Source organism: Acinetobacter sp. NIPH 542 (assembly GCF_000369825.1).
Taxonomy (GTDB): Bacteria; Pseudomonadota; Gammaproteobacteria; order Pseudomonadales; family Moraxellaceae; genus Acinetobacter; species Acinetobacter oleivorans.
On the sequence record NZ_KB850208.1, the window covers coordinates 115,344 to 173,014 of the forward strand.

52 protein-coding genes, 3 tRNA genes, 2 rRNA genes and 1 pseudogene (2 of these 58 cut by a window edge) are annotated in these 57,671 nt (G+C 40.8%); 41 read left to right on the forward strand and 17 right to left on the reverse strand.

Going from position 1 to position 57,671, the window contains the following annotated elements:
• The 5 genes in view from F886_RS17945 to F886_RS17965 are tightly spaced (at most 54 nt apart) and all read left to right on the forward strand, a layout consistent with a single transcriptional unit that may run on beyond the window.
• Positions 1-2,219: the 3' portion of a non-ribosomal peptide synthetase gene (locus F886_RS17945; RefSeq protein WP_005309109.1), read on the forward strand. The gene continues 1,741 nt to the left of window position 1, outside the view; only the last 2,219 of its 3,960 coding nucleotides appear in the window; the start codon falls outside the window, past its left edge; its stop codon occupies positions 2,217-2,219.
• A 24-nt stretch (positions 2,220-2,243) separates the two neighbouring features.
• Positions 2,244-5,897, forward strand: coding sequence for an outer membrane lipoprotein-sorting protein (locus F886_RS17950; RefSeq protein WP_005309111.1), 3,654 nt, complete (start codon positions 2,244-2,246; stop codon positions 5,895-5,897).
• On the forward strand, positions 5,894-7,168 hold the full coding sequence (locus F886_RS17955; RefSeq protein ID WP_005309113.1) for a DUF1302 family protein: 1,275 nt from the start codon (positions 5,894-5,896) through the stop codon (positions 7,166-7,168). The genes F886_RS17950 and F886_RS17955 overlap by 4 nt, the downstream gene beginning before the upstream one ends.
• Positions 7,169-7,222: 54 nt before the next feature.
• Complete coding sequence (locus F886_RS17960; protein ID WP_005309115.1) at positions 7,223-9,076, forward strand: alpha/beta fold hydrolase; 1,854 nt, start codon at positions 7,223-7,225, stop codon at positions 9,074-9,076.
• Complete coding sequence (locus F886_RS17965; protein ID WP_005309117.1) at positions 9,076-9,837, forward strand: 4'-phosphopantetheinyl transferase family protein; 762 nt, start codon at positions 9,076-9,078, stop codon at positions 9,835-9,837. Before F886_RS17960 ends, F886_RS17965 begins: the two co-directional genes overlap by 1 nt.
• Before the next feature lie 172 nt (positions 9,838-10,009).
• Here the strand turns inward: F886_RS17965 and F886_RS17970 are convergent.
• Positions 10,010-10,085: transfer RNA gene (locus tag F886_RS17970), tRNA-Gly, on the reverse strand.
• A 229-nt stretch (positions 10,086-10,314) separates the two neighbouring features.
• On the opposite strand from F886_RS17970, the gene F886_RS17975 reads away from it, so the two are divergent.
• From F886_RS17975 to F886_RS17995, 5 genes are all read left to right on the forward strand, one after another.
• Positions 10,315-10,623 (forward strand): BolA family protein, encoded by a 309-nt coding sequence (locus F886_RS17975; protein ID WP_005309118.1) that lies wholly within the window; start codon positions 10,315-10,317, stop codon positions 10,621-10,623.
• Positions 10,624-10,634: 11 nt separating this feature from the next.
• Entirely contained in the window at positions 10,635-11,027 is a 393-nt protein-coding gene (locus F886_RS17980; protein WP_005309120.1) for a SirB2 family protein, read from the forward strand.
• Positions 11,028-11,103: 76 nt separating this feature from the next.
• A complete protein-coding gene (locus tag F886_RS17985; protein WP_005309122.1) occupies positions 11,104-11,946 on the forward strand; it encodes a ParA family protein in 843 nt (280 codons plus the stop codon).
• A gap of 10 nt (positions 11,947-11,956) precedes the next feature.
• Positions 11,957-12,343, forward strand: a complete 387-nt coding sequence (locus tag F886_RS17990; protein ID WP_004795328.1) for a hypothetical protein — start codon at positions 11,957-11,959, stop codon at positions 12,341-12,343.
• Between the two features lie 214 nt (positions 12,344-12,557).
• Positions 12,558-13,148, forward strand: a complete 591-nt coding sequence (locus tag F886_RS17995; protein WP_004795327.1) for a LysE family translocator — start codon at positions 12,558-12,560, stop codon at positions 13,146-13,148.
• Here the strand turns inward: F886_RS17995 and F886_RS18000 are convergent, their stop codons facing one another.
• Positions 13,149-13,796, reverse strand: coding sequence for a DedA family protein (locus tag F886_RS18000; RefSeq protein WP_005309124.1), 648 nt, complete (start codon positions 13,794-13,796; stop codon positions 13,149-13,151). It abuts the gene before it with no gap.
• Between the two features lie 194 nt (positions 13,797-13,990).
• Between F886_RS18000 and F886_RS18005 the strand changes: the two genes are divergently transcribed.
• Positions 13,991-14,428 carry a DoxX family protein gene (locus F886_RS18005; protein ID WP_004795325.1) on the forward strand — a complete coding sequence of 146 codons (438 nt, stop codon included), beginning with the start codon at positions 13,991-13,993 and terminating at the stop codon, positions 14,426-14,428.
• Between the two features lie 66 nt (positions 14,429-14,494).
• Here F886_RS18005 and F886_RS18010 read toward each other — a convergent pair whose 3' ends face one another.
• Complete coding sequence (locus F886_RS18010) at positions 14,495-15,712, reverse strand: DUF445 domain-containing protein (RefSeq protein ID WP_171056882.1); 1,218 nt, start codon at positions 15,710-15,712, stop codon at positions 14,495-14,497.
• A gap of 385 nt (positions 15,713-16,097) precedes the next feature.
• Here F886_RS18010 and guaA point away from each other — a divergent pair, with 385 nt between their 5' ends.
• The 7 genes from guaA (at position 16,098) to F886_RS18045 (ending at position 21,404) form a co-directional block, all read left to right on the forward strand.
• On the forward strand, positions 16,098-17,666 hold the full coding sequence (gene guaA / locus F886_RS18015; protein ID WP_004795322.1) for a glutamine-hydrolyzing GMP synthase: 1,569 nt from the start codon (positions 16,098-16,100) through the stop codon (positions 17,664-17,666).
• Positions 17,667-17,855: 189 nt separating this feature from the next.
• Positions 17,856-18,383 carry a PadR family transcriptional regulator gene (locus F886_RS18020; protein ID WP_005309127.1) on the forward strand — a complete coding sequence of 176 codons (528 nt, stop codon included), beginning with the start codon at positions 17,856-17,858 and terminating at the stop codon, positions 18,381-18,383.
• Between the two features lie 13 nt (positions 18,384-18,396).
• A complete protein-coding gene (locus F886_RS18025) occupies positions 18,397-18,786 on the forward strand; it encodes a Fur family transcriptional regulator (RefSeq protein ID WP_005309130.1) in 390 nt (129 codons plus the stop codon).
• Positions 18,787-18,808: 22 nt separating this feature from the next.
• Positions 18,809-19,114 (forward strand): DUF3861 domain-containing protein, encoded by a 306-nt coding sequence (locus F886_RS18030; protein WP_005309131.1) that lies wholly within the window; start codon positions 18,809-18,811, stop codon positions 19,112-19,114.
• A gap of 157 nt (positions 19,115-19,271) precedes the next feature.
• The gene (locus F886_RS18035) at positions 19,272-20,219 is read left to right on the forward strand and encodes a pirin family protein (protein ID WP_005309133.1); all 948 of its coding nucleotides are present in this window, start codon (positions 19,272-19,274) and stop codon (positions 20,217-20,219) included.
• Entirely contained in the window at positions 20,216-20,623 is a 408-nt protein-coding gene (locus F886_RS18040; RefSeq protein ID WP_005309135.1) for an OsmC family protein, read from the forward strand. Before F886_RS18035 ends, F886_RS18040 begins: the two co-directional genes overlap by 4 nt.
• Before the next feature lie 112 nt (positions 20,624-20,735).
• Complete coding sequence (locus tag F886_RS18045) at positions 20,736-21,404, forward strand: glutathione S-transferase family protein (RefSeq protein ID WP_034591566.1); 669 nt, start codon at positions 20,736-20,738, stop codon at positions 21,402-21,404.
• A gap of 41 nt (positions 21,405-21,445) precedes the next feature.
• On the opposite strand, the gene F886_RS18050 is transcribed toward F886_RS18045, so the two are convergent.
• Positions 21,446-22,060 (reverse strand): SPOR domain-containing protein, encoded by a 615-nt coding sequence (locus F886_RS18050; protein ID WP_005309139.1) that lies wholly within the window; start codon positions 22,058-22,060, stop codon positions 21,446-21,448.
• A 154-nt stretch (positions 22,061-22,214) separates the two neighbouring features.
• Positions 22,215-24,005: an arginine--tRNA ligase gene (gene argS, locus F886_RS18055; RefSeq protein ID WP_005309141.1), complete on the reverse strand. Its 1,791-nt coding sequence runs from the start codon at positions 24,003-24,005 to the stop codon at positions 22,215-22,217.
• Positions 24,006-24,501: 496 nt separating this feature from the next.
• On the opposite strand from argS, the gene F886_RS18060 reads away from it, so the two are divergent.
• On the forward strand, positions 24,502-26,199 hold the full coding sequence (locus F886_RS18060) for an NAD-dependent malic enzyme (RefSeq protein ID WP_004795306.1): 1,698 nt from the start codon (positions 24,502-24,504) through the stop codon (positions 26,197-26,199).
• Positions 26,200-26,243: 44 nt separating this feature from the next.
• Here F886_RS18060 and F886_RS18065 read toward each other — a convergent pair whose 3' ends face one another.
• Positions 26,244-27,164: a Dyp-type peroxidase gene (locus tag F886_RS18065; RefSeq protein ID WP_005309143.1), complete on the reverse strand. Its 921-nt coding sequence runs from the start codon at positions 27,162-27,164 to the stop codon at positions 26,244-26,246.
• A gap of 159 nt (positions 27,165-27,323) precedes the next feature.
• On the opposite strand from F886_RS18065, the gene F886_RS18070 reads away from it, so the two are divergent.
• Entirely contained in the window at positions 27,324-27,950 is a 627-nt protein-coding gene (locus F886_RS18070) for a LysE family transporter (protein WP_004795303.1), read from the forward strand.
• 1 nt (position 27,951) lies between these two features.
• On the opposite strand, the gene znuB is transcribed toward F886_RS18070, so the two are convergent.
• Genes znuB through F886_RS18085 form a run of 3 tightly spaced genes read right to left on the reverse strand, consistent with a single transcriptional unit; the run spans position 27,952 to position 30,023 of the window.
• The gene (gene znuB, locus F886_RS18075) at positions 27,952-28,761 is read right to left on the reverse strand and encodes a zinc ABC transporter permease subunit ZnuB (RefSeq protein WP_005309145.1); all 810 of its coding nucleotides are present in this window, start codon (positions 28,759-28,761) and stop codon (positions 27,952-27,954) included.
• 3 nt (positions 28,762-28,764) lie between these two features.
• Positions 28,765-29,553 carry a zinc ABC transporter ATP-binding protein ZnuC gene (gene znuC / locus F886_RS18080; protein ID WP_034591560.1) on the reverse strand — a complete coding sequence of 263 codons (789 nt, stop codon included), beginning with the start codon at positions 29,551-29,553 and terminating at the stop codon, positions 28,765-28,767.
• The gene (locus F886_RS18085; protein ID WP_005309148.1) at positions 29,526-30,023 is read right to left on the reverse strand and encodes a transcriptional repressor; all 498 of its coding nucleotides are present in this window, start codon (positions 30,021-30,023) and stop codon (positions 29,526-29,528) included. Before F886_RS18085 ends, znuC begins: the two co-directional genes overlap by 28 nt.
• A 127-nt stretch (positions 30,024-30,150) precedes the next feature.
• On the opposite strand from F886_RS18085, the gene F886_RS18090 reads away from it, so the two are divergent.
• From F886_RS18090 to F886_RS18135, 10 genes are all read left to right on the forward strand, one after another.
• A complete protein-coding gene (locus F886_RS18090) occupies positions 30,151-30,990 on the forward strand; it encodes a metal ABC transporter solute-binding protein, Zn/Mn family (protein WP_005309150.1) in 840 nt (279 codons plus the stop codon).
• A 170-nt stretch (positions 30,991-31,160) separates the two neighbouring features.
• Complete coding sequence (locus F886_RS18095) at positions 31,161-31,559, forward strand: ATP synthase subunit I (protein ID WP_004795299.1); 399 nt, start codon at positions 31,161-31,163, stop codon at positions 31,557-31,559.
• A 104-nt stretch (positions 31,560-31,663) separates the two neighbouring features.
• Entirely contained in the window at positions 31,664-32,539 is an 876-nt protein-coding gene (gene atpB / locus F886_RS18100; protein ID WP_004795298.1) for a F0F1 ATP synthase subunit A, read from the forward strand.
• 84 nt (positions 32,540-32,623) lie between these two features.
• The gene (gene atpE / locus F886_RS18105) at positions 32,624-32,869 is read left to right on the forward strand and encodes a F0F1 ATP synthase subunit C (RefSeq protein ID WP_000424060.1); all 246 of its coding nucleotides are present in this window, start codon (positions 32,624-32,626) and stop codon (positions 32,867-32,869) included.
• A gap of 38 nt (positions 32,870-32,907) precedes the next feature.
• Positions 32,908-33,378, forward strand: a complete 471-nt coding sequence (locus F886_RS18110; protein WP_004795296.1) for a F0F1 ATP synthase subunit B — start codon at positions 32,908-32,910, stop codon at positions 33,376-33,378.
• Positions 33,379-33,390: 12 nt separating this feature from the next.
• On the forward strand, positions 33,391-33,927 hold the full coding sequence (locus F886_RS18115) for a F0F1 ATP synthase subunit delta (RefSeq protein WP_004795294.1): 537 nt from the start codon (positions 33,391-33,393) through the stop codon (positions 33,925-33,927).
• Between the two features lie 46 nt (positions 33,928-33,973).
• Positions 33,974-35,518: a F0F1 ATP synthase subunit alpha gene (atpA, locus tag F886_RS18120; protein WP_004795293.1), complete on the forward strand. Its 1,545-nt coding sequence runs from the start codon at positions 33,974-33,976 to the stop codon at positions 35,516-35,518.
• Between the two features lie 77 nt (positions 35,519-35,595).
• Entirely contained in the window at positions 35,596-36,465 is an 870-nt protein-coding gene (gene atpG / locus F886_RS18125; protein ID WP_002114131.1) for a F0F1 ATP synthase subunit gamma, read from the forward strand.
• 30 nt (positions 36,466-36,495) lie between these two features.
• Complete coding sequence (gene atpD / locus F886_RS18130; protein ID WP_004795290.1) at positions 36,496-37,890, forward strand: F0F1 ATP synthase subunit beta; 1,395 nt, start codon at positions 36,496-36,498, stop codon at positions 37,888-37,890.
• A gap of 17 nt (positions 37,891-37,907) precedes the next feature.
• Positions 37,908-38,327 (forward strand): F0F1 ATP synthase subunit epsilon, encoded by a 420-nt coding sequence (locus F886_RS18135; RefSeq protein WP_004795288.1) that lies wholly within the window; start codon positions 37,908-37,910, stop codon positions 38,325-38,327.
• A gap of 58 nt (positions 38,328-38,385) precedes the next feature.
• Here F886_RS18135 and F886_RS18140 read toward each other — a convergent pair whose 3' ends face one another.
• The 4 genes from F886_RS18140 to F886_RS18155 all read right to left on the reverse strand — a co-directional run bounded on the left by F886_RS18140 (position 38,386) and on the right by F886_RS18155 (position 41,792).
• Entirely contained in the window at positions 38,386-38,982 is a 597-nt protein-coding gene (locus tag F886_RS18140) for a hypothetical protein (RefSeq protein WP_081402319.1), read from the reverse strand.
• Positions 38,983-39,125: 143 nt separating this feature from the next.
• Positions 39,126-39,671 (reverse strand): glutathione peroxidase, encoded by a 546-nt coding sequence (locus F886_RS18145; RefSeq protein WP_004795283.1) that lies wholly within the window; start codon positions 39,669-39,671, stop codon positions 39,126-39,128.
• 120 nt (positions 39,672-39,791) lie between these two features.
• The gene (locus F886_RS18150; RefSeq protein ID WP_005309156.1) at positions 39,792-40,556 is read right to left on the reverse strand and encodes an AraC family transcriptional regulator; all 765 of its coding nucleotides are present in this window, start codon (positions 40,554-40,556) and stop codon (positions 39,792-39,794) included.
• Between the two features lie 21 nt (positions 40,557-40,577).
• Positions 40,578-41,792 (reverse strand): MFS transporter, encoded by a 1,215-nt coding sequence (locus F886_RS18155; protein WP_005309158.1) that lies wholly within the window; start codon positions 41,790-41,792, stop codon positions 40,578-40,580.
• Positions 41,793-41,927: 135 nt separating this feature from the next.
• Between F886_RS18155 and F886_RS18160 the strand changes: the two genes are divergently transcribed.
• Together F886_RS18160 and F886_RS18165 are read left to right on the forward strand one after the other, a co-directional pair.
• Entirely contained in the window at positions 41,928-42,581 is a 654-nt protein-coding gene (locus F886_RS18160; RefSeq protein WP_081402312.1) for a TetR/AcrR family transcriptional regulator, read from the forward strand.
• Between the two features lie 111 nt (positions 42,582-42,692).
• Positions 42,693-43,613 (forward strand): DMT family transporter, encoded by a 921-nt coding sequence (locus tag F886_RS18165; RefSeq protein WP_081402313.1) that lies wholly within the window; start codon positions 42,693-42,695, stop codon positions 43,611-43,613.
• A 391-nt stretch (positions 43,614-44,004) separates the two neighbouring features.
• Here F886_RS18165 and F886_RS18170 read toward each other — a convergent pair whose 3' ends face one another.
• The 3 genes from F886_RS18170 to F886_RS18180 are packed head-to-tail and all read right to left on the reverse strand — an operon-like array spanning position 44,005 to position 46,932.
• On the reverse strand, positions 44,005-44,574 hold the full coding sequence (locus tag F886_RS18170) for an L-threonylcarbamoyladenylate synthase type 1 TsaC (RefSeq protein WP_005309164.1): 570 nt from the start codon (positions 44,572-44,574) through the stop codon (positions 44,005-44,007).
• Between the two features lie 49 nt (positions 44,575-44,623).
• The gene (gene dprA / locus F886_RS18175) at positions 44,624-45,757 is read right to left on the reverse strand and encodes a DNA-processing protein DprA (RefSeq protein ID WP_005309166.1); all 1,134 of its coding nucleotides are present in this window, start codon (positions 45,755-45,757) and stop codon (positions 44,624-44,626) included.
• 20 nt (positions 45,758-45,777) lie between these two features.
• A complete protein-coding gene (locus tag F886_RS18180) occupies positions 45,778-46,932 on the reverse strand; it encodes a LysM peptidoglycan-binding domain-containing protein (RefSeq protein ID WP_005309168.1) in 1,155 nt (384 codons plus the stop codon).
• A 122-nt stretch (positions 46,933-47,054) separates the two neighbouring features.
• Between F886_RS18180 and def the strand changes: the two genes are divergently transcribed.
• The 4 genes from def to F886_RS18200 all read left to right on the forward strand — a co-directional run bounded on the left by def (position 47,055) and on the right by F886_RS18200 (position 50,508).
• Positions 47,055-47,585 carry a peptide deformylase gene (gene def / locus F886_RS18185; RefSeq protein ID WP_004795267.1) on the forward strand — a complete coding sequence of 177 codons (531 nt, stop codon included), beginning with the start codon at positions 47,055-47,057 and terminating at the stop codon, positions 47,583-47,585.
• 43 nt (positions 47,586-47,628) lie between these two features.
• A complete protein-coding gene (locus tag F886_RS18190; RefSeq protein WP_005309169.1) occupies positions 47,629-48,054 on the forward strand; it encodes a DUF2946 family protein in 426 nt (141 codons plus the stop codon).
• 72 nt (positions 48,055-48,126) lie between these two features.
• Positions 48,127-50,241 (forward strand): TonB-dependent copper receptor, encoded by a 2,115-nt coding sequence (locus F886_RS18195; RefSeq protein WP_005309171.1) that lies wholly within the window; start codon positions 48,127-48,129, stop codon positions 50,239-50,241.
• A 54-nt stretch (positions 50,242-50,295) separates the two neighbouring features.
• The gene (locus tag F886_RS18200) at positions 50,296-50,508 is read left to right on the forward strand and encodes a hypothetical protein (protein ID WP_005309173.1); all 213 of its coding nucleotides are present in this window, start codon (positions 50,296-50,298) and stop codon (positions 50,506-50,508) included.
• 71 nt (positions 50,509-50,579) lie between these two features.
• Here F886_RS18200 and F886_RS18205 read toward each other — a convergent pair whose 3' ends face one another.
• Positions 50,580-51,791 (reverse strand): oxygenase MpaB family protein, encoded by a 1,212-nt coding sequence (locus tag F886_RS18205; protein ID WP_005309175.1) that lies wholly within the window; start codon positions 51,789-51,791, stop codon positions 50,580-50,582.
• 88 nt (positions 51,792-51,879) lie between these two features.
• On the opposite strand from F886_RS18205, the pseudogene F886_RS18210 reads away from it, so the two are divergent.
• The 5 genes and pseudogenes from F886_RS18210 to F886_RS18230 form a co-directional block, all read left to right on the forward strand.
• Positions 51,880-52,450: pseudogene (locus F886_RS18210) on the forward strand (TetR/AcrR family transcriptional regulator).
• Positions 52,451-52,969: 519 nt separating this feature from the next.
• A 16S ribosomal RNA gene (locus tag F886_RS18215) occupies positions 52,970-54,507 on the forward strand.
• 59 nt (positions 54,508-54,566) lie between these two features.
• Positions 54,567-54,643 (forward strand) — tRNA-Ile (locus F886_RS18220).
• A gap of 55 nt (positions 54,644-54,698) precedes the next feature.
• Positions 54,699-54,774, forward strand: a tRNA-Ala gene (locus F886_RS18225).
• Positions 54,775-55,126: 352 nt separating this feature from the next.
• Positions 55,127-57,671: ribosomal RNA gene (locus F886_RS18230) — 23S ribosomal RNA — on the forward strand; it runs 348 nt beyond the window's last position.
• The 16S and 23S rRNA genes sit together here with 2 tRNA genes alongside, the layout of an rRNA operon.

Genomic DNA, 57,671 nt, shown 5'->3' on the forward strand with positions numbered 1-57,671 from the left:
TGACTCAAACCGAGTTGATGGATGCTCTTAACGTTTCTGTGCCTCGTTTGGATATCAATCAAGCTGGCGTTGTGCCACTGGAGCAAGTGCGCGAGACGCTGACTTTTGGTGAAACCGCTTATGTGATGTACACCTCAGGCTCGACAGGTAAGCCTAAAGGCGTGCGTATTGGACATCCTTCAATCATCAATTTCTTGCTATCTATGAATGATAGGTTGCAAGTAACGACTGAGACTCAGTTGTTAGCAATCACCACTTATGCATTTGATATCTCGATTCTTGAGTTGCTCATTCCGCTGATGTACGGCGGTGTAGTACATGTTTGCCCACGTGAGGTATCACAAGACGGCAATCAATTGGTGGATTATCTAAATACTAAATCTATCAATGTTTTGCAGGCAACACCGGCTTCTTGGAAAATGCTCTTAGATAGCGAGTGGAGCGGCAATACAGGGTTGACTGCACTCTGTGGAGGCGAAGCACTAGATACTATTCTTGCAGAAAAACTGCTGGGTAAAGTCGGCTGTCTTTGGAATGTCTATGGACCGACCGAAACTACAGTGTGGTCTAGTGCAGCTCGTATCACCGATGCAAAGTGTATTGATTTAGGTGAACCACTAGCGAATACCCAGCTTTATGTTCTTGATGAACAGCAACGTTTAGTCCCACCGGGCGTCATGGGAGAGCTTTGGATTGGAGGTGATGGTCTAGCAGTTGATTACTGGCATCGACCTGAACTGACAGATGCACAATTTAGAACTTTGCCATCTCTACCAAATGCTGGTCGACTCTATCGTACCGGAGATAAAGTTTGTCTGCGTACGGATGGAAGTTTGACTCATCATGGACGTCTAGATTTCCAAGTCAAGATTCGTGGATTCCGTATTGAACTAGGTGAAATCGAGAATGTTATCAAACAGATCGATGGTATCACGGATGCAGTTGTACTGGTTAAGAGTACAGCCAGCAACGATCAAAAACTGGTGGCTTATTTAACCGGCCATGAGATTGATATTGCTAGTTTGAAAAAGACGATGCAAATCCATCTACCAGCTTACATGATACCAAATACGTTTATGACGTTGGATGAATTTCCAATGACGGCCAACAATAAGTTGGATCGTAAAGCGTTTCCTGAGCCTGTGTTTGAACAAAGTAACGATTATGTTGCACCACGTGATCCGATTGAAATCGAACTCTGTACTACTTTTGAACAGATTTTATCGGTTAAACGGGTTGGTATACATGATGACTTCTTTGACTTGGGTGGACATTCGTTACTTGCTGTGAAGCTTGTTAATCACCTTAAAAAAGCATTTGGCACCGAACTATCAGTTGCTTTATTGGCCCAATATTCCACTGTGGAGAGTTTGGGTGAGATCATTCGTGAAAATAAAGAAATTAAGCCTTCTATTGTAATTGAACTACGCCGTGGAACTTACGAGCAACCACTGTGGCTGTTCCATCCAATTGGTGGTAGCACCTTCTGTTATATGGAGCTTTCGCGCCATCTCAATCCGAAACGTACCTTGCGTGCTATTCAGTCTCCTGGACTGATTGAGGCAGATGCTGCAGAAGTGGCAATCGAAGATATGGCAACGCTCTATATTGCTGAAATGCAAAAGATGCAGCCTGAAGGACCTTATTTCCTCGGTGGATGGTGCTTTGGCGGTGCGATCGCATACGAGATCAGTCATCAGTTGCGTCAAAAGGGGCAGCAGGTCACAGGTATTGTCATGATCGATACCCGTGCTCCAATTCCAGAGAATGTGCCTGAAGATGCTGATGATGCGATGCTTTTGTCTTGGTTTGCCCGTGATTTGGCTGCGCCTTACGGCAAGAAGTTGACGATCCCAGCGCAATACTTGCGTGAATTGAGTCCAGATCACATGTTTGATCATGTGCTTAAAGAAGCCAAGGCCATTAATGTCTTACCTCTAGATGCAGACCCATCAGATTTCCGACTTTACTTTGATACCTATTTGGCGAATGGCATCGCACTCCAGACCTATTTCCCAGAGCCTGAAGAGTTTCCGATTCTTTTTGTGAAGGCCAAAGATGAACCAGAAGATTTTGGGGAAAGCCTAGGTTGGGATCAATTGGTTAAAGACACCTTTAAACAGGTGGATCTTCCTGGTGATCATTCATCAATTATGTACGCTGAGAATGTCGTGGCTGTTGCCCAGACAATTGATCAGATGTATCCAATTCCCGCATAAGAAATACAAGAAGGTAGAACCACTATGGTGACCATAGAACATGCTTTCCTCATACCGGCCGAGATTGACAAGGTTTTTAACTATCTTGCAAACCCGGCCAATGATGCAGGTTGGCAATTGTCGTGTAAGCATTCTGAACTGCTAGACAATACTCCACGTGTGGGCAGCAAGTATGAAATCGGTTTTAGCTTTATTGGGCGTGAGATGTCCTTTAAAGGTGAAATTACACATCTAGTACCGAATGAATTGTATGCGTTTAAAGTAGTGGAAGGACCCTTTCACTACACTGGGACTTACCGTTTCAAACCACATGCAGAAGGTACCTGGATTGAATGGGTGTTTGAGGCAGAGCCAGGCAGCTTTTTTGGTGTATTGCCCCCCGCACTGCTAAAAAAGATGGTTCTTGCTCAGTTTAAAAAAGATGTTGCTAATCTTGAAGCATTGGCTCAGAAGGGTGAAGCCTATGAGTCGGTTGGCAACGATGGTAAGCAAACGCATGAGACCAATAGTAAACCACTTCGTAAAACTCATCAGATGATGGAACAATACGCGCGTTGGATTCTCAGACATCGCCGTATTGTACTGACTGTGGTGATGCTTTTAACGCTTGTCTTGGCATATCTCGCATCTGGCGTAAAAATTATTATTGATCCAGATGCGCTTGCCCCCAAAGGTCATCCTTATATCACCTCGACCAAGCTGATTGAAAAGAAATTCGGCTCCAAGTACATGGTCGTGATCGGTATTACACCGAAGCAGGGTGATATTTATCAGCCGCAAGTGTTAGAAAAAGTTAAACGTATTACTGAAGAAGTTGATAATGCTCCGGGCGTGGTTCGATCTACTCTAATGAGTCTGGCTGCACGTCAGGCCAAAGGGATCACTGCTAATTCGGATGGATTTGATGCTAAGAAACTACTGCCGAATAGTTCTGTGACCGAGAGTGATGTCGATCACCTGAAAAAACTGTTGGCACTGAATCCAATATATATGAATTCGGTAGTATCTAAAGATCAGAAAACGGCTGCTATTTTGCTTGAACTTGAGGAAAGTCCAGAAGGCTTCCAAAAGATGATGGGCCCGATCAACAAAATCGTAGCGGCTGAACAGTCTAAGGATATGACCATCAGTGTTGGTGGTAATCCAGTCTATTTAGATAAAGCTGAAGATTACTCTAAGCGTATCAACATCTTGTTCCCAATTGCCGTGTTGGTTATTGGATTATTGCACTTCGAAGCATTCCGCAGTAAACAAGGTCTGATTTTGCCATTAGTTACAGCTTTGCTGTCTGTAGCATGGGGTATGGGCATGATGGGGCTGTTCAAACAGCCGATGGATATTTTTAACTCTCCTACACCAATTCTGATTCTGGCCATCGCGGCAGGGCACGCCGTGCAGTTGCTCAAGCGATACTATGAAGATTTTGATCGTCTGATTGCCCAAGGGATGGAGCCTAAAGCTGCAAATAGCGAAGCCGTGGTGCAGTCTATGGTTCGTGTTGGTCCAGTTATGATACTGGCTGGCGGAATTGCAGCGGCTGGATTCTTCTCTCTGTTGACCTTTAATATTCCGACTATCCGTTCATTCGGTATTTTTACGGGAATCGGGATCATCAGTACGCTGATCATTGAGATGACTTTTATTCCTGTACTTCGCTCAATGTTACCACCACCTTCGGTTACCAAGGTTGCACGCAAAGGTTTGCCGATCTGGGACTGGATTCCAAAACGCATTGGTGATGTCATTTTGTCAGTTCGTCCGCGAATGATGCTAATGACTGTGATTGCAGTACTGGGCGTTTTTCTTGCTCTCGGCACGAGTCGTATTGTGGTGGATAACGATAGCCGCAACTTCTTCTCGCGCGATCTACCAATGCAGCAAGATGACAGATTTTTGAATCAGTCTCTTGGTGGCACAAACAGTCTCTACATCATGGTCGATACCAAAGTTCGTGATGGTATTGAAAACCCAGAAATCCTAAAAGCGATTGATAATACAGAGAAGTTTGCGAATTCAATTCCAGAGGTCGGTAAAACCATCTCTATCGTGGACTATATCAAAAGAATGAATCAGGCAATGAATGCCGATCAGCCACAGGCATTTCAGGTTCCAGCAACTAAAGATGTTGTTGCTCAGTATCTGCTGTTGTACTCAATGTCTGGTGAGCCGACTGATTTTGAATCTTACATTGATACAACTCAACGCTATGCCAAGATCACGATTCTGCTAAAAACAGGTAGTAATCACCGAATCAAAGAAATCCTTGAGTCGCTAAAAACATATATGGCGGGTCAATTGGGTGATAAAGCTGTTGTGAGTTTCGGTGGTGATGTGACTCAAACCATTGCTTTAACTGAAACCATGGTTCACGGCAAGCTCATGAATATTCTACAGATTTCATTTGCCGTATTCTTTATCTCTGCGCTAGTTTTCCGTTCGTTCTCTGCGGGACTCATTGTCCTAACACCACTTCTATTCTCGATTCTTGCGATCTTTGGTGTGATGGGCTGGCTCGATATTCCGCTCAATATTCCGAACTCCCTCATCTCGGCCATGGCTGTGGGTATTGGTGCAGATTATGCCATTTACTTCCTCTATCGCTTGCGTGAAATCTTGAGTGAAGAGGGTAGCGATATCAAAGATGCTATTCGTAAAACTTTAAGTACTGCTGGTAAGGCTTCGCTTTTTGTTGCGACTGCTGTTGCTGGTGGGTATGGCGTATTGTCCTTATCGCAAGGCTTCCATGTGCATCAATGGCTAGCGATGTTTATTGTGATTGCGATGCTTTTCAGTGTATTTGCAACCTTAATTATGGTACCTACAATGATTCTAATGTTGAAACCTCGTTTTATCTTTCCCTCAAATAAGAAGAACATTACCGTTGCACAAACTGTTGTGACAAGTCTCTTGTTGGGTACAGCGCTTACAATGTCGATGCCTAAAACATCTCATGCAGATGAAGTTCAAGACATTGTTAACCGTAGTGATGATGCCTCTAAGTTCTTGTCTTCAAGTGCTAGTGCTAAATTTGTGCTGACATCTAAAAGCGGCGAGCAACGTGTACGTTTGACTAAAAATATGACTAAGCTTGCTGGAAATACTCAGAACAATATGCGTTTGACTGAATTCATCTCACCAGCAGATGTACAGGGAACCACGACGCTGTTGATTGAGAATGCAAAAGGCAGTGATAGCATGTTTGTCTATTTGCCTGCATTGAAAAAAGTACGTCGTTTGGCATCAGCGAATAAGGGCGATGCTTTTATTGGTACGGACTTTAGTTATGGTGATGTACTTGGTTATAAGCTAAGTGACTGGAAGTACACTAAACTGGCAGATGGCAAATTTAATGGCAAAGATTGCTACACGATTGAAGCAACGCCAATCAATAATACTGTGAAGAGTGACTTTGGTTATAGCAAACGTCGCATGTGCATCCTCAAAGACAACTTTGTTACAGCAACCATCGACATTTGGGATACAGCAGGCAAGCCTTTAAAACACATTGAATTCACCGATATCCGTCCTTATGGCAAAGTGAAACCAAGATGGCAGGCCATGAAATCTATGGCGAAAAATCTGCAAACTCAGCATATGACACAAGTTATCGTCAATGATTTTGTCGCAGAGAAAACCTTATCCGATAAGCTTTTCTCACCGCAGAGTCTTGAAAAATGACGCAAGGTACCTATTGGGTATTTGTATGCTGCAGTAGCTTTATGCTACTGCAGCATGCTTATGCAGATGACAGCGAAATTAGTTTTGTGAGCCAGAACTCAGCCAGACTCGATGTGTGGTCATCAGATCGTGATTTAAGTTCGTTAAAAAACATTGGACAAGCAAGTTTCTGGTCCAATGGTACGCTCAAGTTTAATCCAGAGTTTAAGATCCATTACGACATCAATATTGGAGACGAAACGGACCATACTGTAAACCCAGATCAAGTGAGTAAGGCAAATCGCAACTTACGTGAGTTGTATGCCTCTTATAACTGGGATCAGACAGTCTATGTCGATGTTGGTCGCCAGATTGTAGTCTGGGGGAGAGCTGATGGGATTAATCCGACGGATAATCTATCACCCCGTGACTATACGCGCCTAGTGCCCGATGAGACAGATCAACGTCTTGGAAATGATGCAATTAAATTGACATATATTCCTGAATCAGGAACCAATAAATGGACAGCATTGTGGTATCCGCGTAGTCGTTCAGATGTGATTCCATTGCGTCAGATTTCTGGTGTCCAGTATGAAATAGATAAGAAGAGCCGTCCTGCATTTGCAATGCGCTGGGATTATTCTGTAGATGGTCTCGATGTTGGCGCATCGTATTTCTCAGGTTTGGATCACATGCCCGATCTGTCAATTCTTTCTGCATCTCCAACAGGGGAGGCAACATTGCAGCTGAAAAATAATCCTATTTCCGTCTATGGATTTGATTTCAGTTATAACCATAACGATATCGTATGGCGTGGTGAAGCGGCATATACCCACACTGACTCGAATGGTAGTGAAGATCTTACGCACAAAAAAAATAATCTGACCGTGGTCATGGGTCCAGAATTAGCATTGAAGAATTCCACGCTAAGTTTGGTTGGCGTATATAAACATACGGAGGACTTTAGATCTGCCGACAGCTTAATAAATCCAGTATTGAGAGAAGTTTACCGTTATCAGCAAACGATCAGTGACCAATATGAGCAGGATCAGTATGGAGCTATGCTGCGCTATGCACTTAACCTACTGAATGATAATCTGAAATTAGAAGTAACAGGATTCTACTTTGCACCAGAGCCTAATGAATTGTTGAGAGTACGTATTAATTACAGCCTTGATGATCACTGGCAATTGAATGTAGGTGGAGATCGCTTCTGGGGTAGAAATGATACGGTGTTAGGACAATTTAGAGATAACAGTCTGGTGTATGCCCAGGTTCGATATAATTTTTAAGATAATTCGCTCCAAAACAATGCTGGGAGTGCCCAGTCCCTAATAAGGTGATTTATGGATAATTTAAATAACGCAAAAAAAGATAATTTTTCACGGAAGACCATATTAGTAACAGGTGCAGCAGGTTTTATTGGTAGCAGACTGATCGTTGATCTTCTGCGTGAAGGTCATCAGGTGATTGCTGCGCTGCGTAATGCCGCAACCAAGAAAGATAAGCTGTTAGGTTTCATTGCAACAGAAGGGCTGGTCGATCCGTCTATTTCGTTTGTCGAATATGATTTAAGTCGCGATTTTAAGCTGGACTCTCTGCTAGCGGATGCTCAGGCAAAGATCCATGTGATTTATCATCTTGCCGCATCATTTAATTGGGGCATTAGCAAAGCTGAAGCTGAACGTACCAATATTAAGTCAGGACTTGCCTTGATTGAATGGGCTGCAACATTGAAGCAGCTTGAGCGATTTATCTGGATTGGTGGATATCGTGTGGCTGCTCCGCCACAAGAGTCGGCTGATGAGTTGTATTGCAAACATGGTGGCTATGAAGCTTCAAAAATTTTGGGTTATCAAGCTTTTATTGAGGCTTGTAAGCGTTTAAATGTGCCATGGATTGCAATAAATCCAGCGACGGTCATTGATGGTTTTTATAACTATGGTGATATGCAATATATCGGTATTGCTGACATGATTGATAAGCTCTATCAGGGACGTCTGCTGGCATTGCCAGGTGGTCGTGACACTTTCCTGCCACTATGTAATATGCAGTATATCGTGAGCTTTTTGATTCGAACGATGTCTTATCCTGAGACTATTGCTCAGGAGTATATGTTGCTTGATCCTGCGACGCCGAAATTTCATCGTCTCGTTCACCTAGCTGCCGAGCATTTGGGAGTCAGCACACCACATTTACAAGTACCCAAAGGTCTATTAGAGAAATTACCTGAGGTATTGCTTGATGGTTCTAAAGAACAACTCTCTTTCATTTCTACCGAGCACTATCATGTTGCTGGGGCAGAGGCGATGGCAGCGAAAATGGGCATCGCGGACCTGATCAATATCACTCCTTATTTTTCTCGTTGGATTGATCGTTTGGTGCTTACACGCTTTGGTCGTATGCAAGTACCAACACCTAGTCATTTCAGCTATCAGAATCGATATTGGACAGAAATCTATACTAAACAGCCAATTAGTTCTGACACCTCATCTGCATTGTTTTTACATGGGATTCCATTCGATAGTGCATGCTGGTCTCCAATCATCAATAAAATCACATACGATCAGGTCGCTATGATGGACCTGCCGGGACTTGGGCGTTCAGGCAGTTATGAGATGATGGAAGACAACAACCATCAATTTATTGATGCTGCTGCAAAGCTTTTAGCACCAAATAGTGTTGTTATTGCACATTCGTTAGGATGTCTTTTTGCATTGAATCTTGCAAAGAAATATCCAGATAAAGTTGCACGTCTTATCCTCATATCACCTTATTTTGTTCAGGCGCAGGCCGCTAAAATGTTTCAGATACAAGCTATATCTAATCTGATTTTCCGTTTTGTGCCAAAAGATATGATTGCTAAAGACCTACATCCAGATGGACAACAAAATCCGTCTGTTGGTTATGCGATGGATTCATTACGTCGAGTGTCGGTAGCCAAGCATATTAGTGAGTACATGCACCGTATTAGTTTGCCGCAGCAGCGAGCAACTCAGACAGCTTTGTTAAATGAGCTTCGTTCTAAAGTTGAAATCATTGTGGGAGATAAAGATCCAATTGTTACCACAATAAGCGCAGATATCCCTATACATATTATCGCTGGCGCAGGCCATAATCCACACGTTACACATGTAGATGCGGTTTCTGACTATCTCGCACCTGTTCTAATGAAATACAACAGCACCACAGCTTCTTAATGTCTGATCGTGCCCAAGTGCAGGTTTATGTCTGCCCAGTTTCACGGGTACCACAAGACCATATGGTATTGAGTCATTATCTCGGCTTTCTCAGTTCGGCAGAGAAGCTGAGATATGATCAATATCATCCTAAAGCGGCTCGCCTTTTCTTGATCTCTCGCGTATTAGTGAAGACTGTCTTGGCGGATAAGCTAGGCATCTCACCTCATCAAGTTAATATTCAATTACATCCCAACGGGAAGCCTTTTGTAGAAGGTGGCAAGGCTGTGTATTTTAATCTTACTCACTCAGCGGACGTTATTATCCTCGCTGTGACTGAAGAAGGGGAAATAGGAGTGGATATTGAACAAGTAGATCGTGAGTTCGAGTGGATGCGTGTTGATAGTGTGCTAGCACCGACTGAAATTGAATGGATTAAAGAGAATGAACTCACTGATCCATTCAGTGTATACCAGCGGTTTTTTCAAATATGGACCTTAAAAGAGGCTTATATCAAATGTACTGGCGAAGGAATGAGCCGTCATTTAAAGAAGCTCAACTTTCATGTGTTGCCTGAACATATACAGTTTCTCGACTTAACCAATGATGCTCAAAAGACAGAAGAGTATTATTTTGAAAGCTATATATATGATTCTAACTTCATCTTTTCTATCTGTTTACAACAAAGTTGTAGCCTAGAGCGCTTTAACTTGGACTGTTTTCAATTATTACCCTTTATATCTACGCATCGAATAACTCCAACGCCTTGTACATATAGCTAGATTGAATTGTTATAACTGACAATTTAAAAATATGAATCTAGTAATAAAATATTTGGCTTTGAGCTGGGCCATTCTCAATGAATTACGCTGTGAATAGATGGACCATAAAAAAATAATTATGAATCAATGAAAAGAAAAAAGCCCCAGTCTTTCGACTAGGGCCTTTTAAATTTGGAGCGGGAAACGAGACTCGAACTCGCGACCCCAACCTTGGCAAGGTTATGCTCTACCAACTGAGCTATTCCCGCGTGCCGCTTATAATACATTAAGCGAAACATGGGTCAACAACTTTATGCAAATAAATATGCTGATTGCATAAAATAAAAACAGAAATGAGCAATTAGATGTATTTTTATCGTTAAGTTGCCGAATAAATAGACATTTTGTTTGGAGTCAAAGCATACAAGAGCAACTTTTGTTTGTGTGTAGACAGGGTATACTAGGTTCAAATATACGAATAATCGTAAAGGAAAAGCTATGAGCCTTGAACAACAATTGATTGAACGGTTACAAACCCTTGCACCTAGCCATTTGGAAGTTATTAATGAGTCGGCTGGACATGGTGGTTATTTCCCAGGTAAAGAGTCACATTTTAAAGTGATTGTAGTGAGTGAAGAATTTAAAGGATTACGTTTAGTTCAACGTCATCAAAAAGTTTATGCCTTAGCTTCAGACTTAATGAATCCAGGTCAAATTCACGCTTTAGCAATTCATGCCTATTTACCAAGTGAGTGGCAAGGTCAGGCGCCTGCTAGCCCAGAATGTGCACATGCACCTAAAAGCTAAGGGCTAATTTCATGGATGCACATTTACTCACTAAAATTATTCATATGACTGCGGTGGCTGCCGCACTTATGGTTTTTGTCTTACGCGCTTCAACTCTGTTTGTCGGCGTACAAGGGGAGCAACCAAACTCTGCGGGACGTAAAATATTAGTTGCCTTACAACATTTGTCGTTTACCGTAGTTTTTATTACGGGCGCAATTTTATTGGTCATGAAAGACTTTCAGGTACAGCCGTGGTTTTACGCTAAAATTATTCTATTTTTAGTCTTGTTATCTTCTCTGATGAAAGCCTTTAAAAAAGATGACACTCTTTTATTAGCACAACGTAGGGCGGGTTTAATCATTAGTGCGATCGCATTTATTGCTATTATTATTTTAGTAATTGTGAAACCTGTTTTTGCTTAATTGTTCTACATTCTTTGCCTTTTTGCTTAAGCTCTAGGTTAAACTGCGTACAGTAAAAAAATATGCAGAGGGAAACATGTTAACTCGTGTGGTGTTTAACCAAAAAGGCGGTGTAGGGAAATCAAGTATTACTGTAAATTTGGCTGCAATTAGTGCCAAACATGGCTTAAGGACGTTAGTCATTGATCTTGATCCTCAAGCCAACTCTAGTCAGTACCTTTTAGGGGATGACGCAACCTATTCTGCTGAAAAATCAATTTTAGAACCAAATATTGAAAATTTCTTTGATGATGTGTTGGGAAACAATCAACAAAAGGGTTTAATCGGTAATGCATTAGGTTCGATTTTAAAAGCCCCACGAAATAAAGATATTGATAGCTTTGTACACTCAACTCCCTTTGCAAAATTAGATGTGCTTCCTGCTAGCCCGACACTTGGTGCTCTTGAACATGCTCTTGAAAGTAAACATAAAATTTATAAATTACGTGATTCAATTCAAAACTTAATTGGACGATATGATCGGATCTATATAGATACACCACCTGCATTTAACTTTTTTACTTTATCGGCACTCATAGCAGCAGATAAAGTCTTAATTCCCTTCGATTGTGATGTCTTTTCAAAGCGCGCGTTACAAACATTGATTGAAAATGTTCTCGAAACGCAAGATGATCATAATGATCGCTTGGAAATTGAGGGAATTGTCGTCAACCAATTTCAAGCTCAAGCAAAATTACCTCGGGAAGTGGTTCAGCAGTTGAAAGATGAAGGGTTGCCTGTACTTAATAGCATGTTACCTCCTTCGGTTTTAATGAAAGAATCGCATCAGAAAAATTTACCTTTGGCTCATTTGGCACCAGAACATAAATTGACTCAAGCTTATGAGATATTGTTTGGTGAAATTGAGCCAAAACGATAAGAGAAAAATGATGAAAGGCTTATATATTGCGCCTTTGGTGGCAGCCACTTTATTACTCGGTGCTTGTGCTACGACGGTAAAACCGACTTACGTGTCTCCGACTCAATATCAATCTTTGGGCTGTCAGCAGCTACAAAGTGAATATAACCGTATCCAACAATATATCGATAATGGCGTACAAACTCCGAAAAGTACCGGTATGGGTGTTGGACTTGGACTTGGTGGTGGCTGGGGACGAGGCGGTTGGGGATTCGGTCCATCTATCTCTGTAAATATGGGACAATCTTCTTCAACGAAAAATACTGAGCTTTCACGTGTTTTAGGTCAGCAAGAAGCCATAGTTCAGGCTGCTCAGTTTAAAAATTGCCCAATTATTGTTCGTAAAAAGACCAATTAATAGTCGATTTCGCATCACAATATGCTAATTAAGGCATATTGTGATGAATAAAGTTTAGCAAAATGTTTCATAATAAAATTAATATAAATCAAAGCATTTTAAATTTTAAAGCTTAATAAGCCCCGCATTTTCTATAGTCACTAGCCCTCACAAACTTGCTATATTTTGCCTATTTCGTTTAAGGTGGCCCCATCTTGGATGTTGTGGAAATTTTATGATTGAGAGTTGGTTTTTTGTATTGGCAATGTTGGCTGTTCTGCTCATTCCGGGCCCGACAAATGCTTTACTTGCAACCGCTGCTCATTCTCAAGGTTTATCTAAAGCATTCTGGCTTATTCCAATGGAATGGTTAGGCTATGCCTACGGTATTAGCTTTTGGGCTGTATTTATTCATTTAGCTGCTCCAATTTGGCCAGCACTATTGCTCATTTTGCATATTACGAGTGTACTTTATGTATTCTGGCTTGCTTTTCACTTATGGAAGAACACGCATTTACAACAGTTCAGTCAAAGTCATCGTAATATTCGACCACGTCAATTATTCTTATCAACCTTAAAGAATCCTAAAGCTTTATTGTTTGCAGCGGGTATCTTTCCTGCTGAAGCATGGAATTCACCTGAAAATTTTCTTATTGTATTTGGTGTTTTTACATTAATCCTGATTCCGGCAGCAAGTTTCTGGATGCTTTTTGGACGAGCGTTGTTAGCGGGTCCAATCAAAAAAATAAAAGCCGATCATTTATATAAAGGATCGGCTATGTTGCTCATTTTATGTATGCTTCCGGTGGTATTCCGTTTCTTCTAATTAGTCTCGAACATTGGCTTTTCGGTTTTTGAGTTTTTCACGTAGAAATCCGATGATGCCAGGTAAAACACTAATAATAATGATGCCGAAAATAAGATGGGTAAAGTTATCTTTAACGATTGGCATATTTCCAAATAAATAGCCTAAAGTTACAAAAGAAGCGACCCAACACAATGCTCCAATCAGGTTATAAGTTAGGAAAAACTTATAATTCATACTACCAGCCCCAGCAACAAATGGCGCAAAGGTGCGGGCAAATGGAACGAAGCGAGCAAAAATAATCGTCTTGCCGCCATGGCGAGCAAAGAATTCTTGAGTTTTAACTAAATGCTGTTTATTAATGAATCGGGAATTCATTTCAAACACACGTGGACCGATAAAACGTCCAATATGGTAGTTTACTGTGTCACCTAAAACGGCAGCAATGAAGAGTAGAGTGCCCAGTACCCATGGATCCATCGCACCTGTAGATGCTGCTAAAGCACCAGCTGCAAATAGCAAACTATCTCCCGGTAAGAACGGCATAACCACTAAACCGGTTTCAACAAAAATAATTAAAAATAGAATGCCATAAATCCACGTTCCGTAATTTATAATAAATTCGGCGAGATGTTGATCAACGTGTAGAATAAAATCAATAAGTTCCATGATGAGAGCAAGTGGTAAACCGTGCTCAAATCCTAGCAGTGAGCCTATAGAAAGTCAGTATAAAGCATCAAAAAAATACAAATTGATCATCTCGTTTATGCAACGATATATATGGATTTTGAGTATTTAATTATCAATGTCCCAAACCTAGAATGAGCTCATCAATAAATAAGCATTTAAATAAAGGTGGCAATATGTTTAATCCAAATGTAGTGGTCAAAAATATCGTAACGCAATCAGGTGCAGACAGTTTCATTAGCCTTATTGCGCGTCTTCTTATCGCCTATATCTTCCTTGTTGCAGGTTGGGGGAAAATTACTGGTTATGCAGCAACTGCTGGATATATGGAAGCAATGGGGGTTCCAGCAGGAATTCTTCCTTTAGTGATCTTGGTTGAGTTTGGTGGTGGTTTAGCCTTGTTATTTGGTTTCCAAGCACGCTTTGCAGCTTTTGGACTTGGAATCTTTAGTATTCTTACTGCATTTTTATTCCACCAAGGTGGTGCTGATGCAGCGGCGCAATATAACAATGGCATCCATTTCATGAAAAACCTTGCGATGGCAGGTGGTTTATTCTTCCTGATGCTTCATGGCGCTGGACGTATTAGTTTGGATCATGCAATCGAGAAATAATATTTAAGACAAAATAAAAACCGGATGATCAACTCATCCGGTTTTTTTATTTCTAGGAACGTAAAATTAGAGCATGAACTGGATTTGTAATTCCCCAACCACAAAACCAAGCACTGCACCTACTGCAATGAGTGCCCACTCATCTTCTTTAAACGCAGGACGTAACATACCTTCAAATTCAGATGGTGTTAGTTTTTGCATACGTTCAATTAAAGTACTGCGAATATTCATAGCATCTTCTGCATAAGACTCTACGTATTTCATCGTTTCTGGAAGCCGTTGCATAATACGTTCAGCAACTTGCGATTTCATATCCTGATATTTTTCTCCGCCAATTGCGTAAACAACAAGTGGACGAATCACACCTGCTTGCATATCAATTTCTTGTTTAACATGGCGATTAACTAAATCAATAACACGCGCAGAATGTGTACCAGAAAATAATTCTTCCATCATGTGGCGAGAAGTTAAAAGCTGTTTGGAAATTAACGCTGCGTAGTCGGCTGCAACTTCATTTTGACGCTTAATAAACAAACCTTGCCACGTGTAGCCCAATATTTTCTTAGGGTAAAGTGGTCGAAACATCATTTGTAATGCAATCCAGTCACTGAAAAAACCCACAAAGCCGCCAAACATTGGCAGCATCCAAGGATATTTACCTTGCGTGATAATCCAGCACAGCATCTGAATCACACCAATACCGAAGCCAAATACAAATCCGACATTACTAAAAAATTTAAATTCTTGTTTGCCCACTCGTTTAAAAATATTGTTGAGTAGGCGTTTGTCTTTAAGCAAGTTGCTAATAACAAGATGTTTAATATCAAAATATCGGTTCACATCACGTTGTACTTCACTCATGATGTGTTCAACAATCTCGGGTGCTTTTGATTGCACACGACGAATGAGTCTTTGACGCGCAAACTCTGGCATGCCTTCCCATAATCCCGGCTGATATTCTTGCGCAACATCACGGGTAATATCTTCAGCTGCGGCAAGCAGTGGTTTTTCTATTTCTTTGGCAATACGTTTAGGATCTAGGCGTGCAAAAATTTCTTCAGGTTTAATGAGCTTGGCTGTCATGAGCTCAACAGCAATTGTTGCCATTTTCTCGGCTTTGCGTGGCACGATGCCTTGCCAACCTAGAAATGGTTTAATGCCTTTAAACTCAAGTGGCGAAAACATCATCTGAATGGCGATCACCTTGGTGATGTAGCCAATTAAACCACTCATAAAAGGAATAGAGATATACAACCAAAAATGTTGCTGGAAATCTGCAATCATAGTTTGAAGCATTGTTGTTCCTTAGATTTCTATTGATTTTGATAGGGGGCAACAAGCCATAAAAATGGATAATTGTTTAAGCACAGACAAATATCGCTTATGGTATTTACCTTTCCATGGTAATGCCTGTTTTATCGGCTCATCTTAACATCAAATTCATGGTGATGTTGCACAGAATGTGATGAATTTATCAATACGTATGAAGTTTTTAAGACTAATCCAGATGTTTGATAAATATAAGTAAATATTAATTTATGTCAAAGAGTTCAACGATAGAAATGATTCAGAAATGAAAAAAATAAGATATATGATGATTTGCGGTGCGCCGAAGCGTGAAAAATGTTAAAATGGCGCGCTTAATTCTTTTGCCATTTAGTGGTTTGTCATGACTACCAATACTCAAATTACTGAAGATCGTATCCTGATTCTGGATTTCGGCTCTCAATATAGCCAGCTCATTGCACGTCGTGTACGTGAAGCCGGCGTTTACTCTGAAATGTATGCTTTTGATATGTCTGAAGAAGACGTTCGCGCTTTTAAGCCAAATGGCATTATTTTGTCAGGTGGACCTGAGAGTGTGCATGAAGAAGGCAGCCCACGTGCACCACAAGTAGTGTTTGAGTTGGGTGTTCCAGTATTGGGTATTTGCTATGGCTTGCAAACCATGTCTGAACAGTTAGGCGGTAAAGTTGAGCCGGGTACTGTACATGAGTTTGGTTATGCCGAAGTTGATATCGTTAAACGTGACCAACTGATTGGCAACTTACAAGATCGTGAAGACCAACTTCATGTTTGGATGAGCCATGGTGACAAAGTGAGCCAGATTCCAGAAGGTTTTAGCATTACTGCAAGCACACCAAGTTGTCCTGTTGCTGCTGTAAGTGACGAAACACGCCGTTTCTATGGTGTGCAATTCCACCCAGAAGTAACGCACACGGCAAAAGGTGAAGAATTACTTGCAAATTTTGTTCATAAAATTTGTGGATGTGGTGGTCTTTGGACACCTGAGCACATCATTGATTTGCGTGTAGAACAACTACGTGAACAGATCGGTGATGAAAAAGTTCTTTTAGGTCTTTCTGGTGGTGTTGACTCATCTGTCGTTGCTGCGCTTTTACATAAAGCAATTGGCGACCAGTTAACATGCGTATTTGTTGACAACGGTTTACTTCGTTTAAACGAAGGTGACCAAGTAATGCAAATGTTTGCTGAAAACATGGGTATCCGTGTTATTCGTGCAGATGCTGAACAACGTTTCTTAACTGCATTGGCTGGTGAAGTTGATCCAGAGAAAAAACGTAAAATCATTGGTCGTGAGTTTATTGAAGTTTTTGCTGAAGAAGCACGTAAACTTGATGGCGTGAAATTCTTAGCACAAGGTACGATTTACCCAGACGTAATCGAATCTGCTGCAAGTAAACAAGGTAAAGCACACGTTATTAAATCTCACCACAATGTGGGTGGCTTACCAGACGATTTAGAGTTTGAGTTAGTTGAACCTTTACGTGACTTGTTTAAAGATGAAGTTCGTAAATTAGGTACGACACTTGGCTTACCACACAGTATGATTTACCGTCATCCATTCCCAGGCCCTGGTTTAGGTGTTCGTATTTTGGGTGAAGTGAAAAAAGAATATGCAGATATTCTTCGTCTTGCTGATGACATCTTTATGCAAGAGCTTCGTGACAGCGGTTGGTATGACAAAACAGCTCAAGCATTTGCCGTATTCCAACCTGTTAAGTCAGTTGGTGTAGTAGGTGATGGTCGTCGTTATGCATGGGTAATCGCACTTCGTGCAGTTGAAACAGTTGACTTTATGACAGCTCGTTTTGCACATTTACCATACGAATTGGTTGATAAAATCTCAACACGTATTATGAATGAAATTAAAGATGTATCACGTGTTGTATATGATGTGTCATCTAAACCACCAGCAACGATTGAGTGGGAATAATTTTTCCCTGTTAGTTGGTAAGGAAAAGGACGCGTTAGCGTCCTTTTTTATTACTTAACTTTTAAATACTAAAATTAATTTTTATAATTATCAAAATGATAAATCTATTCTTATTACTTATACTTGATAAAAGATATATTAAGATATATCTTAATAATTATAAATTGATCATTTTTAGGTTTTTAAAAGATGAAACAACAATCAGAACATCATCATGCTGAACACAATGGGCATCATCGAGAACATCACCGTTCAGGGCGTCGCGGAAGACTTTTTGAAGCTGGACGTATGAAACTTTTAGTACTTCACCTCATTCAGCAAAGCCCAAAGCATGGCTATGAAATTATTAAAGAAATAAGTGATTTGGTAGGCGATGGCTATACCCCGAGTGCAGGAACAATTTATCCAACGCTAACTAGTCTTGAAGAAATGAACTTGATTAATTTGTTAGACGTAGAGCGTAAGCAATATCAAATCACAGAAGTTGGAGAAGCCTACTTAACTGAACAACAAGATAAGTTGAATGAGCTATTAGAAAAATTACGCCTTAGACGTGAAATTCACAGTAATGATGAATTAATCGAAATTCATCGTGCAATGGAAAACTTAAAGACTGCCTTACGTTTGAAGTTGAACTCGGCAGGTTTACAGCAAGAGCAGATTTATCAAATTGCCGAAAAAATTGATCAAGCTGCGGTTGCAATTGGGCGATTATAGGTTGGAAATAGAAATGTTAGAGCTACAGCATAAAATCAAAGAAGCTGGCCTAAAAGTCACTCATCCAAGGCTTGCTGTTTTGTCTTTAATTCAACAGCAAGCAGAAGATCTAACTGTTAAACAGATTTACCAAAAGTTATATGTCCAAAAACAGAAATTAAGTTTAGCCACAGTTTATCGGGTAGTGAACGACTTAGTCGGAGCGGGTTTAATTTCAAATCGTCAACCACAACGGGATGAAGCTAAATTTAACTTACCAGCAGTCAAGAATAATCAATTATTGCAAATTCGTTGTACAGATCTAACAGCCGCTAAACAAGAGCAATTTTTAGCATCTTTACAGTCAGTATTTACACAATTTCAAATCGATCTTAAACAGGTCGAAATCATCCAAAGTCATTAAATTTTTAATAGAGAATTTATATATGAAACAACATCAATATCATGTCACTGTACAACATCTAAAGAATCCAAAAGGAGAGGCCTCTACATATACAGAGCGTCTTGAGTTCTATGTGGGTAATCATGACGATATCTTTGAAATTGTGGAGCGTTTAAAAAGAGCAGATTTTTTTGATGATGAAACTACAAAATCTTTTGGGGTTGGACTAAAACTTTTTAGTGAAGTTATGTTGGAAAATCGAGACCACCCTCTATTTCAAGAGTTTTTCCCACAATTTGGATTGTTCATGAAAAACCTAAAACAGCTCGTTAAAACACAATCATCGTAAGCTGCATCATGCAGCTTTAATTTTTCTATAATTAAAAATGGATTGTCTCATTCATAACACCCTGTGTATTACTAAAAGACTATATTGAATAATGAGTGTATTGTTAAGATCAGTACAACAACTCATTGCAAAAGCATAGGTAAAAGAGAGTAATATCATGAGCAATAATAATGATTACGATATTTCTGATTCAAAGGATTGCGAGAAATTTGCCAATCAGTTTATTCAGGAATTTCCAATTCGCTCTGCTGAAATTGGACAGGGGACAGTCATTAAGCGGGCTTTACCTAGCCGACAAAAACGAATGATTGGAGCATGGTGTTTCTTAGATCATGCAGGCCCAGTCACCTTTCCTGCGGGTGATGGTTTAGATGTTGGTCCTCATCCTCATATTGGTTTGCAAACCTTCACTTGGATGATTGAAGGGACCATGATGCATACCGATAGCTTGGGTTCAAAACAACTTATTCGACCTAAGCAAGTGAACTTAATGACGGCAGGTCATGGCATTTCACATACAGAAGTTGCGCCTGATACAGAAACTCAAATGCACGCTGCGCAGCTTTGGATTGCTTTGCCAGATCAAAAGCGCAATATGGATCCGAAATTTGAACATTACCCAGAGCTACCTGTTGTTGAAAAAGACGGTCTAGAATTTACTGTTCTTGTGGGTGAATATTTGGCAACGACTTCTCCAGTAGTGGTACATACGCCATTAGTGGGTGTCGACTTAATTGCTACCGAAGATACCAAAACTCGTATTCCATTAAATCCTGAGTTTGAATATGGTTTTATGGCATTAGATGGTGTTGCCCATGTAAATGGTCATGAGTTAACTGCTGACAACATGGTGGTATTAGATACGGGTCTTAGTGAAATCGAGATTGAAGTAAAAAAAGGCAATCGGATTTTGTTGATTGGTGGTGAACCGTTTGAAACGCCAATTTTACTCTGGTGGAATTTTGTTGCACGTACAATGGATGATTTAAAAGAAGCGCGCGAGCAATGGATTAACCATGATGCGCGTTTTGGTGAAATTCCAGATTATGTGGGTGCACGTTTAGAAGCCCCTGTTCTTCCAGATCAAATGAGAGCATCAAAATGACAGCAGTAATCGCAAGTAGCAAAGCAAAGCCCCTTGCTGAGCAATGGAAGGGCGAAATCACCAGTGGTCGTCATCAATATTTTTGTGATGAGCCTGAAAAACTTGAAGGGCAGGACCAAGGCCCAGCACCCTATGATTTACTCACCGGAAGTTTAGCCGCGTGTACGCTCATTACTTTAAGAATGTATGCGAAACATAAGGGTTATGATTTTGGTGAATTCTCGGTTGAAATTGATTTTCATACCAATAGAGAGCATGAAGAACATATTGAACGTCGTATCGTTTTTAAAGACTTGCCAGATGAAGAACTTCAGCAAAAAATCTTAACGGTATGTAGTAAAACGCCAGTGACTAAAACTTTGTTACGTAGTTTAGACATTCATACTGTGCTTGTTACAGTGTAAAAATGCTATTTTGTGGAGGTGGATGATTTTATATCCATTCCACAAATGGAATAAAACAGCATGTTCACATGCTGTTTTTTATGAAAAAAGAAAAATAAAAGCAGGCAATAACATGATTAGTGTACACCACCTGGAATGTTCGCGATCGTTTCGAATTTTATGGGCTTTAGAAGAATTAGGCTTAGATTATGATATTCATTATTATCAACGCTTACCTAACTATTCCGCTCCAGAAACATTGAAATGTATTCATCCTTTAGGTAAAGCTCCGATTTTGACTGATGATGAGCAAGTCATCGCAGAATCTGCTGTGATTTTGGAATATTTACAGCAGCGTTATGATCAGAAGCAGCAATTTAAACCTACACAGCCCCAAGATTTACAGCAGTATATTTATTGGATGCACTATGCTGAAGGTTCACTTATGCCACTATTAGTCATGACTTTAGTCATGAATAGTGTAAACAAGCATGTGCCATGGTTAATTCAACCAGTAGCAAAAAGAATCACGGAAGGCGTGAAGGCAAATTTTGTTCGCCCACGTATGAAAGATCATATTAGTTTTTTAGAAAACTATTTGGCAGAGCATGAATATTTCGCAGGCGATTTTTCATTTGCTGATATTCAAATGAGTTTCCCACTGGAAGCTTTGCAATCACGTTTGCAAGGGAAATACCCTAATATTCAGGCTTTTTTACATCGTATTCAGCAAAGATCCGCATTTCAGAAAGCGAAACAAAAGGGAATGGGTACTAATGAAAGGAATTGTGCTGATATTTAAAAGAAAAGGAACAATTATTTGTTCCTTTTTTTATTTGCCCTTTACTTGCGTTTGATCACGATAGAATCAATGCCACTGTGTTGTAAGGTTTGTTGAGCGGCCAATGCAGCATCTTGGGAGTCATAAGGACCTGAAATAACACGATACCATATTTGCCCATTTTCACTACTTTTGACTACATCTGCAGATAAGCCATTCAAAATGATTTCTGCACGGCGAGCGTCAGCCTGATCGGGATCGTTATAGCTGCGAACCTGTAAAATATAGGTAGGCTGCTGAGGAGTAGTGACTGAGGGATTAGCATCAATTCCTGCACTTTCTGAAGCTGCTGGTTGAGCTGCACTTGGTGCCTCAACAATCATGGCTGTACCTTGATTTTTACTCTCAGGAATTGCTTGTTCTGGAATAGGTGTTACTTGTTGTTGAGGTAATAGATCGTAGAAACGATAGTCTTTATTGGTATCTTCTTCTTGATAGTGTTCAGAGGTAATCTGATTTTTTGCGGGAACAGGTTGCCAAGGTTTCCAAAGCATAAGCACTACAGCGATACATAAGACCGCCAAAATAGCGACAAGTGTCCCTAACCATTTAGGAATTAGGGGCTTTTTAGGCTTGTTAGGTCTTTCAGATACACCGCGTTGCGTTTTGCCAAACACGTGGATTATTCCTCTGTATTTTGATTGTTTTAATTCGAGTTTGAGTCTCGTATTACGATGCTGAAACAGTGGTTCGTATCAGCTATTTTAACTCTACAAACCACTGCTTACTATATATTGCATGACCTTTATTTACTGCCATGCAATATAATTTTTACATAGATTCTGGTGCAGATACACCAAGCAACTCTAAACCATTGCGCAACACTTGTTGTACATTGATTGAAAGTAATAAACGTGCTTGTGTAAGTTCGGCATCATCGCTTAATACTTTATGTTCATTGTACCAACCGTGGAACAAGGCAGCTAACTCTTTTAAGTAGTTCCCCAACTGATGTGGTTCATACGCATTTGCAGCTCGCAACACAGCATCTGGATAAGCTGCTAATTTAGAAAGAATTTCAGTTTCAGCATCAAGAGACAAGCGTGCCGCATGTGGGCGAGCAGTGTTTACATCGAATGGTAAGTTTGTGCTTGCTGCTTTTTCTAACATACGGCAAATACGTGCATGTGCATATTGGATGTAATACACAGCATTGTCTTTACTTTGTGACACAGCAAGGTCAAGGTCGAAATCGATGTGTTGTTCACTCTTACGCATTACGTAGTAGAAACGAGCCGCGTCATTGCCCACTTCTTTACGCAAGTCACGTAAAGTCACGAACTGACCAGAACGAGATGACATTTGAACCATCTCGCCACCACGCCATAGACTTACGAACTGAACCAAAAGTACAGTTAATTTTTTAGAGTCGTAACCCATTGCATCAATTGCCGCTTTTACGCGAGAAATATAACCGTGGTGGTCAGAACCCCAAATGTCGATTAGGTCCGTATAACCACGTTGTAATTTATTCAAGTGATATGCAATGTCTGATGCAAAGTATGTAGTTTGACCATTACGACGTTTAACAACACGGTCTTTTTCATCACCAAATTCAGTTGATTTAAACCAGATGTTGCCATCTTTTTCATAAAGGAAGCCACGTTGATCAAGTGTTTCTAAAGCTTCATCAATTTTTGCACTAAGAGATGCTTCACTAAACCATTGATTGAAAGTTACACCGAAGTCAGCAAGGTCATCTTTAATGTCATCTAAAATGGCATGAAGAGCAGCTTGGTGGAATACACGGTAGCCTTCACCTAACAATTGTTGTGAATTGGCAATAAGGCCATCAATATGTTTTTCTTTGTCGCCAGATAAAACGACTTTATTGCCGTCGCTATCTAGTTCTTCTGCATATTGTACGTCTTCTGGTACATCTTTATAGACATCAGCCACTTCACGAAGGTAGGCATCGCCATCTTTATCAATAATAGTCTGTGCGATTTCTTTAACGTAATCGCCTTGATAAGCATTTTTTGGAAATACAAGGTTTTGGCCTAGTAATTCTAAATAACGTAAATAAGTAGAAGTCGCCAAAATGTCCATTTGACGGCCGGCATCATTCACATAGTATTCACGATCAACTTTAGCACCTGTTGCTTCAAGTAACGTGGCAACAGTCATACCATATGCAGCACCACGGCCATGTCCTACATGTAGACTAGACGTTGGGTTTGCAGAAACAAATTCAACTTGGATCTTTTTCGCCGCATTCGCTTGGCTGCGACCAAAGATTTCTTTTTGTGCTTGAATTTGGTCAAGAATAGCAAAGCGCTGGTCTGCATTTAAAAAGAAGTTAATAAAACCAGGTCCTGCGATTTCAGCTTTGCTGATATCTGCAACTTCTGGTAATGCAGTTAGAACTTTCTCAGCTAAATCACGTGGTTTCATACCAGCAGCTTTCGAGCCGATCATGGCAATATTAGAAGCAAAGTCGCCATGGCTTCGGTCTTTGGTGCGTGTTAAGTTGCTTGTGTTTTTCCAGTCGGAAGGAAGCACCCCTTCTTGTTGAAGAGTTTGCACTGCATGGTCGAGAGCTGCTTGTATTGCCGTATTCATATCAATCGAAAATAGATGTCGCAGAAAAACGTCAAATATAGCAAATTTCCTAGGAGTTAGGGGAGTGGATTTAATATTCGAGTAATTCTTTTTGTGCAACTTACCGAGTATTATTTTTTAAATGAATATTGCAGGGAGGACTGTCTCATTATTCTAAAAACAAATAAATACAAGCCTTCTGTGATTTTCTAATCAGTAAATGACACTAAAAACCTACTATTATTTCTTGGAGAAATATATGGTAGTATTAAAATATATAGTTTAGGCCGCTAAAATTAAAATAATAAAAGATTTTTTAAAAATATAAAATTATTAAGATATTGATATTTATTGTTTAATTTTATACATGTTTTAACTAAATAGTCTTCAATTTTACCATCACGGTTTAAAATATCTATTTTGAACGAATTAGGCTTAAGCTTATACGCACAAAGAGTTTTAGAGACCATACAAAAACGTGTTTTTCTCTACTCTAAGCTGGAAAATGAGATAGGCAATGATATCAGGACACCCAAGTAAACATCCCCTTTATATCCCATATGCAGGTTTTACACTTTTAGAGTTACCACTTCTAAACAAAGGTTCTGCTTTCACTGAAGAAGAAAGAAGTAACTTTAACTTACACGGTTTACTCCCCCATATTATTGAAACTATTGAAGAGCAGAGCCAGCGCTCTTATCAACAATATTGCGCTTTTACTGATGATATCAACCGACATATCTATCTGCGTAATATCCAAGATACTAATGAAACCTTGTTCTATCATCTAATCGAAAATCATCTTGAAGAAATGATGCCGATTATTTACACCCCAACAGTAGGTGAGGCATGTCAGCGTTTCTCTGATATTTATCGTCGTCATCGTGGTGTTTTCATTTCATATCCAGATCGTGATGTGATTGATGATATTTTGCAGAACGTAAATAAAAATAATGTAAAAGTCATAGTGATTACTGATGGTGAACGTATCTTAGGTCTTGGTGACCAAGGTATTGGCGGAATGGGGATTCCTATTGGAAAACTTTCGCTTTACACCGCTTGTGGTGGGATTAGTCCAGCTTATACATTACCAATCACAATTGATGTTGGAACGAACAATCCACAACTGTTAAATGATCCGATCTATATGGGTTGGCGTCAGCCGCGTATTAGCGGCGATGAATATTACGCATTTGTAGATATGGTGATTGATGCTGTGAAGCGTCGTTGGCCAAAAGCATTAATTCAGTTTGAAGATTTCGCACAAAAAAATGCGATGCCACTTTTAGAAAAATATCGCGATAAAATTTGCTGTTTTAATGATGATATTCAAGGAACAGCAGCAGTATCGGTTGGTAGTTTAATTGCTGCGAGTCGTGCAGCGGGTAAGCAATTAAAAGATCAAAAAATTGCTTTCTTAGGTGCAGGTTCGGCGGGTTGTGGTATCGCGGAGCAAATTGTTGCTCAAATGGTTGCTGAAGGTCTAACCGATGCAGAAGCGCGTGCTCGCGTTTATATGGTAGACCGTTTTGGTTTGATCACTGAGAATCAACCAAACTTGCTCGACTTCCAACGTAAGTTAGCACAAAAAGCTGAGGTGGTTGATCAGTGGGGCAATATTGAAGAAGTGATTTCACTACTTGATGTTGTTAAAAATGCGAAGCCTACAGTGTTAATTGGTGTTTCTGGTCAACCTGGTTTGTTCACCGAAGAAATCATTAAGACCTTAGCGGCAAATTGTGAACGTCCAATTGTCATGCCACTGTCAAACCCAACTTCGCGTGTTGAAGCTGTACCTGCTGATATTGTGGAGTGGACTGAAGGAAAAGCATTAATTGCAACAGGTAGTCCTTTTGCTCCTGTGAATCATCATGGCAAACTTTACAATATTTCTCAGTGTAATAACTCATACATTTTCCCAGGCATTGGCTTAGGTGTAGTGGCATCGGGTGCTAAACGCGTTACTGAAAATATGTTAATGGCCTCAAGTAGTGCTTTAGCAAATTGTTCTCCATTGCTTAAAGATCCACAAGCTGATTTATTGCCACCTTTAGGCGAAATTCAACAAGTTTCTAGAGTTATTGCATTTGAAGTTGCGAAAGCCGCTATGGCTGATGGTGTAGCTGTAACGATTAGTGATGATTTGTTGCAACAGAAAATTGATCAATCATTCTGGAAACCTGAATACCGCAAATATAAGCGTATTCCTTTCTAATAATGAGAAGTTAAAAAGAGGAGCTTATGCTCCTCTTTTTATTTTTAGTCTTCTAGAATTTCTTCTAGTAATTCTTCACTAGGTGCAAAATAATAAGCGCCATCAAGTGGGGTCACGAAGTGCAATAAACGGTCATGAATACCATCTCCACTTGTGCCGAACATACGCTTTAACATGGCATCAATAATACTCAGGTCTTTAGTATAGGCGATGAAAAATAAGCCCTGATCACCTCGGCCATCGCCATAAGGTAGGCTATGGCGCAAGATTTCCATTTCTTCGCCCTCATCATCCTCAACAACAGTGCGGGCAACATGGGCATTTTCTGGCTTAACATCATCATCTAATTCAATAGATTCAAGTTTGGTGCGACCCATGACGTTTTCTTGCGCATCAACTTTCAATTTTTTCCATTTTTCTAAATCATGAGCATAGCGCTGCGCGAAAATGAAACTACCATCGGCAAATACTCCAGCCTCTTCAGGTAGAAGAGCTGTTTCTGCACGATCATCTGGGAACTGAGGGTTTTCAGTACCGTCTATAAAACCTGTAATATCTCGACCATCGAAATAACGGAAGCAAACACGCTCATCAAGAACTTCGACTTTATCTTTAATACCTTCAAAAAATGCTTGGCTTAATGCAAAACAAATATCAGAGCGCATGCTGGCAATATGAATGAGTACATCTGCTGGCACAGATGGCATGTTGAATGCACCTTGTTCTGGCTCAAGCTGTTTAAATCCTACAGGAGTTTGCGAATAGAGCTGTTTCCATAGTTCAGGACCAAAAGCGACTGCTGTTTTAATTTGAGCATCAGAATGCTGAGTAATTAGACGGTCTCGTGCTTCAAATAAAGCTCCAATTTGTTTTTTTAATTCATCAATTGATAAGTCTTTTAAACGAAGAACAATGAAGCGAGCATGATCTGATGGCAATGGCAAAATGACAGATTGAGCAGTCATTGGAAGGTATCTCCTCAATTATAATTTAGTATGAGCTTTAATTATTGTGCCTGATGCGAAGAGCCGTTAGTAGTCTATTTCTTGATTTTATTGTTTGAATTCTGACTAAGATAGCTTTATAAAACAGTATAATTCCACTTTTATAGTCTATTTTTTGCTATGTCTCTGCAAGTTTGGTTCGCTTATATGTTGGCCTGTTGGGTCATTAGTATCTCACCTGGTGCAGGAGCAATTGCTTCAATGTCGAGTGGCCTAAACTATGGTTTTAGGCATGGCTATTGGAATGCAATAGGTTTGCAAATCGCTTTGCTACTTCAAATTTTAGTGGTGGCAGCAGGCGTGGGGGTTTTATTTGCAACGACACCTTTGGCTTTTCAGTTTGTTAAATGGTTTGGTGTGATTTATTTGTTATACCTTGCTTATTTACAGTGGACAGCGCCTATAAAAGATATAGAAATTCAACATGAAAAAAAGAATAAGTCTATTTCTGCTCTGCTGTTAAATGGCTTTGTGGTCAATATTAGTAATCCCAAAGCGATTGTATTTCTATTAGCTGTTTTACCCCAGTTTCTAGATTTGGGTAAGCCTCAATGGATACAGTACCTGATTATGGCTGTAACAATGATTACGATTGATTTGATTGTAATGGCTGGATATACAGGGTTAGCATCAAAGGTTTTAAGATTACTTCGCTCCCCTAAACAGCAAAAATATTTGAATCGAGGTTTTGCTGTGATGTTTAGTTGTGCGGCTTTATTATTGAGTACAGTTCATCAGGCGTCCTAATTTAGGCCGCCTGTGTCTGATTTTTTAGCTTTTGAGTTATGAAAATAACGGCGAAAGTTAAGGCCATGCATAAAACAATACTTAAGCCTGTAGAGATGTTGAGTGCTGCGCTTGACCATAGGCCTACACTCACCCCAAGCTGAGCTAACACAAATGCCCAAACGACCATTTGCTTTGGTGAATTTGCTAGTAGGCGAGCGCTTAAAGCTGGTATTACGAGTAATGCACCCATAAGCAAAGAACCCACCGCACGTAAAGCTAAGACAGTAAATAAAGCCAATAACAGCATAAAAATAAGACGTTGCCAGTTCGCATTTATCCCTTCACTAATTGCAATATCTGGATCAATTGCAAACTGTATTTGTGGCTGCCAAAAGCGATAAAGAATCGCGAGTGATAGTGCAATGATTAAAGTGAAAACAGGTAAGTCGGGCCAATCAATACTAAGTAAGTCACCAAATAAATAACTTAAAAGTTCTGGTCTTAGGCTTGGAACATGTTGAATAAATAATAAACCACTACAGAGTAATGTCGCTGAACATAAGGCTAAGAGCGCATCATTGGGTAAGCGATTGTCATGTAGGGCCCATAAAATTGCGACCAGTAAAACCGCAGTGCCTGCAACACCAAGCCAAAGAGGGAGGCTTAAAGCACCTGCGATAGCAACTCCAAGTAGTGTTCCGTGTGCCATGGTGTCAGCAAAAAAAGACATGCGTCTCCAAAGCATTAGACAACCAAGAGGTGCGGTTAAAAACACCAATAAGGTTCCCATAATCCATGCGGGTAACAATAATTGTAACCATTCCATCATGGCTTAAGCTTCCGGTTCTGGGTGGATGTGAGGACGGTCGTTATGAGGGCAGGGGTGTGCTGCATCACCGTGAGCGCAATGATCATGATGATGTTGATAGAAAACCCGTTGAGTTCCAAAGATTGCCTGATATTCAGGATGTTGTTGAATATTCTCAGGTAACCCACTACAGCAAATATGTTTATTCAAACACACCACACGGTGTGTTCCTTCCATCACCCATTGTAAGTCATGAGAAACAATTAAGATTGCACAACCATATCGTTCTGGCAGACTGCGGACATATTCATAAAGTTCAGCTTCTGACTGAATATCTAAACCTTGCATCGGTTCGTCAAGAACTAAAATATCTGGCTGACGAAGTAGGGCACGCGCTAGTAATACGCGTTGGCGCTCACCCCCGGAAAGTTGTTGTACTTTTGATTGTTGTAACTTGGAGATGCCAGTGTCTTGAATAATTTCCTGACGAAGGGCAGGGCTACACTTTTCTAAATCAAGTAAATCTTGCACACGCAAAGGTAGGCTGTGTGAAGGATTAAATTTTTGTGGCACATACGCCATTTTCAGTTTTTTATAATTAACAATACGTCCGCTACTCGGCTGGAGAATACCGAGTAGAACTTTAATCAGTGTTGATTTGCCAGCACCATTTGGTCCAATTAAAGACACAATTTCATTTTGATGTAGAGCAAAATCAACTTTTTTTAAAATTTCCCGATTATCACGATGAACAGAAACCTGCTCAAGCTGAATTAATACAGGATTTAACGAGTTGTGCGGCACTGTTGGCATTTCCCCGAAATTTCAATAATGCTGTGTTGAGCCACGAACTCATCTGACGCTGCAAGTTGGTCAAGCTGGTGAGTTAAACCTTGAGAAGAGGCTTCTTTAACCATGTGGCATTCGGTACAGATTAGGAATGCTGCTTGGTGGCCTTCGCGAGGGTGGCAACAGGGAATATAGGCATTAATAGAAGTTAGGCGATGGATTAAACCTTTTTCTAATAAAAAATCTAAAGTTCTATATACAGTTGGAGGAGCAGCCGGACGATCAGTTTGACTTTTTATACGTGCGAGTAAGTCATAGGCGCCCATTGGACCCGAAGCATTTAAAATGAGTTCCAAAACTTCTTTGCGCAAAGGCGTAAGTCGTGCGCCAGTCGCAGAACATAAATTTTCTGCTTCAGCTAAACGGTTTGCGACATTATGGTGATCATGTACACCATGCAAAGAATCATGATGTTCATGCGAGCAGGAACTCATAGAAATAACCTCGAATTTTTAACGGAATATTAGCATGAAGCGATGCTTCATTCGATTAATCTTAGGTATTTTTGTAACTTTGTTATATTATAACATGCTTCGAGCTAATTTAAATTGATGGTCTGTCATGTTCCGTTTTTTTGTTTTCAGTATGTTCTCTCTTTTGAGTACGTTAGGGTGGAGTCAGGGTTTGGTGGTTTCTACACACCCGATCTATCTGATTGCAAAAGAAGTCACTCAAGGTGTTGAAGAACCACAACTCTTATTAAAGGGACAAACTGGGCATGACGTACAATTAACCCCAGCGCACCGTAAAGCAATTAATGATGCATCATTGGTCATTTGGTTGGGTAAGGCTCATGAAGCACCTCTAAATAAATTGTTAGGTAATAATAAGAAAGCGATTGCCTTATTAGATAGTGGCATAGTTTCTGTTTTACCCCTGCGTAGTACCCGCGGTGTAGCTTTGCCTAATACAGTAGATACTCATGTGTGGTTAGAGCCAAACAATGCAGTTCGAATCGGTTTCTTTATTGCAGCTTTACGTTCTCAGCAGCATCCTGAAAATAAGGCTAAATATTGGAATAATGCTAATCTCTTTGCTCGCAAAATGTTTCAGGCAGCACAAGCTTACGACAGTACAAGTAATGGTAAACCATATTGGTCATATCATGATGCCTATCAATATTTAGAACGCTCTTTAAATTTAAAGTTCGCAGGCGCTTTGACAGATGATCCTCATGTTGCACCAACAGCAGCCCAAATTAAGTATCTTAATGATAATCGACCAAAAGGTCAGATGTGTTTGTTGGCGGAAAGTTTTACCACTAAAAGTCAGTATCAAAAATTAGGTAACATTACTTTTCAACCCGTAGACGAGAGCATGAATAACGAGGATGATTTCGTCACTGCATGGAAGAAACTGGCTATAAAAACAGATAAATGTGTATTAAGTACGCAAAAGTAAGATAAAAAATAAACAAAGGCTGACTGTAGCGTCAGCACCACCTGTCATGAAAAACCCCGACTAAAGTCGGGAAAAGATTGCATGTTCAGGGGTGTAACTCTATAATGCCTGCGATTAAAAGCGATCATCAGCTAAACTTGTCAAGCATTTATGCTGTGAGTGGATAAATAATGAGCCAAACTAGTCGCTTGATTGACCGACGATTAGCAAAAGCTTTGGTCTTCTTACAAGCATGTATGATCCCTGTTTCCGCCCTAGTGGCGTGGAGCATAAAAGACATGACAGCAGCATTAAGTGCGGCACTTGGTGCACTGGTTTGCTGGCTTGCTATGAGTTATTTCTCGTGGCAATCCTTCAGGACAGCAGGTGCGAGAGCATCAAAACAAGTGCTGTCTAACATGTATAGGGGCATGTTAGGCAAATTTGCAATCATGATCGTTGGATTTATTTTGATTTTGAGCAATGTTAAACCTTTATCACCGTTAGCATTGCTGTTTGGTTTTATTCTCGTTCAGACAATGTCGTGGGTCGCTCCATTTTGGGTGTCACGTCTACAAAAACGGGTGTAGAAACAAGAAGAATTGAAGATTTTTTGGAGGGTAGCGAGATATCGACAGTGCGCCGATGTTCGTTTCCCTTCTTTTTAGTAATTGACATTGACCAGGTGTGATTTATGGCTGCTGAAGAACATGCCCTCACTTCGACAGAGTATATCAAGCATCACTTGACCAATATGACCTATGGCAAAATGCCAGATGGTACATGGAAATTGGCTGAGACTGCTGAAGAAGCTCATTCGATGGGGTTCACTGCAATTCACTTGGATTCAATGGGTTGGTCAATTGGCCTTGGTGTTATTTTCTGTTTGATGTTCTGGATCGTTGCGAAAGCTGCTAATGCAGGTGTTCCAACTAAATTCCAGTCTGCAATTGAAATGATCATCGAGTTTGTTGACTCAAGTGTCCGTGATACTTTTCATGGCAAATCACGTTTAATCGCTCCGCTTGCACTCACTATTTTCGTGTGGATTTTCCTCATGAACTTAATGGACTTGATCCCAGTTGACTGGATTCCTCAAGTTGCAGCGTTTGTAGGTGCAAACGTATTTGGTATGGACCCTCACCACGTTTACTTCAAGATCGTTCCATCTACAGATCCAAACATTACTTTAGGTATGTCTTTATCTGTATTTGTACTTATCTTGTTCTACAGCATCCGCGAAAAGGGTGTTAGTGGTTTCGTTGGTGAATTGGCACTTAACCCATTTAACCCAAGTAATCCAGTTGCAAAAGCGTTGCTTATTCCAGTGAACTTGATTTTGGAATTGGTAACATTCCTTGCTCGTCCGATTTCATTAGCTCTCCGACTATTCGGTAACATGTATGCCGGTGAGTTGATCTTTATCCTAATTGCTTTATTGCCGTTCTGGATTCAATGGGCGTTGTCTGTGCCTTGGGCGATCTTCCACATTCTTGTAATCACGTTGCAGGCATTCATCTTCATGATGCTTACCATCGTTTACTTGAGCATGGCAAGCGAAAAACATTAATGGTATTGCCTAACTATCAAACGATGGTTGGGCTGAATTTTTTTAATTTAATTTGGTAATAACCTAACCTCTGAGGAATTTTTCATGGAACTCACTTTAGGTCTAGTTGCAATTGCATCTGCTATCTTGATCGCTTTCGGTGCTTTAGGTACTGCGATTGGTTTTGGTCTTTTGGGTGGTCGCTTTTTAGAAGCTGTTGCTCGTCAACCAGAATTGGCTCCACAACTTCAAACTCGTATGTTCTTAATCGCGGGTCTTCTTGATGCTGTGCCTATGATCGGTGTTGGTATTGGCTTGTTCTTCATCTTCGCTAATCCATTTGTAGGTTAATCATCTTAATTCCTAAATCCACTATTTGAGGAATTGCAATGAATATCAACCTCACATTGATTGGTCAAGCGATTGCGTTTGCATTCTTTGTTGCATTCTGCATGAAGTTTGTTTGGCCACCACTAATCAATGCGATTAGTGAGCGTCAGCGTAAAATTGCTGATGGCTTAAATGCAGCAGAAAAAGCGAAAGCTGATCTTGCCGATGCACAATCGCAAGTAAAGCAAGAGCTTGATGCAGCTAAAGCACAAGCGGCTCAATTGATCGAACAAGCGAACCGTCGTGCAGCACAATTGATCGAAGAAGCTCGTACTCAAGCTGCGGCTGAAGGTGAGCGTATTCGTCAACAGGCTAAAGAAGCTGTTGATCAAGATATCAATTCTGCTCGCGAAGAATTACGTCAACAAGTAGCTGCTTTGGCAGTAACTGGCGCAGAAAAAATCCTGAACCAGCAAGTTGACGCAGAAGCTCATAATGCCATGCTGTCTCAGCTGGCTGCTAAACTTTAAGAGAGGCGAATCATGGCTGAACTCTTGACGTTGGCACGTCCGTATGCCAAAGCAGCATTTGCTTATGCTTCTGAGCAAGGTGCAACAGACAATTGGTCGAATGCGTTACAAGTGCTCAGTGCTGCGGTGCAAGACGAAGCATTTTCCGCTTATTTAAATCGCCCTGAACTTACTCCTGTGGAGCAAGTGAAGCTTTTTGCTAAAGTTTTAGGTGAAGGTCAATCTCAAGCAGTGTCTAACTTTTTGACACTTCTTGCAGATAACGATCGTTTAATGTTGTTACCTGAAATTGAAGCAGAATATGAACAGCTTAAATCACAGAATAACAACAATGTGGATGTCGTGATTGAATCGGCTTTCCCATTAACTGCTGAACAAGAGCAATTGTTGAAATCTGCTTTAGAAAAGCGTTTCAACAGTACTGTAACTGTTTCAGTTGAAGTTAAACCTGAGCTTATTGCAGGTGTTGTAATTCGTGCAGGCGATCAAGTGATAGATGATTCTGCGCTTAACAAGCTTGAAAAAATGCGTACTCGTCTTCTTGCATAATGCAAATGATGAAGACTGAACTAATAAAAGATTGAGGAATAGCGCAATGCAACAACTGAATCCATCCGAGATCAGTGCGCTCATTAAACAGCGTATCAGCGATCTGGACACCAGCGCGACCGCTAAAAACGAAGGTACCATTGTTATGGTATCCGACGGTATCGTGCGCATTCACGGTCTTGCTGATGCAATGTACGGTGAAATGATCGAATTTGACGGCGGCTTATTTGGTATGGCACTGAACCTAGAACAGGATTCAGTGGGTGCCGTTGTCTTAGGTAACTACTTAAGCCTTCAAGAAGGTCAAAAAGCTCGTTGTACAGGTCGTGTACTTGAAGTTCCAGTTGGTCCGGAACTTCTTGGCCGTGTTGTCGACGCTTTGGGTAACCCAATTGATGGTAAAGGCCCAATTGATGCAAAATTAACTGATGCTGTTGAAAAAGTAGCACCAGGCGTAATTTGGCGTCAATCTGTAGACGAACCTGTTCAAACTGGTTACAAATCAGTTGATACCATGATTCCTGTGGGTCGTGGTCAGCGTGAGTTGATTATTGGTGACCGTCAAACTGGTAAAACAGCAATGGCGATCGATGCGATTATCGCTCAGAAAAATTCTGGCATTAAATGTGTATACGTTGCGATTGGTCAAAAACAATCAACAATTGCAAACGTTGTACGTAAGCTAGAAGAAACTGGCGCTATGGCGTATACAACTGTTGTCGCTGCTGCGGCTGCTGATCCTGCTGCAATGCAGTACTTAGCTCCGTACTCTGGCTGTACAATGGGTGAATACTTCCGTGACCGCGGTGAAGACGCTCTTATTATTTATGATGATTTGTCTAAGCAAGCAGTTGCTTACCGTCAAATTTCATTACTTTTACGTCGTCCACCAGGTCGTGAAGCGTATCCGGGTGACGTATTCTATCTTCACTCACGTCTTCTTGAACGTGCTTCTCGTGTATCTGCTGACTACGTTGAGAAATTCACTAATGGCGCAGTAACTGGTAAAACTGGTTCTTTAACTGCATTGCCAATTATTGAAACTCAAGCAGGTGACGTATCTGCATTCGTACCAACGAACGTAATTTCGATTACTGACGGTCAGATCTTCTTAGAAACATCATTATTCAACGCAGGTATTCGTCCTGCTGTGAACGCGGGTATCTCTGTATCTCGTGTTGGTGGTTCTGCTCAAACTAAGATCATCAAAAAATTGTCTGGTGGTATCCGTACTGCTTTAGCACAATACCGTGAATTGGCTGCGTTTGCTCAGTTCGCTTCTGACCTTGATGAAGCAACTCGTAAGCAACTTGAACATGGTCAACGTGTAACTGAGTTAATGAAGCAAAAGCAATATGCTCCTTACTCAATTGCTGACCAAGCTGTTTCTGTTTATGCATCTAACGAAGGCTATATGGCTGACGTAGAGGTTAAGAAAATCGTAGACTTTGATGCTGCGTTAATTTCTTACTTCCGCGCAGAATATGCTCCGTTGATGAAACAAATCGATGAAACTGGTGATTACAACAAAGACATCGAAGCAGCAATCAAAGCAGGTATTGAAAGCTTTAAAGCGACTCAAACTTACTAAGTTCAGTTTTAGTTAAGTTTGGTTCACGGATCAACCTTCGGAAGCTCGAAAGAGCTTTCGAATACTAGGTTAAGCGTATGGCAAATTTAAAAGAAATTCGCGCCAAAGTAGCTAGTATCAAGAGCACGCAAAAGATTACTCGCGCGATGCAAATGGTAGCTGCTTCTAAAATGCGTCGTGCGCAAGAGCGCATGGCTCAGGGCCGTCCGTATGCCGATAATATGCGCCGTGTAATTGCTCACTTGGTCCAAGCAAACCCTGAATACAAACACCGTTATATGGTTGATCGCCCAGTTAAGCGCGTTGGCTATATCGTAGTGTCTTCAGATCGTGGTTTGGCAGGTGGCTTGAACATTAACTTGTTCAAGAAAGTTGTGCAGCATGTCAAAGCACAACAACAGCAGTCAATTGAAGTTGAATTTGCTTTAATTGGTCAAAAAGCGGTTTCGTTTTTTAAGAATTACGGCGGTAAAGTGCTTGGTGCAACTACCCAACTTGGCGATGCGCCGAGTTTGGAACAGTTAACTGGCTCAGTACAAGTTATGCTTGATGCATTTGATAAGGGCGAATTAGATCGTATCTACCTCGTATCAAATGGCTTCGTTAATGCAATGACTCAGCAGCCTAAAGTAGAACAACTTGTTCCTTTAGCACCAGCAGAAGAAGGCGATGATCTCAACCGTACTTATGGTTGGGACTATATCTACGAACCAGAAGCAGAAGAATTGTTAAATGGTTTGTTGGTTCGCTATATCGAGTCTATGGTTTATCAAGGTGTGATTGAAAACGTTGCATGTGAGCAGTCAGCTCGTATGGTCGCGATGAAAGCAGCGACAGACAACGCAGGACAACTGATTAAAGACCTACAACTCATTTACAACAAGCTGCGTCAAGCCGCGATTACTCAGGAAATTTCCGAGATCGTTGGCGGTGCCGCTGCCGTTTAACATTATTAAGTTTGAATTGAGGAGACAGCAATGAGTAGCGGTCGTATCATTCAGATCATCGGCGCGGTTATCGACGTCGAGTTTGAGCGCAATAGCGTTCCTAAGATCTATGACGCTCTCCAAGTTGACGGTACTGAAACTACATTAGAAGTTCAGCAACAGCTTGGCGATGGTGTTGTTCGTACCATCGCAATGGGTTCTACAGAAGGTCTTAAACGTGGCCTTAACGTAACCAGCACAAATGCACCGATTTCTGTTCCAGTAGGTCCAGCTACGCTTGGTCGTATCATGGACGTTTTGGGTCGCCCGATTGATGAAGCAGGTCCTGTTGCGACTGAAGAGCGTTTGCCGATTCACCGTGAAGCACCTTCTTATGCTGAACAAGCAGCTTCTACTGATCTTTTAGAAACTGGTATTAAAGTAATTGACTTACTTTGCCCGTTTGCAAAAGGTGGTAAAGTTGGTTTATTCGGTGGTGCGGGTGTTGGTAAAACCGTTAACATGATGGAGTTGATCAACAACATCGCGAAAGCTCACTCAGGTTTATCTGTGTTTGCTGGTGTTGGTGAGCGTACTCGTGAAGGTAACGACTTCTATCACGAAATGAAAGATTCTAACGTTCTTGACAAAGTAGCAATGGTCTACGGTCAGATGAACGAGCCACCAGGTAACCGTTTACGCGTAGCGTTAACTGGTTTGACTATGGCTGAATACTTCCGTGATCAAAAAGACGAAAATGGTAAAGGTCGTGACGTATTATTATTCGTCGACAACATCTACCGTTATACACTTGCAGGTACTGAAGTATCAGCATTGTTAGGTCGTATGCCATCTGCGGTAGGTTACCAACCTACACTTGCAGAAGAAATGGGTGTTCTTCAAGAGCGTATTACATCTACTAAATCTGGTTCGATCACATCGATCCAAGCAGTATATGTACCTGCCGATGACTTAACAGATCCATCGCCTGCAACTACATTTGCTCACTTAGATGCAACAGTAGTATTGAGCCGTGACATCGCATCTTCTGGTATCTATCCAGCGATCGATCCACTTGACTCAACTTCACGTCAGTTAGACCCATTAGTTGTTGGTCAAGAGCATTATGAAATTGCTCGTTCTGTACAGAACGTATTGCAACGTTATAAAGAGCTTAAAGACATTATCGCAATCTTGGGTATGGATGAGTTAGCTGAAGAAGATAAATTGGTTGTTTACCGTGCGCGTAAAATCCAACGTTTCTTCTCTCAACCATTCCACGTAGCTGAAGTGTTTACTGGTGCTCCTGGTAAATTAGTACCACTTAAAGAAACGATTCGTGGCTTTAAAGGTCTATTAGCTGGTGAATACGATCACATCCCAGAACAAGCGTTCTATATGGTTGGTGGTATTGACGAAGTGATTGCTAAAGCTGAGAAACTCTAATTTAAGGAGATCATCTCATGGCGACTATGCAATGTGATGTCGTAAGTGTTAAAGAGTCTATTTACTCTGGCGCAGTAACGATGTTAATCGCGAAAGGTGCTGGTGGTGAGCTTGGTATTTTGCCAGGACACGCTCCACTTGTAACCTTGCTTCAACCGGGCCCGATTCGTGTTCAGTTGGAAAATGGTACAGAAGAAATCGTCTATGTATCTGGCGGTGTTTTAGAAGTTCAACCTCATGTTGTAACGGTTCTTGCAGATACTGCAATCCGTGCAGACAACTTGGATGAAGCTGCAATTTTAGAAGCACGTAAAAATGCTGAACAATTGCTTGCGAACCAAAAGAGTGATTTGGACTCAGCTGCTGCTTTGGCATCTCTATCAGAGATCTCAGGCCAGCTTGAAACAATCCGTAAAATCAAAAACCGCGCTCAATAAGACGCGGTTCGAGATTGAAAAAGCCACCGTAAGGTGGCTTTTTTTATAAGTTAATTTTTTAAGATTCAGTTTTTGAGTCTGATTTTTCATCTCCAGCCATAATCATGGCGGCTAACTTAACCATATCCATTTGAATAGTATTTAGCTGTTTTTCAATTTGGTCAAAATTGATTTGATCTAATTTCCCATTTAATAACGGCATACTAAGAGCTTGTTGATTGGCATGTAATAAACTTTGGCGAATATTCTCAATTTCCTGACTTTTGATATCTAAGGTGAGAAGAGCTTGATTTAAACCTTGTAATTGCTGTTTTAAAGTTGAAACAGTTGTTTTTAATTCACTTTGATTCTTATCTTGAATTGCTTGTTCAACGTCAAGTTGAGTGTCTTTAAGCTGTTCAACATAATCTCCAGCTTTAAGCTGTAAATTAGCAGCATCTCGGACCATATAAAAAATATTGCCGCTTTTGAGTTCAGTTTTGCTAGGAGCAATATCTGATTCTTGTCGTTCAATAGCTTGATCCGATGCCTGTTCACTTATTTCAGTATTTTCTTGTTCAGTAGCATGATCTCGTGCTTGATCACACCCGAGTAAAAGCATGCCTGAGGCAAAAATTACAAAAGGAAGAAATGCACCCTGTAAAACTTTTTTCATAACTACAAACAACATCAAATAAAGCAAATAGGTACTATAGGCATAAAATATGGAGAAAGATTGTATTTTTGCAAACAAACAACACTTTGATCAGATAATAAAAAAGAGCGTAGAAAACGCTCTTTTTCACGTTTTTAAAACCGTTATTTTGCTAACTCTGCTTCAACTGCTTTAACAATTTGTTCATCATCCGCAGTTAGGTTTGGAGCAAAACGAGCCACTACTTCGCCATTTTTATTAATTAAGAATTTTTCGAAGTTCCATAAAACTTCTGGAGCTGGATTAGTTGGAATACCTAAGCCTTCTAAGCGCTCACGGAAAGGTCCTTCACCAGTACGTTCTGGTTGAGCTGATGTCAAAGTTGCATACAGTGGATGCTTATCTTCACCTGCAACAGATACTTTAGAAAATAAAGGGAAGTGAACATCGTAATTTAATGAACAGAATTGTTGAATTTCTTCATCAGAACCTGGTTCTTGTTCCTTAAAGTTGTTTGCAGGGAAACCTAAAATTTCAAGACCTTGATCTTTTTTTGCTTGATAAAGCTTTTCTAGACCTTCGTATTGTGGAGTTAAACCACATTTAGAAGCAGTATTTACAATAAGTAAAACCTTACCTTTGTATTGTTCGAGGTCAACCGTTTCGCCTGAAATGGCTTTTACTGGAATGTGATATACAGATTGTGTCATGAGTCTTTCCTGAAGATTGTAATTGATATCAAGTAACGCATTTGTTTTAACTGCTATTGATGGTCAGTGCAATAATATTCGTGTTCAAAAAAGAAAAAGTTTTTAGAGATAAACTAAATTCTAGTTATTTCTCATTTGGATAGGCGTTTGCCCTGTATAACGTTTAAAAAACTCGATAAAACTTGAGCTATGTTGATAACCTAAATCGTAAGCTAAACGCTTAATGGAGGTCCCTTGGCGGATCTGATGAATGGCATAAACAATTTTGGCTCGGTTACGCCATTCCGATAACGAAAGCTGAAGCTCTTGTTGACTCAAACGTAATAAGTGGCGATCGCTGACCGAGAAATTTTGTAGCAACTGCTGTAAAGAGTGATCAAAAAGTAATGGGTCTGAGAGTTTTTCTAGAATAGGCAATAAAACAGGATGACGCGTTTGCGGTAAATAATGTGAATATGCAGGAGCTTGTTTAAGTTGATCGAATAAAACTTGTAAAAGATGCTCTAAATATTCAGCTTTTTCGGTTTGTTTTTGCTGTTCGAGAATTTGTAAAACTAAGGTTCGAAAGAAAGGTTGAATACTAAAGCATTTACAGACGTCACCTAAAATAGAACAGAGGCTAGGGTGTAGTCGAATACAGATATAGTGAATTTCATGGTCGATATGAGTAGATTGATGAACTGTTTGAGGAGGAATCCAAAGCCCATAGCTTGGAGGAGATAAGTAGATTTGTTCCTCTACTTGCATTTCCAAAATACCATTCAAACTGAAATTAAAATCTCCCCAGAGGGATGCATGAGGACGAACAATATCTTCTTTTTGGTATAGAAACTCATGAACTTCTATACTGTTCAATAAAGAAAATTGTTGGTCCTCATTTTTCATTTATTTACTCTGAATAATATTTCAATTTTCACAAGTCGCTTTAGGATTATTTAAACCTTTTGCTAAGGTAAATGTACTCAGTAATGCTAGTGCAACAAAGCTTAATACACCATAAATTAAAGTATTTTCATTGAAATGATCAACTACATATCCACCTAATAATGAACCTGTCGCAATCATCACCTGAAACATACCTACAAAAAGAGGCATACCTTTTTCAACTGCATTTGGTGCATGTACAAACATCCAGATATTTGCTGAGGTAGGGAAAGCGCCAAATGCGAAGCCCCATAAAGCCGTTAAGACAATAGCACCAAATTCATGAATGGCAAAAAGTGGGAATCCAAAAAATACAATTGCAAAACAAGCACTAACAAAAGCAAGTGTATATCGGACATTTAAATTACCGCTATATCCGGCGAATGCATTTCCGAAAATACCTGCAATTCCATAGAGCAATAGTAATGAACTAATTGTTGTGCCGTTAAAGCCTGCAATATTTTTGAAAAAAGGTGCTAAATAGCTATAGGCACAAAAATGAGCAAGTCCAATCAGTAAAACAATCAACATACCACTACGTGCTTTAGGAGTACGTAATAATGCTGGTAAGTCTCTTATATGAATTGCTGAGTCTGGAACAAGTTTAGGTAAGAAGATTAATTGTAAGATTAAAACAATTAAACCAATTCCTGCTGTAATTCCAAAAGCGCTGCGCCAGCCATAAAACTCACTTAACCATGTTCCAATCGGAACACCTAAAACTGTCGCAAAAGTTACACCAGCCATTACTACAGCTGTTGCTTTCGCAATAGGAAGATGCGAGGGAGCTAATTTCCCACTTAAAGCAATTGCTGTCGCCCAGAACCCCCCAATCGAAATTCCTAAAATTAAGCGACTGAGTAATAAAATATGGAAGTTTTCTGCAAAGGCAGTAATGGTATTGGCAATGACCATAATGGCTGTCAGCAAGATAAGCACATAACGCCGATCAAGTTGTTTCACAGATACAGGTAATAGAGGGGCGGCAATTGCCGCCATAATGCCGGGTACAGTAATAATAAGACCAGCTGTACCTACAGAAATATTTAAATCTGTTGCAACACTATTTAAAACACCAACAGGTAAAAATTCACTTGTTACTAATGCAAACGCTGCAATCGCAACGGCCAAAATGGCAAACCAGCTCCCTTGAGGGGAGGTCGTGGGTCGCGCTTTAGAAATAGAAGATTGGTCCATAGGAAATCCTTACTTGGCTAAATTTAGAGTGAAGAAAGGCAATTTATTAATTAACTAACGATCATTATGAAAATAAAATAGTTGATAAAAAATCGAACGTCAATTAATTTAATAACGATTGTTATAAAAATAGATGTGATCTTTATGACAAATAGGCATGAAACGAATTTAGCTGTTACAGAAGACGCGCTGAAAAAAAAGCGTGGACGTCCTAAATGCTTTGATGAACAACAGGTTTTGCAAAAAGCAATGTTGCTGTTTTGGGAACATGGTTATGAAGCAACGTCTATTAGTGATTTAACACAAGCTTTGGAAATTACAGCACCGAGCTTATACAGTACTTTTGGCGACAAAGAAGGGCTGTTTTACAGAAGTGTTGATTACTATTTGGCTCATGAAGGATGTCCGATTGACACTATATTTGTAGAAGCAAAAACTGCAAAAATTGCTGTTGAGTTATATCTTTATGACATTGTTAAAAGATTGGTTCAGCCGAATAAGCCAGCAGGTTGTATGGTAGTTGTTGCTGCTATGAATTGCTCTGATGCAACTCAAGATGTACAGCAAAATCTATTAGATAAGCGTATAAAGACAAAAGAAAAATTATTAAAACGTCTTCAGCAAGGTGTGGAGCAAGGGGATTTATCTTCTCATGCGCCTTTACAGGAAATGACTGATTTTTATACCACTGTCATTCAAGGGCTGACTATTCAAGCGAGAGATGGTGCGAGTAGCGAGCAATTACATAAAGTGGTAGGTCATGCGGTGAAAGCTTGGACATTATTTTAGATTCTAGAAAAAGATAATGTCCTAAGTTCAATATCAATGTCAGAAATACGATATTTCAATTTATTAAGACATTCTTCAAAATAAAATCTCTTTTGTAGATGGTGTATTACTATGAGTCAGGTCATGAAATATCACAAATGGGCATTTATTTTTCCCATTTTGGCAGTACTGATTTGGTCTTTAAATATTGTAGTCACCCGCTATGTCTCGGATTATATCTCTCCAGTAAGTATTAGTTTTTATCGGTGGTTAATCGCTTTTATTATTTTAACGCCGTTTATGCTCTTACCTGTTTGGAGACAAAGACGATTATTAATACCATATTTACCTAAGCTGGCTGTGTTAAGTGCATTTGGGATGGTGCTTTATCAAGGGCTTGCTTATACGGCTGCCCATTATACCAGTGCAACCAATATGGGAATTGTGAATGCATTTATTCCTATCTTTACAATCTTTGTTTCGCTTGCGATTTTAAAAGATGTGCCTAATCGATTTGCAGTTTTTGGCAGCATTTTATCTTTCGCAGGTTTGCTATATGTTATGTCCCAAGGAAATATTAGCCATTTATTAAGTGGAGGGGGGCATCTTGGTGATGCATTGATGATTATTGCCGTATTCTTCTATGCATTTTATGGGGTTTTCCTTAAAAAATGGCAGCTTCCACTTCCAATCATGACAAGCTTATATGTTCAGATCGGATTTTCTGTAATATTTCATCTGCCTTTAATTTTTTGGTTTGGACTAGATGCTTTAAATGCACAAAATGCGCCAAGTGCTATTTATGCAGGTGTATTTGCTTCACTGATTGCACCGTTAGTTTGGATGTTGGCTGTTCAACAATTGGGTCCCAATAGAACAAGTATTTTTATGAACTTGGTTCCTGTTTTTACAGCAATTATTGCAAGCATTTGGTTGTCTGAGCAATGGACCATCTATCACACAATAGGTGGGATTGTTATCTTAATTGGTATCATTATGGCTCAGAAAAAAGTCAGTCCTAAAAAGAGCAGTTTAATGCAAGAGCAAAACTAAAGTCGTTAAAAAAACTATGGCATATTTTTAAAAAAACTAATGAAAATATGCCATTTTTTTCTTAGTTAAAGTTTTTCTATATGATTTATAAATAGTTTATAAGAATAGATTGAAATATAAATATTAAAAAAGCCGAGTAAAAATATTAATATAATTTTAATTTATAAGCGAAAATTCGTAAATTCCCTACACTTTTCATGCTTTTTTTAGAGAAATAATATATTTCTCTCATTTGATCTCTTACTACATAATAGCGACCACTACGAAAGACGTGCTTTTTTTGCAAATTATCTTTCGTTGCAGAGATATCCAAACCCTCTGGATGCGGTATATACCCATCCTTTTTTATGCTCAGTTATCCCTATATAACTGAGCTTTTTTTTGTCTGAAATTAGGCGCGAATAATCTCTCCAGTGAGAGCATTAATAATTCTACTTGGTTGCTGACTTTGGCCTAAATCACCATTGAGATAGTTTAATTGTGAACCAAAGTATTGGCAGGCATCTTGTAGTGAATGAGCAGGTTCTTGCCCACTTGGGTTGGCACTCGTCGAGACAATAAAACCATGAAAAGCATTGCATAATGCCACACATAAAGGATGTGTAGTGACTCGAACAGCAACAAGTGGATGTTCACCTTTAATCCAAGATGGAATGTGTTCGCCAGCAGGCAATAGCCAAGTTGTAGCTCTTTCAGAAGGTTGATGATTCGTCCAACAATCAATAATTTCTTGTTGGGTTGTTTGAGGTAGAGAAGTTAGTAGGTGCCCAACTTGGCTAATATGACCTGCTAACAAAATCACTCCCTTTTCAATAGGCCTTTGCTTTAACTCAAGAATTTTTTGAAAAGCTTGTTCATTAAAAGGGTCGCAACCTAACCCCCAAACTGCCTCAGTTGGATATGCCAAAACTTGACCTTGTTGTAAACATTCGGCTGCTTCGGTAACTGAGGTGGTAATCATGGTAATACTCTTCCTTTCAATCAAACAGAATTGCTATTGTGCTCCAGCACTAAGAGCGACAACGTAAATACAGCCCTGATTGTTGCATACATAAACCAAGTAGTTCTAGTTCCATGAGTGAAGAGGTGAGTTCTGCCACAGGTTGAGAGTGATGTATGACAAGCTGGTCAATATTTTGTCCGACCCAGTCTAAAGACTGATAAAGGTTAATTAAATGTTCAGGAATTTCTGGGGCACAAGAAACCATGACCTCTTCAGTTGAGTTCTGTTGCTGACTTTGCCATTGAGTAGGTAAAGCAAGATCTTCAATAATTTGTTCAGGATGATCGACTAAAATGGCTCCCTCACGAATAAGTTGATGGCAGCCCTGATGAAACTCACTGTAAATATGACCAGGAATTGCAAATACGGTTTTACCTTGCTCGGCAGCTTTGTTCGCAGTAATGAGAGAACCACTTTTTAAAGTAGCTTCTACCACTAACACACCTAAACTCAGGCCACTGACAATTCGGTTCCTACGAGGAAAATGTTGCTGTAATGGTGGCGTACCCGGCAAAAACTCAGTAATGATGGCGCCGTTTTGAGCCAAGATCTGTTCTGCAAGTTTTTTATTTTGAGCAGGGTAGGTACTGTCTAAACCTGTTCCTGTCACCGCAATCGTACGTTGATGTGCTGAAGCTCCTTGGTGAGCAGCTTCGTCAATGCCATATGCCAAACCACTACTTACATAAAATCCTTTTTCACTTAAGTAATAGGCAAAATCATAAGCAACCTGACGACCATGTGGACTTGGTTTTCGACTACCTACAATCGCAATTTGTGGTTGTAACAAAGCTTGCGCTTGGCCTTTACCAAATATGATGGGTGGATGGTCTGTATAAGGTAGTAGTTGCGTAGGATAGCCAAGGTCTTCTGACGTTAAAATAAAGTCGGTATATTGCTGGATCTGCTCAATTAGTTTTTCAAACTGAGCTTGACCCTGAGCAGTTTGAAATTCATCTACGCGTTTTAAATGATTAGCATGTAACCCGAGATTGCACCATTGAGATAACCCAGCAGGTTGGACCGCTTTTTCACAGCTACCAAAATAATTGACAATTTTTTTGAAGCTAACTAATGAGTGTTGCACCAAATACCACACTTTAAGCGTGTGGTAATGGTGTGAAGAAAGTTGAGTAAGCATTGTAAAGGGTGTATCCAGCGTTAATCATCAAAACGAGGTGGCTGAATACTTGAACCAACTTTAATAGGTAGGTCACTTTCTAATACGTAGGCATAGCTAAGCTGATCAAAAGTTCTGAAAACCATCAGACTACCAATCTGTTGTCCTGGTAACTGTATTGGTTCTTTGGTTTTAGGGTCTCGAATAGTCTCACCCTTTTGAGTAATATCAAAAACTTGCCCTACTTGAACCCCTTGTGCTGTACCTCGGTCCAAAGTCACCACACTATTTTTTGCAGCGCTGCCAATTGAACCCATTACACGAATGATCTTGCCAGCATCTGTAACTTGAGTGGCATCTACCGGATAAAATAAAGTAGGTAATGTTGCTTCTTCTTCCGGCATAACCCGATCACCACGGCGTACTTCGGAATTGTAGCTATCAGTTAACTCAAGTGTTGTTATGTCTTTTTCAGAAGAGATCGCAATTCCTGAGGCAACTTGTTGCAGTTCAATACCTAGACTATGCTTTTTACCTTTACTGTCTGTGAAATAATAAGGTTCGCCTTCACGGTAGACTGCATAACGTTGGCCATTAACTAAACCTTGTCCACGCGCATAAATGGTTTGGCCTCTTGCTGCAAGCACGCGTTGATCAGCAGTACCCACAATATAAGGAGTGTGTTCAATTGCGTCGGCTGGCAAAATTGTGCTGTGTTCTAACCACTGTTTGATATGTTCAAGTGGAATAACAGGCACATTGTCGTTAAGCGATTCCACACGAACTTGAGGTTGCAAGTTTGTCATTTGGCCTGTGTAGCGACGAATAATGCCAACGCAACCATCTCCCTCATCTTTACCGATCAATGGTCGACCCGCTAAACTGCATAACAACAATCGGTCACCAGGATAAATCCAGTGTGGATTTTTGACATGTTGATTATTTGCCCAGATTTCTGGCCAGCGCCAAGGTTTACTTAGGAAATGACCGGAAATATCCCACAGCGTATCTCCGCGTTTTACAACGTAGACATGTGGTGCATTACTTTTTAGAGAGGGTGGATTATGGTTTGGACTAGCAGCATGAACCTCTGCTACTGTAACCATTGCAACCCCTGTAAAAAGTGCGAAAGCAAGTAAATGCTTTTTTATCCCCAAAGCATGAAATTCAACCATGCCGTTAAAAACCTTTTTCATTATGATAATTCCTAAAAATTATGCGTGCAGATGCGTTATAATAGGCGGCTAACACACAATTTTTCGATGAAGTATTTCCTTCATTTGGTTTTTCAATCAATGGCATAAGTGAGGACGTCAGTATGGCCTTATTACCTATTTTAAGTTTTCCTGATCCCCGTCTTCGTACCATTGCTAAGCCTGTTGAAGAAGTTACTGATGAAATTCGTCAACTTGCAGCAGATATGCTTGAAACCATGTATGCCGCACCCGGTATTGGTTTAGCAGCTTCACAAGTAGATCGTCATATTCAGTTAATCGTTATAGATTTATCTGAAGCTAAAGATGAACCCTTGGTTTTTATTAACCCCAAAATCACTCCACTGACAGAAGATAAGCAGCAGTACGAAGAAGGCTGCCTATCGGTGCCACAAATATACGATAAAGTTGAGCGCCCGTCACGTGTGAAAATTGAGGCAATTAACCTTGAAGGTCAAGCATTTGAGATAGAAGCTGATGGACTTCTCGCTGTTTGTATCCAACATGAAATGGATCACTTAAATGGCAAATTATTTGTGGATTATTTGTCGCCACTTAAACGTCAGCGTGCTCGAGAAAAAGTCGAAAAAGTTGTTCGTCAACGTGAGCGTGAAAAAGTTGCAGTAAAACGTTAAAAATTTCTATTCTTGAAACATTAATATAGTGTGGATGTGATTTTTGGTTTTTCGTAGTGGTTTACTGCTTGCATGTGCAGCAGTATTTTTACAGGTTGCGGTATTTCTACAGCCGCTATTACCGAAGCAATATCAAATTGCTCCGGTCTGTGAAACTATTACTCGTGCTTTGCTTAAACCCAAAGCACAAATGGAAACCATGTCACATACCATGCATTCACATCATGAACATCATATTGAACAGGCACAAGCTTCTGGACAACATGATCATCATGATGCAAATCACCAGTGTCAATATTGTACCGTCTATGCCAATTTGGTTTTACCACCTGAATTTGGTGTAAAAGAAGTTTTAGTCCGCATACAAGTCCGCTTAGTTGCCTATCAACAAGCATTTCGACATGTTTACTTTGCGCTACAGCGACTTTTCCTACTCCCTCAAGGGCGCGCACCGCCTCTATTTGCATAAATAAAAGCAATTTTTTGTTGGGGTCTTAACTGACTTCAATATCACTTTATTTATGTTTTAGAGCGTATAAAAATGCCACATTCTAAATTCTTATTACAACCTCTATGGGTTGCGATGCTTGCTGTCTCTCATTCGGGTCTAGTTTTTGCTGATTCAGAAAGAAATGATGTTGATACCAAAACACTTCATTCATTAGCACCTATTGTTGTTACAGCACAACAAGGTAACGATGCAAATGGTTTGATTGTACATGCCGACCCGAAACAGCCCATTCAGCCAGTACCTGCTACAGATGGTGCAGACTATCTACAAAGTATTATGGGTTTTAACTCAATACAAAGCGGTGGAACAAATGGTGATGTGACCTTCCGAGGCATGTTTGGTTCACGCATCAAAATTTTGACAGATGGAACTGAGAACTTGGGTGCATGTCCAAATCGTATGGATGCTCCAACTTCTTATATCTCTCCAGAAAGTTATGATCGTATTTCTGTCATTAAAGGTCCGCAAACTGTTCAATATGCCAATACAGGTTCTGCTGCAACAGTCCTTTTTGAACGTCAGCCTGAAAAACTCACCTCTGAAAAACCTTATCGTGGACAAGCGAGTGTCTTATTAGGTTCCTATGGGCGTATTGATCATAATGTTGAAGCAGCAATTGGCGATGAAAAGAAATATATTCGTTTAAATGCCAACCGTTCAGAGTCTAATAGTTATCAAGATGGTGATGGCAATACCGTGCCTTCAGCATGGAAAAAGTGGAATGCTGATGTAGCACTTGGTTTCACCCCAGATGAAGACACATGGATTGAACTCACGGGTGGGAAATCTGATGGTGAATCGCTTTATGCTGGGCGTTCAATGGATGGTTCTCAGTTTGCGCGTGAAAGCTTAGGTCTGCGGTTCGAAAAGAAAAATATCACTGATGTCATTAAGAAAATTGAAGGGCAGGTGAACTACAGCTATAACGACCATATTATGGATAACTTTAGCTTACGTACTCCGCCATTAGTTGAAATGAATCATGGTGGTATGACCATGCTGATGCCGAACGCGATGGCAATGCAGGTAACGCGCCGTACATTAAACTCACGTTTGGCCATGACTTCTGAATGGAATAAGTGGAGTTTGATTACAGGTGTAGATTCTCAATTCAATAAACATGGCGGTAGCATGTCATCGCCAAATATGCCTTCTATGAATGTTTCATATCGTCAAGATATGCGTTTTCAATCATACGGTGCTTTTGGTGAACTTGGTTATCAATGGAACGATCTCAACAAATTGGTTACAGGTGCACGTTTAGATCGAGTCACAGTTGAAGATGAACGTGCCGACTCTCAAGCAAAGGGTTTTAACACCAAACTTAAAAAGACTTTACCGAGTGCATTCGTTCGCTGGGAAAATCAACATCCTGAGCATGATCTAAAAAGCTATATCGGTTTAGGTTATGTAGAGCGTATGCCAGATTATTGGGAGCTTTTCTCGCCTAAACATGGTAATGCAGGTTCAACCAATACTTTTAACGGTGTGAATCCCGAGAAAACATTACAGTTGGATATGGGTTTCCAACAACAACATGGTGCTTTAAATACATGGGCTTCTGCTTATGCAGGCTTAGTAGATGACTACATTTTAATGAGTTACCACCATCATCCAAGTATGGGAATGGATGGGCATGACATGAGTCATGATATTACTGCGGGTGCCAAAAATATCGATGCAACCATCGCAGGCGCGGAAGCGGGTATTGGATATCAATTTACCGACCATATTCAGGCAGATTTGAGTGCTATGTATGCGTGGGGTAAAAACACCACAGATGACAAACCGCTACCTCAAATTTCCCCTTTAGAAGGTCGTTTAAATATTCGCTATGTGGCTGACAAATATAACTTAGGTCTGTTGTGGCGTGCGGTTGCTGAGCAAAACCGCGTGAGTCTACATCAAGGTAACATCGTGGGGTATGACCTCAAACCAAGTAAAGGTTTTTCAACTCTTTCTTTAAACGGAAGTTACAACCTTCGTAAAGATATTGATGTCTCTGTTGGTATCGATAACGTACTAGATAAAACCTATACCGAACACTTAAACAAAGCGGGTAGTGCAGGTTTTGGATTTGCGAGTGAAGAGCAATTCAACAATATCGGAAGAAATTACTGGGTTCGTATGAGTATGAAGTTTTAATAACCTATAGCGAATGAAATGAACTGAAAATATTAATTGAATGAGAGAAATGAAATGACAAATAAATTATCGCCTGAACAATCGTGGTGGGGATGGAAGTCACTTATTGTGGCTTGTATCTTGAGCTTATTGTTTATGATTATTTTTTACGTGGCGATCAACAATGAGCCTGACTACATGCCAAGTCAAAAAAATAAGCAAATGGTGGAAACACCTGAGCAAATGAATCACGCTGAAATGCACATGCATAGTTCATCAGCTCAATAAGTGTCTTAATATTTGAAAAAGGAAGTCTGGTTAACAGGCTTCCTTTTGTTATTTTTAGGTTTTAAAAATTATTAATGCATACTTGCTAAGGTTTTTGCCTTACCTTGATTCTGATAAAGCGTTAAGCCAAGTTTTTGTATATTGCGACCTGATTTGGATAAAAACTTTTCAACTTTTGGTGAAAGCTTCGCACCACTATAAAGTAGTGAATTGCGCACAATCAAATAATAAGCAAACCATGAAGCAGACTGCTGAGGCAATCCAAGTAGTTTCATTCTTTTCTTACCAATAAAAAATTGGGTAAGTTCTAAATGTTGGCGGTAAGCAAGCTTCTGCTGCAAAGAGCGTAAATGCAGATATTTTCTCTCAAAAGGCTCTTTAGATAAACTCGATCCTAATTCAACACTGCTGTGATCAGAGCGAGGGTGAGCAAACTGCATCCAGTAAAGTAACCGCCAACCTTCGGATTCAGATTGAATAAGCCATTTTTCATCGATACCCATCAACCAGCCAACATAGCGCCAAAAATGTAAAAAACTCTTAGCTTCTTGTTTCGTTGGCCATACACCTAAAGCTCTAATACCGAGTAAAACTACACTGCTAAAGGCCAAATTAGTCATTGCTAAATCAAATTGATTAAGAGGAATTCCCCAAACTTCACTATCCCAACGATCAGACTTTTTTAATTGTCGGCGAACAAGTGCGTGAATAAAGCGAACATAAATCGTTGAGGTGAAACCTGAGCTTAAACGAGAAAGTCCTTGAGGTTCAGTAATATCAACCCACCATTTTGTGGTTTCTGCTAAACGAGTACCCGCCTGTTTTTTCAATGCGCCCGTTAAAATTAGAGGCTGATTAAATCCCGGATATAAGTATCCTGCCATTAAAGATAAATCTCTAAGAATAAAACCATTATTTACTCCTAAACGATGAGTAAATTTAACAGCCTCATCAATTTGGCGCTGGTCTAACCATTCGGGCTTTTGTTCAATGTAATTAAAGAAATTTTCTAACTCAGTAGGTAGCGGCTCAGATAGGTCATCGCGGCCTTGAAATAATATCTTCTCAAAAAACATTCGGTGACCTTTGGGGTTTTGCATAACCCAATCAATCACCTTATCCATTTCAACGTCCCCTTCACAAAGAGCACGTTCTAAAGATGCATATTCTGTATAGTTCGGTTGAGCTGGTTTTTCGCAACAGACATTTAAAAACTGTGTAAAGAAATTACTGTCTTGCATGTCATTAAAAGAAGCAAGTCGAGTTGGGCTAATCGTTTGCATATCGTTACTTACTTATTGAACTGAATAATAAATAGGCTAATATGAATAATTATTCGCATTCAATTCGCATTTAACGAATAAACAACCGATGAGAAAAGCTCCACAGCAACAGCGTTCAAAAATTATTGTTGACCATATTTTAGAGGCGACACAGCACTGTATTGCCCAATATGGCTTACTACATACTACAACTCCTAAAATTGCAGAGAAATCTGGAGTAAGTGTAGGTTCGATTTACCAATACTTTGAGAATAAAGATCAAATCATAGAAGAACTATTACGCCGTAAAAGCGAACTATTAGGACATCAACTTAAAGAGCTGGTTATGCAGCAAGGAAATATTCCTTTAGACCTGCTCATCCCCTTGGCGATAGAGCTAGGGTTTAATGCATTAAAAGCCGATCATGGATTTTTTATAGAAGTGTTGAAACATTGGCATGACTATAGCCATTCGCAAGCTGCTCAGATTTTAGAAAAGCATTTTTTTGAAGTCGGGCTATATACATTTAGTAGAAATCCTCATCAGTGGGACTTCGAACAGGTGAAGCATAAATCCTTTGTAATTATTAATAGTACGCTTTTTACGATGATGCGATATGTGAGTCAGAATAATTTTCTTATATCAGAACAACAACTTAAGCGCGAATTGTCGAGCATGATCTTGGCTTATTTAGGTCAAAAATAAATAATTAAAATAATTACTTATATAAAACAATAGGTTAAATTGTTTGTTGATTTAAAAGTGAACGCTCAAGTCATGAGTTTCTAATTTTCGCTTGCAAAGGGATATTAATCCTCTATAATGCACATCCATCGGCGGTGATGCAGATAAGAACTTGTTGAAAAACAGTTGCTTGGAATTAAGTTGGTTACTTTAAGTGATGAATTTGATGAGAAGTTGGTTTTGAGATTAAGTTTTAAAAATATCGAAATTACCTGTTGACTTTTAAGAGATTAAGAGTAATATAGCCGACCTAGCTTGCTGGTGACGAACCAGGAAGAAGATCATTAAGAGAATTGAAGAACAACTTGTGTGGATTTTTACTGATTGATCGATCGAAATATTATCATTGATTGATTGGTTTAAATTACTCGAAGTTTATTTGAGCGAAATTTAAGTCAGAAAATTGATGAGCCAGAATTGGCACCTTGTCTTTAATAAGGTGCAAAATGATTTTTAACTGAAGAGTTTGATCATGGCTCAGATTGAACGCTGGCGGCAGGCTTAACACATGCAAGTCGAGCGGAGTGATGGTGCTTGCACTATCACTTAGCGGCGGACGGGTGAGTAATGCTTAGGAATCTGCCTATTAGTGGGGGACAACATTTCGAAAGGAATGCTAATACCGCATACGTCCTACGGGAGAAAGCAGGGGATCTTCGGACCTTGCGCTAATAGATGAGCCTAAGTCGGATTAGCTAGTTGGTGGGGTAAAGGCCTACCAAGGCGACGATCTGTAGCGGGTCTGAGAGGATGATCCGCCACACTGGGACTGAGACACGGCCCAGACTCCTACGGGAGGCAGCAGTGGGGAATATTGGACAATGGGCGGAAGCCTGATCCAGCCATGCCGCGTGTGTGAAGAAGGCCTTATGGTTGTAAAGCACTTTAAGCGAGGAGGAGGCTACTTTAGTTAATACCTAGAGATAGTGGACGTTACTCGCAGAATAAGCACCGGCTAACTCTGTGCCAGCAGCCGCGGTAATACAGAGGGTGCAAGCGTTAATCGGATTTACTGGGCGTAAAGCGCGCGTAGGCGGCTAATTAAGTCAAATGTGAAATCCCCGAGCTTAACTTGGGAATTGCATTCGATACTGGTTAGCTAGAGTGTGGGAGAGGATGGTAGAATTCCAGGTGTAGCGGTGAAATGCGTAGAGATCTGGAGGAATACCGATGGCGAAGGCAGCCATCTGGCCTAACACTGACGCTGAGGTGCGAAAGCATGGGGAGCAAACAGGATTAGATACCCTGGTAGTCCATGCCGTAAACGATGTCTACTAGCCGTTGGGGCCTTTGAGGCTTTAGTGGCGCAGCTAACGCGATAAGTAGACCGCCTGGGGAGTACGGTCGCAAGACTAAAACTCAAATGAATTGACGGGGGCCCGCACAAGCGGTGGAGCATGTGGTTTAATTCGATGCAACGCGAAGAACCTTACCTGGCCTTGACATAGTAAGAACTTTCCAGAGATGGATTGGTGCCTTCGGGAACTTACATACAGGTGCTGCATGGCTGTCGTCAGCTCGTGTCGTGAGATGTTGGGTTAAGTCCCGCAACGAGCGCAACCCTTTTCCTTATTTGCCAGCGAGTAATGTCGGGAACTTTAAGGATACTGCCAGTGACAAACTGGAGGAAGGCGGGGACGACGTCAAGTCATCATGGCCCTTACGGCCAGGGCTACACACGTGCTACAATGGTCGGTACAAAGGGTTGCTACCTAGCGATAGGATGCTAATCTCAAAAAGCCGATCGTAGTCCGGATTGGAGTCTGCAACTCGACTCCATGAAGTCGGAATCGCTAGTAATCGCGGATCAGAATGCCGCGGTGAATACGTTCCCGGGCCTTGTACACACCGCCCGTCACACCATGGGAGTTTGTTGCACCAGAAGTAGCTAGCCTAACTGCAAAGAGGGCGGTTACCACGGTGTGGCCGATGACTGGGGTGAAGTCGTAACAAGGTAGCCGTAGGGGAACCTGCGGCTGGATCACCTCCTTAACGAAAGATTGACGATTGGTAAGAATCCACAACAAGTTGTTCTTCATAGATGTATCTGAGGGTCTGTAGCTCAGTTGGTTAGAGCACACGCTTGATAAGCGTGGGGTCACAAGTTCAAGTCTTGTCAGACCCACCATGACTTTGACTGGTTGAAGTTATAGATAAAAGATACATGACTGATGATGTAAGCTGGGGACTTAGCTTAGTTGGTAGAGCGCCTGCTTTGCACGCAGGAGGTCAGGAGTTCGACTCTCCTAGTCTCCACCAGAACTTAAGAGAAGTTCGGATTACAGAAATTAGTAAATAGAGATTTAGATCTTGGTTTATTAACTTCTGTGATTTAAGTATCACGGTATTAAGCATGACCTGACGAAGGCATGTTTATTCATTAACAGATTGGCAAAATTGAGTCTGAAATAAATTGTTCACTCAAGAATTTAGATTAAGCAATTAATCTAGATGAATTGAGAACTAGCAAATTAACTGAATCAAGCGTTTTGGTATATGAATTTAGATTGAAGCTGTACAGTGTTTAAATACACAGGCAACAGATAGTAGCGATGAAGAATCGCACGGACAACACTCACTTGTAAGTGTTGACGACTGTTTGGGGTTGTATAGTCAAGTAATTAAGTGCATGTGGTGGATGCCTTGGCAGTCAGAGGCGATGAAAGACGTAATAGCCTGCGATAAGCTCCGGGGAGGCGGCAAATATCCTTTGATCCGGAGATTTCTGAATGGGGGAACCCACCTACTTTAAGGTAGGTATTGCAACATGAATACATAGTGTTGCAAGGCGAACGAGGGGAAGTGAAACATCTCAGTACCCTTAGGAAAAGAAATCAATTGAGATTCCCTTAGTAGCGGCGAGCGAACGGGGATCAGCCCATTAAGTTATGTGTGTTTTAGTGGAACGCTCTGGGAAGTGCGAACGTAGAGGGTGATATTCCCGTACACGAAAGGGCACACATAATGATGACGAGTAGGGCGAGGCACGTGAAACCTTGTCTGAATATGGGGGGACCATCCTCCAAGGCTAAATACTCCTGACTGACCGATAGTGAACCAGTACCGTGAGGGAAAGGCGAAAAGAACCCCTGTGAGGGGAGTGAAATAGATCCTGAAACCGCATGCATACAAGCAGTGGGAGCCGACTTGTTCGGTGACTGCGTACCTTTTGTATAATGGGTCAGCGACTTATATTCAGTAGCGAGGTTAACCGTATAGGGGAGCCGTAGAGAAATCGAGTCTTAATAGGGCGTTTAGTTGCTGGGTATAGACCCGAAACCAGGCGATCTATCCATGAGCAGGTTGAAGGTTGGGTAACACTAACTGGAGGACCGAACCCACTGTCGTTGAAAAGCCAGGGGATGACTTGTGGATAGGGGTGAAAGGCTAATCAAGCCTGGTGATAGCTGGTTCTCCCCGAAAGCTATTTAGGTAGCGCCTCGGACGAATACCATAGGGGGTAGAGCACTGTTTCGGCTAGGGGGTCATCCCGACTTACCAAACCGATGCAAACTCCGAATACCTATGAGTACTATCCGGGAGACAGACTGCGGGTGCTAACGTCCGTAGTCAAGAGGAAAACAATCCAGACCGCCAGCTAAGGCCCCAAAATCATAGTTAAGTGGGAAACGATGTGGGAAGGCATAGACAGCTAGGAGGTTGGCTTAGAAGCAGCCACCCTTTAAAGAAAGCGTAATAGCTCACTAGTCGAGTCGGCCTGCGCGGAAGATGTAACGGGGCTAAAACTATGTGCCGAAGCTGCGGATTTGACTTTTAGTCAAGTGGTAGGGGAGCGTTCTGTAAGCCGATGAAGGTGTATTGAGAAGTATGCTGGAGGTATCAGAAGTGCGAATGCTGACGTGAGTAACGACAAAACGGGTGAAAAACCCGTTCGCCGAAAGACCAAGGGTTCCAGTCCAACGTTAATCGGGGCTGGGTGAGTCGACCCCTAAGGCGAGGCCGAAAGGCGTAGTCGATGGGAAATTGGTTAATATTCCAATACTTCTGTGTAATGCGATGAGAGGACGGAGAAGGTTAAGTCAGCCTGGCGTTGGTTGTCCAGGTGGAAGGAAGTAGGCATGCATCTTAGGCAAATCCGGGGTGCTCTATGCTGAGATCTGATAGCAAGCTGTACTTGTACAGCGAAGTGGCTGATACCATGCTTCCAGGAAAAGTCTCTAAGCTTCAGTTACACAGGAATCGTACCCGAAACCGACACAGGTGGTCAGGTCGAGTAGACCAAGGCGCTTGAGAGAACTCTGCTGAAGGAACTAGGCAAAATGGTACCGTAACTTCGGGAGAAGGTACGCTGCTGACGGTGATGACCCTTGCGGTCTGAGCTATTGGCAGCCACAGAAACCAGGCCGCTGCAACTGTTTATTAAAAACATAGCACTCTGCAAACACGAAAGTGGACGTATAGGGTGTGATGCCTGCCCGGTGCTGGAAGGTTAATTGATGGGGTTAGCGTAAGCGAAGCTCTTGATCGAAGCCCCAGTAAACGGCGGCCGTAACTATAACGGTCCTAAGGTAGCGAAATTCCTTGTCGGGTAAGTTCCGACCTGCACGAATGGCATAATGATGGCGGCGCTGTCTCCAGCAGAGGCTCAGTGAAATCGAAATCGCTGTGAAGATGCAGTGTACCCGCGGCTAGACGGAAAGACCCCGTGAACCTTTACTGCAGCTTGACATTGAACTTTGACCTTACTTGTGTAGGATAGGTGGGAGGCTTTGAAGTTGGAACGCTAGTTCCAATGGAGCCGTCCTTGAAATACCACCCTGGTAATGTTGAGGTTCTAACTCTGCCCCGTAATCCGGGGCGAGGACCATGTCTGGTGGGTAGTTTGACTGGGGCGGTCTCCTCCTAAAGAGTAACGGAGGAGTACGAAGGTGCGCTCAGCGTGGTCGGAAATCACGCGTAGAGTATAAAGGCAAAAGCGCGCTTAACTGCGAGACCCACAAGTCGAGCAGGTACGAAAGTAGGTCTTAGTGATCCGGTGGTTCTGTATGGAAGGGCCATCGCTCAACGGATAAAAGGTACTCTGGGGATAACAGGCTGATACCGCCCAAGAGTTCATATCGACGGCGGTGTTTGGCACCTCGATGTCGGCTCATCTCATCCTGGGGCTGAAGCAGGTCCCAAGGGTATGGCTGTTC

Coding starts and splice junctions, on each gene's coding strand:
- F886_RS17950 (WP_005309111.1), top strand. CDS start 2,244: ATGGTGACCATAGAACATGCTTTCCTCATACCGGCCGAGATTGACAAG.
- F886_RS17955 (WP_005309113.1), top strand. CDS start 5,894: ATGACGCAAGGTACCTATTGGGTATTTGTATGCTGCAGTAGCTTTATG.
- F886_RS17960 (WP_005309115.1), top strand. CDS start 7,223: ATGGATAATTTAAATAACGCAAAAAAAGATAATTTTTCACGGAAGACC.
- F886_RS17965 (WP_005309117.1), top strand. CDS start 9,076: ATGTCTGATCGTGCCCAAGTGCAGGTTTATGTCTGCCCAGTTTCACGG.
- F886_RS17975 (WP_005309118.1), top strand. CDS start 10,315: ATGAGCCTTGAACAACAATTGATTGAACGGTTACAAACCCTTGCACCT.
- F886_RS17980 (WP_005309120.1), top strand. CDS start 10,635: ATGGATGCACATTTACTCACTAAAATTATTCATATGACTGCGGTGGCT.
- F886_RS17985 (WP_005309122.1), top strand. CDS start 11,104: ATGTTAACTCGTGTGGTGTTTAACCAAAAAGGCGGTGTAGGGAAATCA.
- F886_RS17990 (WP_004795328.1), top strand. CDS start 11,957: ATGAAAGGCTTATATATTGCGCCTTTGGTGGCAGCCACTTTATTACTC.
- F886_RS17995 (WP_004795327.1), top strand. CDS start 12,558: ATGATTGAGAGTTGGTTTTTTGTATTGGCAATGTTGGCTGTTCTGCTC.
- F886_RS18000 (WP_005309124.1), bottom strand. CDS start 13,796: ATGGAACTTATTGATTTTATTCTACACGTTGATCAACATCTCGCCGAA.
- F886_RS18005 (WP_004795325.1), top strand. CDS start 13,991: ATGTTTAATCCAAATGTAGTGGTCAAAAATATCGTAACGCAATCAGGT.
- F886_RS18010 (WP_171056882.1), bottom strand. CDS start 15,712: ATGATTGCAGATTTCCAGCAACATTTTTGGTTGTATATCTCTATTCCT.
- guaA (WP_004795322.1), top strand. CDS start 16,098: ATGACTACCAATACTCAAATTACTGAAGATCGTATCCTGATTCTGGAT.
- F886_RS18020 (WP_005309127.1), top strand. CDS start 17,856: ATGAAACAACAATCAGAACATCATCATGCTGAACACAATGGGCATCAT.
- F886_RS18025 (WP_005309130.1), top strand. CDS start 18,397: ATGTTAGAGCTACAGCATAAAATCAAAGAAGCTGGCCTAAAAGTCACT.
- F886_RS18030 (WP_005309131.1), top strand. CDS start 18,809: ATGAAACAACATCAATATCATGTCACTGTACAACATCTAAAGAATCCA.
- F886_RS18035 (WP_005309133.1), top strand. CDS start 19,272: ATGAGCAATAATAATGATTACGATATTTCTGATTCAAAGGATTGCGAG.
- F886_RS18040 (WP_005309135.1), top strand. CDS start 20,216: ATGACAGCAGTAATCGCAAGTAGCAAAGCAAAGCCCCTTGCTGAGCAA.
- F886_RS18045 (WP_034591566.1), top strand. CDS start 20,736: ATGATTAGTGTACACCACCTGGAATGTTCGCGATCGTTTCGAATTTTA.
- argS (WP_005309141.1), bottom strand. CDS start 24,005: ATGAATACGGCAATACAAGCAGCTCTCGACCATGCAGTGCAAACTCTT.
- F886_RS18060 (WP_004795306.1), top strand. CDS start 24,502: ATGATATCAGGACACCCAAGTAAACATCCCCTTTATATCCCATATGCA.
- F886_RS18065 (WP_005309143.1), bottom strand. CDS start 27,164: ATGACTGCTCAATCTGTCATTTTGCCATTGCCATCAGATCATGCTCGC.
- F886_RS18070 (WP_004795303.1), top strand. CDS start 27,324: ATGTCTCTGCAAGTTTGGTTCGCTTATATGTTGGCCTGTTGGGTCATT.
- znuB (WP_005309145.1), bottom strand. CDS start 28,761: ATGATGGAATGGTTACAATTATTGTTACCCGCATGGATTATGGGAACC.
- znuC (WP_034591560.1), bottom strand. CDS start 29,553: ATGCCAACAGTGCCGCACAACTCGTTAAATCCTGTATTAATTCAGCTT.
- F886_RS18085 (WP_005309148.1), bottom strand. CDS start 30,023: ATGAGTTCCTGCTCGCATGAACATCATGATTCTTTGCATGGTGTACAT.
- F886_RS18090 (WP_005309150.1), top strand. CDS start 30,151: ATGTTCCGTTTTTTTGTTTTCAGTATGTTCTCTCTTTTGAGTACGTTA.
- F886_RS18095 (WP_004795299.1), top strand. CDS start 31,161: ATGAGCCAAACTAGTCGCTTGATTGACCGACGATTAGCAAAAGCTTTG.
- atpB (WP_004795298.1), top strand. CDS start 31,664: ATGGCTGCTGAAGAACATGCCCTCACTTCGACAGAGTATATCAAGCAT.
- atpE (WP_000424060.1), top strand. CDS start 32,624: ATGGAACTCACTTTAGGTCTAGTTGCAATTGCATCTGCTATCTTGATC.
- F886_RS18110 (WP_004795296.1), top strand. CDS start 32,908: ATGAATATCAACCTCACATTGATTGGTCAAGCGATTGCGTTTGCATTC.
- F886_RS18115 (WP_004795294.1), top strand. CDS start 33,391: ATGGCTGAACTCTTGACGTTGGCACGTCCGTATGCCAAAGCAGCATTT.
- atpA (WP_004795293.1), top strand. CDS start 33,974: ATGCAACAACTGAATCCATCCGAGATCAGTGCGCTCATTAAACAGCGT.
- atpG (WP_002114131.1), top strand. CDS start 35,596: ATGGCAAATTTAAAAGAAATTCGCGCCAAAGTAGCTAGTATCAAGAGC.
- atpD (WP_004795290.1), top strand. CDS start 36,496: ATGAGTAGCGGTCGTATCATTCAGATCATCGGCGCGGTTATCGACGTC.
- F886_RS18135 (WP_004795288.1), top strand. CDS start 37,908: ATGGCGACTATGCAATGTGATGTCGTAAGTGTTAAAGAGTCTATTTAC.
- F886_RS18140 (WP_081402319.1), bottom strand. CDS start 38,982: ATGAAAAAAGTTTTACAGGGTGCATTTCTTCCTTTTGTAATTTTTGCC.
- F886_RS18145 (WP_004795283.1), bottom strand. CDS start 39,671: ATGACACAATCTGTATATCACATTCCAGTAAAAGCCATTTCAGGCGAA.
- F886_RS18150 (WP_005309156.1), bottom strand. CDS start 40,556: ATGAAAAATGAGGACCAACAATTTTCTTTATTGAACAGTATAGAAGTT.
- F886_RS18155 (WP_005309158.1), bottom strand. CDS start 41,792: ATGGACCAATCTTCTATTTCTAAAGCGCGACCCACGACCTCCCCTCAA.
- F886_RS18165 (WP_081402313.1), top strand. CDS start 42,693: ATGAGTCAGGTCATGAAATATCACAAATGGGCATTTATTTTTCCCATT.
- F886_RS18170 (WP_005309164.1), bottom strand. CDS start 44,574: ATGATTACCACCTCAGTTACCGAAGCAGCCGAATGTTTACAACAAGGT.
- dprA (WP_005309166.1), bottom strand. CDS start 45,757: ATGCTTACTCAACTTTCTTCACACCATTACCACACGCTTAAAGTGTGG.
- F886_RS18180 (WP_005309168.1), bottom strand. CDS start 46,932: ATGAAAAAGGTTTTTAACGGCATGGTTGAATTTCATGCTTTGGGGATA.
- def (WP_004795267.1), top strand. CDS start 47,055: ATGGCCTTATTACCTATTTTAAGTTTTCCTGATCCCCGTCTTCGTACC.
- F886_RS18195 (WP_005309171.1), top strand. CDS start 48,127: ATGCCACATTCTAAATTCTTATTACAACCTCTATGGGTTGCGATGCTT.
- F886_RS18200 (WP_005309173.1), top strand. CDS start 50,296: ATGACAAATAAATTATCGCCTGAACAATCGTGGTGGGGATGGAAGTCA.
- F886_RS18205 (WP_005309175.1), bottom strand. CDS start 51,791: ATGCAAACGATTAGCCCAACTCGACTTGCTTCTTTTAATGACATGCAA.